Below are 57,671 nucleotides of genomic sequence, written 5' to 3'. Positions count from 1 at the left end.
GCGGTCGTGGTACATGGCGGCGTTCCAGCCGCCCAAGCTGCCGGAACTGCTGATCGACCGGAAACCGCAGGTGCTCGACCGCATGCTCGCCGAGACCGGCATGGATCCGGAGATGATCGCCGACACCCACCGACTGGTCGTCGACTCCGGAGCACTCACCGGCGGATTGAACTGGTACCGCGCGATCCCCTTCGGGAGGCCCGGCGAGATCAGAAAGCGCATCGCCGTCCCCACAACCCATGTCTGGAGCACCGGCGACACCGCGCTCGCACGTCGCGGAGCCGACCTCGCCGGCCGCCACGTGGACGCCGATTACCGCCTCGTCGTCATGGACGACGCGACGCATTGGATCCCCGAACAGAACCCCGCCGAGATCGCCGAGATCATTCTCGACCGGATCGAGGGATGACGGCGTCATCGCCGCAGTCCACGCAGCGAAAATCACCGTCGCGCAACACGTGTCTAAAGATTTGAACTCGATTACCGCCTGTGCTTGACTCTCCTCAAGGATCGGCGCTGGTCGGTCCTACGTGGGGGGAGGTGCCGGCCTTCTACACGACCGCCGAGGAGCCTCGACAGTCTGGGGAACCTCCGAGTGACCGGCACACATAAGGGGAAATACGTGAAAGCTTTTCGCAGAGCACTGCTGGCCATCGGCGCCGCGGTAATCGCACTGAGTCCGGCCGCCGTGGCCACTGCGGCGCCCGCCGCGACCGTGGGCGGCGGCAGCGGCATCGTCGTCAACGGACGCTCGCTGTGCACCATGACCGCGGTCGGCCACGACCGCGGCGGCAACCTCGTCGGACTCACCGCAGGCCACTGCGGCAAGCTCGGCGCCTCGGTGAGCCTGGAGCGCAATCGCAGTGCGGGCACCATCGGCCGGATCGTCACGCGCAGCCAGAACTGGGACGTCGCCGTCATCCAGCTGAACCCGAGCCGCGTGCGGGCCGTCAGTCGCGTCGGCAGCGCTCGCATCCGCGGCGTCGGCAACTACCCGGCGCCGCTGACCAACGTCTGCAAGTCCGGACGCACCACCGGCTTCACCTGCGGACCGACGCTCATCGACGAGCGTTCGGTGGGCTACAGCTATGTGTGCGCCGCGCCGGGTGACTCCGGCGGCCCGGTCATCCAGAACGGCCGCCTGGTGGGCATGCTGAACGGCTCGGTGCGCATCCTGGGCCCGGGCACACCGTCGATCGAGTGCATCCACCCGGCCTTCCCGGTCTACACGCCGATGGTCGCGACCAAGATGACCGACATCCTCAAGGTGCTGAAGTCGGCGCCGCGCGCCGTGGGTTCGGGTTTCCGCACCCTCTGACGCACCGCGAACGCCTGCCCTCGACACCCCGCGACGCCCCGAGCGTCGCGGGGTGTCGTCGTTGCGTGCCCCTTCCGTTGTGGCGCCCTGACCGACGACGCCGCGCGAAGTATGTCCGTACCCCCGCCTACCCTGTGTCCTTGAAGGGAATCCCCGTCGACGAAAGGACCCGCCATGTCGGCCGTCGGTGACGCGCATCAGCTCAGCGCGCTCCACCGGGACAGTTCCGGGTGGGCGCTGCTGCGGTCCGACAACGCACCGCTGACCATCTCCCTGCTCGGCAGGCACTTCGGCGACGGCGTCCGCAGCCTCCCGGCGCCGGAGTTGTTCGATCTCCTCGACGCCGACCTCGAAGCGTTGCGCGACGACGGCTACGACCTCCCCCGGTCCGGTCAGGGCTACTGCTCCGACTGGGTGCGCGCCGGGTTCCTGCTGCGCCGCGCCAGCGCTGCCTCTCGCGAGGAGTTCATCGAGCCGACGGAGGGCACGTTCGCGGCCATCGCCTTCGTCGCCGGACTCACCTCGCCCATCAGCACCGTCACCGAGTCGCGGCTGACGACCCTCGCCACCCAACTCGCGAACCTCGCGCGCGACACCGATCCGAGCGTCGAGACACGACTGGCTCGGCTGCAGGCCGAACGCGACGAGATCGACCGGCAGATGGCCGCGGTGCGCTCGGGCGATTTCCCGGTCGTCGACGGCGACCGCGCCCTGGAGCGCTCGCACGAGATCCTGTCGCTGGCCTCGGAGATCCCCGGCGACTTCGCCCGCGTGCGCGCCTCGTTCGACGAGCTGAACCGGACGCTCCGCGCCCGCATCCTCGATGAGGACTCCGACCGCAGCGACACTCTCGGCGATGTGTTCCGCGGCGTCGACCTGATCGGCGATTCCGATGCGGGTCGCAGCTTCACCGCGTTCTACGACACCATCCTCGACGCGTCCCGGTCCGCCCAGATCGACGATGCGATCGGCGCCGTCCTGGACCGCCCGTTCGCCCGCCGACTCAGCTCCGCCGAGCGTCGCAGCCTGCGAGCACTGCTGTCCGACATGGAGAACGCCGCCGCCGAAGTGCACGACACCATGACGTCCCTGTCCCGGTCGCTGCGGCACTTCGTGCAGTCCCGCGCCTACGAGGAGCATCGACGCCTGCAGCAGCTCATCCGGACGGCGCAGCAGCATGCCCGCGGCGTCGCGCAGGTCCGCAGGCCCTACGACGTCCTGGACCTGGAACTGATCCGCGTCGGCATGAGCCTCGAGTCCGTCGCCGCGCTCAAGCCACACAATCCGGCCGACGACCGCGTCGTCGACCAGGTCGAGATCCATGAGCCCGGCGTCGCCGATCTGGCGGAGCTACGACAGCTGGTCCGCGAGTCGGAGATCGATTTCCACGAGCTGACCGACAACATCGTCGCGACCCTGCACACGCGCGGCCGCGCCAGTGTCGGCGACGTCCTCGCCGACCACGAGGCCACGCAGGGGCTCGCCTCGGTGGTCGGGCTGCTGGTGCTCGCCGTCCGGCACGGTCACCCCACCGCCGACTTCGAAGCCGTCCAGTGGACGTCCACCAGCGGCGTCCGGCGGCGTGCCCGCATCGTCCGTCACGTCTACGATCCCACCGCCGAGGAGTTCCGCCGATGAGCGACCACGACGTCGAACCGACCGCCGAACCGGGACCGACCGCCGCCTATGCCGGCGACACCGGGGAGCTCAGCATCGACACCCGCCGCGCACTCGTCCAGCTGTTGAAGGGCCCGCTGATCACGGCGGCCAAGCACCCCGACATCTGGCGCACCGTGCTGCGCGACGAGGCGATGCTGCGCTCCCGCGCCGCCGACGTCTTCCTCGATCTGGTGGTCGACGACGAGAACCAGCTCGCCTTCACCCGCCCCGCCGACACCGGCGAGGTGGACGCGCCGACCGTGCTGCGGACCGAGCGGCTCACCTTCATGGACACCGTCATGCTGCTGGCCCTGCGCCAGCTGCTGCTGCGCTCACAGCCGGGCGACCGCGTGATCGTCGACCGCGACGAGATCGCCGACCAACTGGAGATGTATCGGCGGCACACCGACACCGACCCGGCGGGCTTCCGCAAGCGCATCAATGCGTCGTGGACCAAGCTGACCAAGTACTCGCTGCTGTCGTCGACCACCACCGAGGACCGCATGGAGGTCTCGCCCGTCCTCCGACAGTTGTTCGACGCCGACCAGATCGCCATCGTCGCAGGCGAATTCGCGGCCATCGTGGATCAGGAGACACCGTGAACGATCATCCCGGCCAGCACAGGCTGGCCCGCGTCCAGGTGATCAACTGGGGCACCTTCGACGGCTACCACCAGTTCCCCGTCGCCCGCCGCGGCTTCCTCATCACCGGCAACTCCGGCTCCGGCAAGTCCACGCTCCTCGACGGGATCTCGGCCGTGCTGATGCCAGCGGGCAGCGTGAAGTTCAACGCGGCCGCCCAGGAATCGGAGCGGTCCGGGCGCAACCTGATCAGCTACATCCGGGGCGCCTGGCGTCGCGACACCGATGCCGACTCCGACGCCCTCGTCAGCAGCTATCTGCGGGCAGGCGCGACCGTCTCCGCCATCGCCCTGACGTACCGGACCGACGACGACGCCTCGCCGGTCACGCTGATCAAACTGATGCATCTCGGCCGGGGCAAGAACTCGGCGAGCGACGTCAGCCACCTGCACGTGCTGGTCGACGACGACTTCGATCTCACCGATCTCGTCGGCTACCTCACCTCCGGCATCGACACTCGCGCGATCCGGAAGCGGTGGCCGTCCGCGGAGATCAACCCGTCCTATTCGCCGTTCGCCCGCAAGTTCCGCAGTCGTCTCGGCATCTCGACCTAGGGCGCGCAACGACTCCTGCATCGCACCCTCTCGGCGAAGAGCCTCGGCAGCCTGGATCAGTTGTTCCGCGACTTCATGCTCGACGAGCCGACCACCTTCGCGCTCGCGAATCGCGCCGTCGAACAGTTCCAGGACCTGCGCGAGGCGCACCGCGTGGTGGTGGACGCCCGTGAGCAGGTCGACATGCTCAGTCCGTTGACCGAGCTCGCACAGACGCGCAGCCGGTCGCTGACGGTGGTGCAGCAGACCGAGCAGGAACAGCTCCACGTCGACACCGTCTACGGGCAGCGACTGCTCGCGATCCTGCACCGCGAGGTCCAGGCGTTGACCGCGCGGTCACCGCTGCTGGCCCAGGCCGTCGCCGACGCCCAGCGCGACGCCGACAGCACCGACCGTGCCCGGATCGACGCGAAGGTGGCGGTCGACGGTGTCGGCGGCGGCCGCCTCGCCGTCCTCACCGCCCGGCGCGACGAGTACACGACCACTGTGGAGCGGGTCCGACGGCGCCGCGAACAGATCGCCGCCGCCGTCCGCACCTGGCACGGCGAGGTCCCGACCACGGCCGAAGAGTTCAGCCGACTGGTCGGCCAGGTCGACAGCCTGGTCGCCGACACCGCGGGCAGCCACGAGGACCGTCGCGCCGAGCAGTACGACCTGTCGGGGCGACGCTCCACCGCCCGCTCCCTGCGCACCGAGCTCGAAGCCGACCGCGCGGCACTCGCTAGCCGCCGCTCGAACATCGATCCCGTGCTCCTGCGTGCCCGCGAAACCATATGCACGGCAACCGGACTCACCGAGGATCGGCTGCCGTTCGGCGGTGAGCTCCTGGAAGTACTGCCGTCCGAGGCGGCGTGGTCGGGCCCCATCGAGCGGGTCCTCGGCGGATTCGGCCGCACGCTGCTGGTGCCCGACGAGCACTACCGCACCGTGGCGGACGCCGTCGACGCCGCCCATCTGGGGGCGCGGCTGGTGTACCTCCGGGTACGTACGACGTCGGCAGCCCCGAAACGCACGGGTGCCGCGTCGCTGGTCCGCAAGGTCGACGTCGCGCCGGGCCCGCTGCGCGAGTGGCTGAACGCGCACCTGGCGGAGTCGTTCGACTACGCATGTGTCGAGTCCGCCGCCGACCTGGCTGCCCAGAGTCGCGCGGTCACCAGGGCCGGGCAGGTGAAGCATTCGGCGCAGCGGCACGAGAAGGACGACCGCCGAGTGATCGACGACCGCAGCCGCTGGGTCCTCGGATTCGACAACGAGGCCAAGATCGCCGACCTCCGCCGTCGGATCGCCGAGCTCGACGCGCAGATCGCCGGCTGGACCGCGCAGTTGGAGGTGATCGACGCCAACGAACAGGATCGCAATACCCAGCTCCGCGCGGCGCAGACCGTCCTGGACTCCCAGTGGGTCGAGATCGACGTCGCCTCCGCCGAGGACGAGCTCGCCGGCGTCGTCGCCCAGCTGGCTCGGTGGGAGCAGGACAATCCCGAGCACGCGGCGTTGTCGCTGCGATTGGCGGAGGCGGAGCGGGCGGCGAAGGCGGCGGCCGATTCACTGTCTGCCGCGAGCGCCACGCAAGCGCAGCATCTCGGTGAGATCGAGCGCCGGCAGGCAGGCATCAGCGAAGCCGAACAGGCTGTCGGGGCGGAGGTGCCCGACGAGGTCCGCACCCGCGTCGAAGCCCGATTCTCCGCCGCCAGACGACGGTTGACCAGCGAGAACATCGACTCTGCTCGCACCGCCGTCGACCGCGCGATCCATCAGGAGAACAAGTCCGCGCAGACCGAGCTGTCAGCCGCGCAGACCGCCATCACCCGGATCCTCACTGCGTACCTGGCCCGCTGGGAGGCCCGCGGCAGCGATCTGCGGGCCGATGCCGAGTACGTCGACGACGCGCTCGCGGTCCTGGCGCGCCTGCGGTCCGACGGTCTGCCGCGGTACGAGAACCGCTTCTTCGACCTTCTCAACGATCAATCCGCCCGCAACATCGGCGAGATCGCCCGGGCGATCCGCAAGGCGCCCGTGGACATCCGCGCCCGCATCGAGCCGGTCAACACCTCGCTCCGGCACTCCCCCTTCGATACCGACCGCTGGCTGACGATCTCCGTGCGCGAGAACCGTTCGGCAGTCGCCGCCGAGTTCCTGGGCGACCTCTCGGCCGTCACCGGACAGTCGTGGACCGACGCCGATCGCGGCGCCGCCGAGGATCGCTTCCTGCGGATGTCGCAGTTGCTCGATCGTCTGGGGTCGCGGGAACCCGCCGATCAACGGTGGCAGCGTCAGGTGCTCGACACCCGCTTGCACGTCAAGTTCATCGGCGTCGAGTTCGACGCCGACGACGAGCCGACCAACTATCACAACTCCAGCGCCGGATTGTCGGGCGGGCAGGCGCAGAAGCTCGTCTTCTTCTGCCTCGCCGCCGCGCTCCGGTATCAGTTGGCGCCCGACGGCAGCGGTGTCCCGCGCTACGGCACCGTCATCCTCGATGAGGCCTTCGACCGCGCCGACGCCGCCCTCACCCGCCGCGCGCTGGACGTGTTCACGCAGTTCGGATTCCACCTGGTGCTGGCGACGCCGTTGAAGCTGCTGCAGACGCTCGAGGACTACATCGGCGGCACCGCGACCATCTCCATCCGCGACAATCGGCAGTCGAACATCAACCTCGTCGAATGGACCGACCTCGCTGAGGAGACCGCATGATCTCCACCTCCGCGGTCCGTACGGCGGCGGAGAAGGCAGTCCGGTCGCGCATGCGCCGGTGGATCGCCGATCCGGTCGCCGCAGCAGACGACTCGGTGGTGATCGCCCTGCGTCCGCCGACCGAATCGACCGTCGCCGACGACCCCGATGCGGCACGGGACTGGGTTCGATCGTGGATCGCCTACACCGGCCCGGGGGTCGTCGACCGCGAGGAGCGCCGGTGGCGCAGCTTCGGCACCCAGACCGTGCCGGTCCGCCTCACTCTGACCGGCGTGGAGGAGATCTGCCGCGCCGCAGGCGAACTCACCCGGTGGCGACGCCTCGTCGCCCGTCGGGCACAGCTGCTCGAGGTCGTCAGCAGCCCCGACTTCGACGACGCCGTCGCCGGCTGGCACAAGAAGTGGGACGCCCTCGACGACGCCGACTTCGACCGCCTGGTCAGCATGCTCGCCTGGTTGCTGGCGCATCCGGATTCCGGTCTACTGATCCGGCAGCTGCCCGTGGAGGGGGTCCACACCAAATGGCTCGGCGCGCATCGCGGATTGGTCGAGATATTGGTCGCCGCCGCCCGAGGTTCCGGGGAGCTCGGCGTGCACTCCGCGCCCCGCCTGATCGAGATGGCCGTGCTCGATCCCGCGCTGCTGCCCGGGTGGCCGCGCATCGTCGCCGCCCCGGTGGCCGATCTCAGCGCCCTCCCCGTCGCACCGCAGGTGGTGCTGATCGTCGAGAACCGGGAGTGCCTGCACGTGCTGCCCGACGCACACGGCACCGTCGCCCTGGTGGGATCGGGGAATGCCGTCGGTTCGGTGGCACAGATCGGCTGGCTCCGCGCGGCGCGCGTGCTGTACTGGGGCGATCTCGACCACGCGGGCCTGGTCTTCGTCGGTCGCCTGCGTCGCACGCTCCCCAGCCTGACCAGCGTGATGATGGAGGTCGACACCTTCCGCCGCTGGGAGAACCTCGCCGTCGACGGCAAGCTCATCGCCGACAACACCGAGCTCCCGCTCACCGATGCCGAACGCGCGGCACTCGATCTCGTCGTCGCCGGCCCGCATCTGCTGGAACAGGAACGCATCCCCTGGGACTGGGCGCGGGCCGCACTGGTCGACGCAGGCCTGCCGTTTCGCAATGCGGGTCCGCCCACCGGACAGAATTCCCCGCACAGACCCACCATGGCCCCCACCGAGGATGCCTCGCCGGAGCGGGGAATCTGATCCGAGCCGTCGCGGTCATCGCCGACCCGCCCACCGTGTCCGCCGCCACGCACCCCACCCCGATACCCTGACCGGGTGCAATTCGACGAGATCGTCGCTGTCCGGAAGAGCAGCGCAGCGTGGCGTCTGCTCCGAGCGGACAACGCCCCGCTGCTGCTGTCGTTCCTCGGCCGCGTCTTCGTCGACGACAACATCCGCGAGATCTCCGAGTCAGCGCTGGTCAGCCTGCTCGACGACGAGCTGTACGCGCTGAACCAGCGGCTCGGCGACGGCACCTTCCCCCGCACGCCGAAGGCCTACCTCGACGAATGGGCGGCGGCCGACACCGGCTGGCTGCGCAAGTACTACGTCATCGAGAGCGATGAACCCCACTACGATGCGACGCCCGCCGTCGAACGCGCCGTCGCCTGGGTGCGGTCGTTGCGCGAGCGCGGCTTCGTCGGCACCGAGTCGCGTCTGAACACGATCATCGATCTGCTCCGGCAGATCGTGTACGGCGGCAGCACCGATGCCGAGATCCGGCTGGCCGAGTTGCATCGCAGGCGCGCCGAACTCGACGCCGAGATCGAGGCCGCCGAACGCGGCGAGTTCCCGGTCATGGACCCCACCAGCCGGCGCGACCGCTACCAGCAGTTCGCCGACATCGCCCGGGCGCTGCTGTCCGACTTCCGCGAGGTCGAGTCGAACTTTCGGAGCCTCGACCGTGAGATGCGCGAACGCATCGCCACCTGGCGCGGCACCAAGGGCGAACTCCTCGACGAGATCGTCGGCAGCCGCAACGTCATCAGCGACTCCGATCAGGGCCGCAGCTTCCAAGCCTTCTACGACCTCCTGCTGTCCGCCGACCGACTCGACGAACTCGACGATCTGGTCCGCCGCACCCAGTCGCTCGAGGGCCTGCCCGACGACGACGTCCGCCTCACCAACATCCACCACGACTGGCTCGACGCGGGCACCCGCGCCCAGCGCACCGTCCGCCGACTGTCGGAGCAGCTGCGCCGCTTCCTCGACGACCAGGCGTGGCTGGAGAACCGCCGCGTCATGGACTTGCTGCGCAGCATCGAGTCGTCGGCGTACACGGTCCGCGACCACCGCGTCGACGACTTCGCCCACCCGATCGACTCCCCCACCCCGCAGGTCCACCTCCCGCTCGAACGACCGCTCTACCGGCCCGCCGCCACCGTCGAAGTCACCAGCGACGGCATCGAGGAGGGCCATGCGGACGGCGATTCCACCGCCCTGTTCGAGCAGGTCCACATCGACCCCGCACCGCTGATCGACCACGTGCGCGCCCTGCTGCGGCGCCACGACCAGGTGACTCTCGCCGACGTGATCGCCGAGACCCCGATGGAACAGGGCCTCGCCGAACTGATCACCTATCTGTCGCTGTCCGACGAGGGTTTCACCAAGATCTTCGACGAGTCCGCCACCGAGACGGTCACCTGGACCGACGACTCAGGCGCCCACCGCGCCGCCACCGTTCCGCGGGTGATCTACCTGCGCGGAAAACACGTTCCCGACCAGCTTGTTCCCGACCACCTGCAGGAGAGCCGATGAGCCGCCCCGTGCCCCGCGACGAGCTGAACCTCTCCCTCGCGGTCACGTCGTTGATGAAGGGCGTCGTCTACCGCGACACCGCCGAGACCGCCTGGCGGCATGTGCTCGGCTTGGCCGCGCAGATCAGCGACTACGTGGCGACGCTGGGCCTGGCCGTCGTGATCGATGAGGCCGAGGGCTACGCCTTCCTGCGCTCCAAAGGCGACGACGAGTTGGCCGACCTCGGCATCCCCCGCTTGGTCGCCCGCCACCAACTGCCGCTGCACACCTCCCTGCTGCTGGCGCTGCTGCGTAAGAAGCTCGCCGAACACGACACCACCGACGCAGGCAATCGACTGGTCGTGAGCACCGAGCAGCTGCGTGAGCTGATCACCCCGTTCTTTCCGGTCTCCGCCAACGAGGCGCGGACCGCCGACCAGGCCGACACCGCGGTGCGCCGCGTCGCCGACCTCGGGTTCCTGCGCCGCATGCCCGGGCAGGACGGCGAGTACGAGGTGCGCCGGGTGATCAAGGCGTACGTGGACGCGCAGTGGCTCGCCGATTTCGACACCCACCTCGCCGACTACGCCGAAGCGATGACGCAGGAGCAGCGATGACCGGATTGTTCGCCCCCACCGAACTCGAGAACGCCGCATCGGCCCGCTCCGGCTTCCGGCTGCAGCGCTTCCAAGTCCTCAACTGGGGCACCTTCGACCAGCGGGTCTGGACCCTCACCCTCGACGGCGAGAACGGGCTGCTGACCGGCGACATCGGGTCGGGGAAGTCGACTCTCGTCGACGCCCTGACCACCCTGCTGCTGCCCGCGCACCGCGTCGCATACAACAAGGCGGCAGGCGGCGAGTCCCGCGAACGCGACCTGCGGTCGTACGTGCTCGGCTACTACAAGTCCGAACGCAACGAGGTGACCGGCTCGTCGCGCCCCGTCGCCCTGCGCGGCATGAGCAATTACTCGGTCATTCTCGGTGTCTTCGGCAACGAGGGGTACGACGAGACCGTCACGCTCGCCCAGGTGTTCTCGATGCGGCACGACAGCGGGCAGCCCGAGCGCTTCTTCACCGTCACCGACCGCGCGCTCGACATCGCGACCGACTTCGCCGACTTCGGCTCCGACCTGCGGGCCCTCCGCAAGCGGCTCAAGGACGGCGACACCCGCATCCACGAGCACTTCCCCGAGTACGGCCGCGACTACCGGCGCTCCCTGGCCATCCGCTCCGAGCAGGCGATGGAGCTGTTCCACCAGACCGTGTCGATGAAGGCCGTGGGCAACCTCAACGACTTCGTCCGCGACCACATGCTCGAGCCCTTCGACTCGTCCGGCTGGGTCGACACGATGGTCGCCCACTTCGAGGATCTGACCGCCGCGCACGACGCCGTCGTCCTGGCGCGGACCCAGCTCGCGGAGCTGGAACCGCTGCTCGCCGACCACGACAAGTACCGCAGCCACATCGAGATGGCCGCCGAGCTCAAGGACCGACGCGCGGCCCTGCGCTTCTATTTCGCGCAGCAGCGCTTCGATCTCCTCACCGACGGTCTGGAACTCCAGAACCGCGATCTGTCCGCCACCCGCACCGCGCTGGCGAGCGTCGAACGCGATCTCGCCGACCTGCGCATCGCGGCGCGCGAACTGGAGCTGCGACAGGCGGGCCTCGGCGGGACCGACATCGCGACTCTCGAACAGCAGATCGCCGACGCGACCCGGCAGCGCGACGAGCGGTCGATCGCCTTCGACCGATACTCGGCGATGATCGACGATGCGGGTCTGGCGCCGGTCGCCGACCGCGGGCAGTTCGAGCAGCGTCGCACCGAGGTCGCCGATGCGGTGACCGCTCTCGACGCCGACCTCGCCGAGGCGGAGAACGCACTCAACGAGGTTCGCTTCAGCAAGCGTGAGTACGACACGGAGGGGCGTCGGATCGCCGGTGAGATCGCCAGCCTCCGGGGCCGCACCTCCAACATCCCCGACCGCAATCTCCGCATCCGCGAGATGATCTGCGAGGGGGTCGGCATTCCCCGCGACGAGCTCCCCTTCGTCGGCGAACTGATCGGCGTCCGCGACGACGAGAGTCGGTGGGAGGGCGCCGCCGAGCGCGTGCTGCGCGGGTTCGGACTCTCCCTGCTGGTGGCCGCCGACCTGTACGACGACGTCTCCAGCTGGATCGACGCCAACCATCTCGGCGGCCGCGTCGTGTACTTCAAGGTCTCCGATCACCGTCCGTCGCGGAGTGCGCCGACGCCGCCGTCGAACGCCCTCGCGCACAAGATCGACATCAAGGCGGGCCGGTTCGAGACGTGGCTGGAGCACCGCTTGTTCGAGCGCGCCCGTCACATCTGCGCCGAGACGCTCGACGAGTTCCGCGGCGCCGACGTCGCGGTCACCGTCAACGGGCAGGTCCGATCCGGCGGCGGCAGGCACGAGAAGGACGACTCGCAGCGCGTTGACGACCGCCGCAATTACGTCCTCGGCTGGAGCAACGAGCAGAAGATCTCGGCGCTGTTCACCGCCGGGCAACAGCTGCAGGACCGCCTCAACCAGGTCGACTCCGAGATCGACGAACTCGAGGAACGACGCCGATCACTGATGAGTCGACGCAACGCGCTCACCGGGCTCGACGCCTATCCCGGCTTCGACATGATCGACGCCGCGTCGTCCATCGCGCGGATCGCCGAGCTGACCGCCCGGAAGACCGAACTGGAACAGTCGTCGTCGGAGCTCGCCGAGGTCACCGAGGCCATCGCCGCGACCCGCGAGCAGCTCACGGCCGCCGACGCCTCGCGTGATGGCTTGCGCGACAAGGTGTCCCGTCTGGAGGTGACGCGCGCCCAGAGCGAGCAGGCGCGCGACGCCGCGCAGCAGGTGATCGCCGACGCCGAGTTCGACGACGCGCAACCCCACTTCGCGGCGATCACCGCCGACGTGGACGCCTACCGTGCCAAGGTCCGCACCGGCGCGCCGGACGACCCCGACGCCGCGTTGACGGTCGCCGAATGCGGCGAGCTGGAGTCGTCGATGACCGACCAGTTGACCGACGATTCCGAAGCCCACGCCGGCCGAGCGGGCTCGTACGAGACGCGCGCGGTAAACCGGATGTCGGAGTTCAACCGCAACCATCCGGTGCTGACGACCGAGTTCGACGCCGACATCGCCTCCGCCGACGAATACCGCGAACTGCACCGGCGTCTCGCCGAGGACGATCTGCCGCGGTTCGAGGACGAGTTCAAGAACTACCTGAACACGAACGCGATCCGCGACATCGCGATCTTCGCGGCCAAGCTCAACAAGGAAGTGCACCTGATCAGCTCGAAGATCGACACGATCAACGAGTCGCTCGCGGGCATCGAGTACAACCCGGGTCGCTACATCCGTCTCGACGTGAATCCGACCCCGTCGCAAGAGATTCGGGAGTTCCGCGCCGATCTGCGCGCATGCAGCGACGGCTCGTTCGAGGCCGACAGCGACGACCACTACGCCGAGGAGAAGTTCCTTCTCGTCAAGGCGCTGGTCGAACGCTTCCGCGGACGCGAGGGATTCACCGACGTCGACCGCAAATGGACCGAACTCGTCACCGATGTGCGCAACTGGGTTACCTTTGCGGCGTCGGAGCGGCACGTCGACGGCGACGCCGAGTACGAGAACTACACCGACTCCGACGGCAAGTCCGGCGGCCAGAAGGAGAAGCTCGCGTACACCATTCTCGCCGCCTCGCTGGCCTACCAGTTCGACCTCAAATGGGGCGCCACGATGTCGCGCGACTTCCGCTTCGTCGTCATCGACGAGGCCTTCGGTCGCGGTTCGGACGACTCGGCGCGCTACGCCCTGTCCCTGTTCGCCAAACTCGGCTTGCAGTTGCTGATCGTGACGCCGCTGACGAAGATCTACACGATCGAGCCCTTCGTCTCCGCCGTCGGCTACGTGGAGAACCGCGGCGGCAGCTACTCCCAACTCCAGTGCCTCACCATCGAGGACTACCGAGCCCGCCGCGACCTCCGAGACCTGGTTGAGATCATCGAATAGGTCCGCCCCCCTTCACGCTGGTCGAGTAGCGCCGCCGCGAGCCTCCCCCACGCTGGTCGAGTAGCGACGACGCGAGCCTCCCCCACGCTGGTCGAGTAGCGACGACGCGAGCTTGCGAGCGACGACGCGTATCGAGACCGCCACCCCGCACACCCCATCACCCAAAAACCTCGGCTCCCGAACCGCCCTCAACGGGCGGTTCGGGAGCCTAGATTCAAGCCGGTCCCTAGACTCGGGATCCCTTACACTCCGATCTCACCGCCGCCGGAGCGCCACACGGCCACCACGGACGGGCGAGGCTGGGAGTTGCCGCCGTCGGGCCAGTGCGAGAACGGGTTGTCGGCCGAATGGTCGTCGTCCTCGCCGGGGTGCTGCACGCACACGATGACGCGCTTGTCCTCGATGATCGGGCCGCAGGTCTCGGCGCCCCGCGGGACGGTGAGGAACTGCTTCGTCTCACCACGGCGGTCACCGTCGAGCGCGACGGCGAACAGGCCGTCGTTGCTCTCGAGCGCGTTGCCGTCGGTGGAGATCCACAGGTTGCCGTGCGGGTCGAAAGCGACGTTGTCCGGGCACGAGATCGGGCTCACCTTGGTCTTGTCGAAGCCGCCGTAGTAGGTGTCGGCCTCGGCCGGATCGCCACACACCAGCAGCAGGTCCCAGGTGAGGCTCTCGCCGACGTGGTCGTCGGTGATCTCCAGGATCTGGCCGTTCTTGTTCTCGTTGCGCGGGTTCGCGGCGTCGGCGCCGGGCTTGCCGTCCACACCACGCTTGCTGTTGTTCGTGAGCGCGGCGTACACCTTGCCGGTGACCGGATGCGGCTCGATGTCCTCCGGGCGGTCCATCTTGGTGGCACCGGCCTTGTCTGCGGCCTCGCGGGTGAACACCGCGACCTCCGCAGCCGTCATTCCCTGGATGTGCGACGTCGCGGTGCCGTCGGGGGCGACGGTCATCAGCTTGTGCCACTTGCCGGAGCCTGCCGCGTCGTCGACGGTGACCGGCTTGTCGCTGGAGAACGAGGCGACGTACAGGGTGCCCTCGTTGAGGATTCCCATGTTGTGCCGCTTGTCGCCCTCCTTGATCTTGCGGGTGGAGACGAACTTGTAGATGTACTCGAACCGCTCATCGTCGCCGGTGTAGACCACGACGGTGCCCGCGGCAGGACCGTCCTTGACCACGTGGACGGTGGCGGCCTCGTGCTTGAGGCGACCGAGCGCGGAGTGCTTCAGCGGCGTCGACTTCGGGTCGGCCGGATCCACCTCCACCACATAACCGAAGCGGTTGGCTTCGTTGGGGGTCTTCTCGAGGTCGAAGCGCGGCTCGAACTGGCCCCACTGGTGGTAGTCCGAGTCGTCTTCGAAGCCGTAGCGCTCCAGGTGCTTGGCCGCGGTCTTGTCGGTGACCTTGCTGGCGTTGGAGAAGTAGTTGTTGTAGTTCTCCTCGCCAGACAGCATGGTGCCCCACGGGGTGATGCCGCCCGAGCAGTTGGCGATGGTGCCCAGGATGGTGGTGCCGGTCGGATCGTCGGCGGTCTTGACCAGGTCGGTCCGTGCGGCCGGGCCGGTCAGGCGGAACGGCGTGCTCGCGGTGATGCGTCGGTTCCGCGGTCCGACGACCGGCGTCAGCGAACCGTCCTTGTCGGATTCCTGAACCTCCAGCACGGTGATGCCGTGCGCGGCCATCGCGATTCGCGCCTGCTGCTCGGTGGGCTTCTTCTCCACGTAGTTGTGGAACATGAACTCCTCGGTCGTGTACTCCTGGTTCACCACCAGGTACGAGTGACCGGGCTCGTCGGCGATCGGAATCAGACCGGCGAAGTCGTTGTTGAAGCCGAACTGTCCGGCCTGCGCCTCGGGCGTCTGCTTGTCGAAGTCGAACTCCGGCGCGCCGGGGATCACCGGATCGCCCCACCGGATCACGACCTTCTGGTCGTAGCCCTTCGCGGTGACGAGCGCGTCCTCGGTGTTCGGCTTCACGATGTCGAACCGCATGCCCTCGTAGGGTCCGTCCGACGCCGTGCCGGAGGTCGCGGTGCTGCCGCCGGAGCCGCTGTCGTCGCCACATGCGGCGAGCACCGACGTAGCACCGACGGCCACCACGGCACCGACCGTCCCGCGCAACACCGTCCGACGGGACAGCGCCGTGCGGGCGACGTCGCGGAAGTACTCGTTGTCACTGGTGTTGCCCGGCTCGTGCCAGCACGCTTCACCGCACTTGTAGCGGCAGGTGACGCGTGAGCGGGCCGAACGACCCACCTCGCCGCCTCCAACGGTGAACAGCTGCAACGGAATACGCATTCGGGTCAGACCTCTCCCCTGGTTTGGCCGCCTACGGGCTGGGCGGGTACCCGGCTGACCCTAAGAACGCCGGTTCACAGAATGTGATCGCCGAAGTGAACCGGATGCGAACAGCGCACTGCGAGCAGGTGCCGCCGGAGGCAACGTCGCAAATCCGACGCCGACACCGTCCGACGGACCTCTCACCAGGAAGGTTGCTACCGGTAAGCAACTGAATCTATAGTTGCTTACCGGTAGCAACTAAGGAGAGAGTGTGGTCGACGACGAACAGGCTCGGCGCATCATGGCCGAGGCCATTGAGATCGCTCGTGTCTTCGAGATCGCTCGGAAGCGTCGTCTCACGAGCGGGCTGACAGGCACCAAGATCGGGATTCTCAAGCATCTCAAGTGTGCGGACGCCCGTCTGACCGAGCTGGCGGAGACGCTCACCGTCTCGCTGCCGGTCGCCTCACGCGCCGTCGGCGCCCTCGAGTCCGAGGGATACGTCGTCCGCCGCAGCGACCCGGCCGACGCCCGCGCCTCGCTCCTGTCACTGAGTCCTGCGGGAATCGACTACCTCCGCACCCGCGAGTCGCAGTTCATGGCACACTTCGCGACCCGACTGGCCGATTGGTCGGACGAGGACGCGGCACAGGCCGAAGCGGTCCTCTCTCGGTTGCGGGCGCCGCTCCTGGCCGCGTTCGAACCGCTGCCCGAGCAGCAGGCCACTGCGCCGACCGCCTAGTCCCCACCCGCTTGACACTCTTGAAAGGTCTTTCGTGACCGCTCCGACAACGAAGGCATCCGCCGAACCGAAGGTGTACTCGCACAGCGAGATCCTCGGCGTGATGACCGGCCTGTTGGCCGCCCTGTTCACCGCGATGATCTCGACGACCATCGTGGCCACCGCCCTGCCGACCATCATGGCCGCGCTGAACGGTACGCAACGTCAGTACACGTGGGTCATCACCGCGAGCCTCCTGACCATGACCATCAGCACTCCGATCTGGGGCAAGCTGTCCGATCTGTTCAACAAGAAGTTCCTGACGCAGCTCGCGATCGTGCTGTTCGTCGCAGGCTCGGTGCTCGCGGGATGCGCCCACGAGGTGTGGCTCCTGATGCCCGCCCGCGCCATTCAGGGCATCGCGATGGGCGGATTGATCGCCACCGCGCAGTCGGTGATGGGCTCCATCATCAGTCCGCGCGATCGCGGCCGGTACTCCGGCTACATGGGTGCGGTCATGGCCGTGGCAACCGTCTCCGGACCGCTGCTCGGTGGACTCATCACCGATCACTTCGGGTGGCGCTGGACGTTCTTCGTCTGTGTTCCGCTCGCAGTCATCGCCCTGGTTCTGATCCAGACCAAGCTGCACCTGGAGCACACCCCGCGCCGGCACGTGAAGATCGACTACCTGGGCTCGGTGCTGCTGGCGATCGCCGCCGCTCTCCCGATGCTGTGGGTCACCTTCGCGGGCACCTCCTACGACTGGATCTCCCTCGAGTCCCTCGCCTTCGGTATCGCATTCCTGATCGCCGCGGGTCTCACCGTGGTCGTGGAACTGCGCGTCCCCGAGCCCATGCTGCCGCTGCGCGTCTTGCACAACCGCGCCACGATCCTGATGATCCTCGGCAGCATCGCCGTCGGTGTCGCGATGTTCGGCCCGGGAGTCTTCCTGACCCAGTACTTCCAGCTCGGTGACGGCTTCTCGCCGACCAAGGCCGGTGTCATGACCATTCCGATGATCGTCGCGCAGATGCTCAGCGCCACCATCTGCGGTCAGATCGTCAGCCGTACCGGTCGCATCAAGAGGGTGATGGTGCTCGGCGGCGCGACGATGCTCGTCGGACTCGGCGGACTCGGTTTCATCGACCACCAGACCTCGTACCTCCAGGTCGCGATCTTCATGGCCATCGCCGGCGTCGGTATCGGCACGCTGATGCAGAACATCGTGCTCGTCGTCCAGAACACCGTCGACGTCACCGAGGTCGGCGCCGCGTCGGCTGCCATCGCCTTCTTCCGTTCGCTCGGCGGCGCCATCGGCGTCTCGGTGCTCGGCGCCGTGCTCACCACGCTCGTCGCGAACAACGTGACCGACGGTCTCCGGTCGGTGGGCATCAACCCGGGTCAGATGTCCGGCGGCGGCGACACCAAACTGGACATCTCCGCGTTGCCCGGTCCGATTCAGGAGATCGTGCACCACGCTTACTCCGATGCGTTCGGTCCGGTGTTCATGATCTCGGCGGGCACCGCTGTCGTGACCTTCATCTGCGTCGTGCTCCTCAAGGAGATCAACCTGCGGACGACCATCGCGAAGGAGGATCCGCACGACGACGCACCGGAACCTGCGGCGGACACCCTCGATCCCGCCGCTGCCACCTCCGCAGCGACTGCCGCGGCCGAGATGATCGACGCGCCTCGCTCGGCAGGGCACACCGAATCGCCCGTCCACCTGGACGGCAAGGGCGAGACCGTTCCCTCCCGGCGCTGACTTCAGTCACACTCGGCGGGACCTGATGCGACAGTCTCAGGTCCCGCCGAGTTGTTCTCCGCACCCGTGCCACGTGGTCGACGCCTCGCGGATGGCGCGGAGCGCAACCGGGCGCGAATAGCGTCGAGTGACCGGAGTGAACTTCTCGATCGATTGCGACAGGTGGTCGTGAAAGCAGTCGCACATCGCGTCCAGCGCGAGCACCTTCTGCGCGACCTGCCGCAGTTCGCGATCGGTGACCCACGGCCCTTCGCCGTCGATCAGATTGTCGACCGCGCCATCGGTCCACGGCGCAGTCCCGGGTCGAGTCGTCACAGTCATCACTGGGTCTCCTCCCTCGGCAGCCGATCCCGCTGCCGATGCGGACACCCTTGCACGAGGCTCTGACATTCCGAGGCCATCATGGCGCCTGACACCCGCGGCGACCCCTCACGGGGACGCGAATCTCGATCCCCTCACGTTGGTCGAGTACCACGAACCCCTCACGGTGGTCGAGTGCCGCCTGCGAGCGTAGCGAGCACGCGGTTCATCGAGACCGTCGTGCTCCCCGCTGCTGGAACGAGCGGCCGTCCGCTCTACGGACACGCCGAGCTACGCAGCGGGCGGAATCGGGATCGTGCCGCCGCCGGTGAGCATCCACGAGCCGTCGGGCCCGTCCTCGTCGTCGAACGCGATCGGCAGCGCACGTCGGTCCAGGCAGGCGTCGATGAGGTCGTCGAGCCAGCGGAGGTACCCGGTCGACGGGGCGCGGACGGCACGCGGCAACTCGGCGAGGATCAGATCGGCGACAGCGCCGACGGGCGTCGCGCCGGTGACGATCGCGCCGGCGAACTCGCATCCCGACGCGCTCGAGTAGCGCAGGGCCGGACCCGTACCGACGCTCGGTGCTGCGCCCTGGTCCTCGACGTTGTCGGACGTCGAGATCTCGATGCGCCAGGTGCCGATCGCATACAGGTAGGGCACGAACCGGACGGCGCTGTACCCGCGTCGATGCACTTCCCGGATGCCCTGCAGAATGCGCAGCGGCGTCGCCAGACGCAGATGGTCGTTCATCATCGCGGCGAGGTCGTCGTCGAACGCCACCAACTGCACCTGGTCCACTCGGGTGATAGCGCTGCTGATCGTGTCGATCGCCGCGGCGACCGCATCGGCCTTGGGCCACCCGTACACCCCGGCGCTGATCAGCGGGAACGCGACGGTCCGTACGCGCAGCTCGTCCGCGACAGCCAGGCTCCGGCGATAGCACGATTCGAGCAACGCGCGATTGCGTTGGCCCGCGGTGAAGTTGGGGCCGACGGTGTGGATCACGTGCTGGGCCGGCAGCGCACCGGCCGTGGTGAAGCCTGCGTCGCCGACGTCGAGCCCGTTGGGGAACCGACGGATGCAGTCCTCGAGGATCGACGGGCCGCCCGCCGAGTGGATCGCCCCGTCCACGCCGCCGCCACCGCGCATCCGCCGGTTCGCGGCGTTCACGATCGCATCCGCGCGGACCCTGGTGATATCGCCCCTGACGATCTCGATGCGTGGCACTCCGTCATTGTGGCGCACCGACACCGGTGCACGCAGCGCCTTACGCGTCGATCACTTGCCGAGGATCTTCGAGATCGGCTTGGCCAGCGCGAACGACGGGCTGACGGTGGGATGGCGACGGTCCGGATCGCTCACCGAGACCAAGGCCTGCTCGGGCGCGAGTCGGTGCTTCTTCAGGTAGCTGAGCAGTGACGAGATCAGATCTCGGGCCGCGCGCAACTGCTCCAACGACGGCGCTTTCGGATCGCTGAACGGCTCGAGGCGGTTGATCTGCGCCGACAGTTCGCTCTCGGCGATGACCACGCGCTCCCAGAGCCCGTCGTCGAACTCCTCCCCGACGTTCTGCAGCGCATGTGCCACGGCGACCTGGATGGCGATGCTCGTCGGGTCCAGCACCACCGCCTTGGGTCCGGGGCGAGCGGTGGCAGCGGCCGCCGCCACCATGCCCGCCGTGCCTGCGATGCCGCTGAGCATCGCCAGACCGCCCGCGGCCGCGACGCTCGCGGTGCTCGCCGTGGCCAGGCCGCCCGAGATCACCGCAGCTCCGGCGACGCCGACGCCGCCCGCCACCGCCAAGCCGACCGGCCCGGCTGCCAGCAGCGTGACTCCGGCCGCGGCCAGCGCCCAGCGCGACCGCGTGCCCAGCCATCTGGCGCGCCGATCCAGATGCTCGTTCACCGATTCGACGGCCGCACACACCTGCGCTGCGGTCTCCGCTGGATAGCCCAGATGCTGGGTGATCGACGAGATGGCATCGATCGCCGCGTCGCCGGTGTCGATCTCGTACGGTGCGACGAGATTCGAATAGGCCAGCACCACCACTCGGCTGATCACCTCCGACAGGTCCCAGATCCGGGGCAGGCGCGGGAGCTTTCCGTCGGCCAGGGTGGCCAGTTCCGGAGGCAGGTGTTGGGCGTCGGCTTGGTCGGTCAGGTCCGAGACGTACAGGTCGCGGACCACGCTGAGCGCATCCTGGTAGCGCTCACGCGTCTGCCGTTTCGGGATGTGCGATCCGACGGCGTCGGCGAAACGGAGCGTGACCAGGACAGTCAGCTCGTCGTCGGTGAGTCGGCGCGCGAGGCCGGTGCCTCGCGTGGCGTCGGCGCCCGGGTGCACTGCCCGGTCGACGAGTGTCGCGATGGCGGGTTGCGACAGGTAGTCGTACGAGCGGTGGGTGCTGGCGCCGCGCACCGAGAAGTCCTGAGCGCCGGGGAAGATCGTCGCCAGGCCGCGCCCCGCCGTCACCCCGTCGAGCGGGTCGAGGAAGTTCGACCAGTCGTCCACCCGCGAGTACGGAAACCGCGCGAGGATCCGCTGACTGTTCTGGTACAGGGCGGGCGTTCCGGCCGGGCTCCCGATCGTGATGAGGCGTCGCACGTGCACGGTCGCGGGCAGATGGTCGAGGAGATCGATCGCGATCACGCTACCGAGGCTGTGGCCGATCAACACCACCTCCTCGACGTCGACGAGGTCGTCGAGGATCCGCTGCAATACCGCGCCCCGCAGCCCGGCATCGGTGAGATAGTTCTTCACCTGTTTCAAGACGTCGAGCGGCGCCGAGTCCAGGAGCGACTCCTGCAGTCCGGTCACCACCGAGTCCGGGACCCGGCCAAGGCCGAACGCCCGCACCTCCTGGAAGTCGCGGACCAGCAGTTCCACCTGCCCTTGCCGTCGTTCGAAGGCACGGCGGGCGTCCCGGTCGTCGACCGCCGCGTCGTAGGTCACCGGCGGATGGGTCGACTCGATGCCCGTGGCCTTGAGCAGATCCCGGTACTGCGGCGCGATCACCTCGTCGACGGAGACCGGCTCGGCGTCGATCGACGCCAGCCCCCGGTTCAGACCTTTCAACCATCCGGTCGCCGGGTCGCCGAGCCCGACGCCGTGAAGGTACAGAATGCGCACGCCGACCTCCCGACCTCGATGCGTTTTCAGATGTGAGGGAACTCCGGTGATGATATCGGTGCCGGGCAGCGGCAAGTGCGCCGTGCTCCCGCAGCGGTCGGCAGCATCCCGCTACTTCACGCCCGCCTTGATCAGCGCGGCTTGATCGGCGAGCGCGATCGCGAGGCCGCCCGCCGTCGTCGGATGCAGCGGGGCGTTGCCCTTGATCGACTGGACGAACGGGTCCGGCGAGCAGAGCCCGTGGCCGTCGAACGAGGGCTTGGCGGTCGGGAACGACGCCGCGTCGGCACCCTGCTCCAGGACCTTGTTCATCGCGTCGAGCCAGCCGTGCAGGATCGCGATCTTGTCGTCGGTGATGCCGAGGTCGGCGACGCAGTCGCTGCCGCCCGGCAGCGGATCGTAATACGTGTTGATGATGACTGTCGGCGGGTTCGGCAGCGCGCGCAGGCGGGTGAGCAGCACTAGGTAGTCGCGTGCGAACGTCTCCAACTGCTGGTTGAAGTAGGCGTCGGACGCTTTTCCGCCGCAGTCGGGCAGGGCGGCGCACAGCCCGATCATGTGCGACCACCCGACGTCGTTGGCCCCGATGCTGATGATGATCGCGGCTGGACCGGCGTCGAGTGCGGCGGGCAGCTGCGGCGGCAGCGTCTGGCCGCCGCGCTCCTGCTCCCCCAGCAGACCGGCCCGGATGGTCGCGCTGCTGCAGGCCATGTTGGTGACCTTCCAGTTCGAGGCCCGACCGAGCGCGACCGCGAACGCTCCACTCGTCCGCTCGCAGGCCGTGTCCTGGCTCGTCGGATCGCGCAGCGGCGGATTGCCGATGCCTGCGGCCGTCGAGTCGCCGATCACCACCACGTGTCCGGCCGCTGCCGGCGGCGGGTTCGCGGGCAACGCGCCGGGCACGGTCGCCGCGCCCACCAGCGATTCGATCGAGCTGATCGCCCGCAACTGCTCCGCAGCGTTCGACGCAGTGACCACCACGGCGCCGACGTTGGCCGCAGCCGCCACGACCACACCGATCACCACCACGATGATCGACGACGCGGCCGATCGTCGCTGCCACCCGACGACCGCACCCATCAGCAGCAGGGACACCGCCGCCACGATGAGCACCTGGATGATCAGGTAACGCTTCCACCCGTCGACCAGCGCATTCTGGAGTTCGTCCTGCGCCTGCTTCCGTGCGGCGTCATCACCGGCCGGTCCGACGAGGTCGGCGAGTTCGCCGGACAGCTCCAGGTTCGTCAGCTCCAGCCGCGGGCGGATGGGTCCGGGGAAGTCGATGGTGGTGTCGAGTTGGCGCCCGAACAGCTCCACTTGGCCGGGACCGCTCCACGACGTCGACGGCGGCGCCGCGCCCACGCGCACGGTCTGGCCGACGGCCTGCACGGACTGCATCGGCGTGAGCCACAACGACACCGCGATCGCGATGACGGTCACCACGACGATCGCGATGGCGTCGACGATCCGCTTCCTCATGTCTTCGAGGATGACACGAACGACGCCTCCCCCGCCGACTCGTGTCGGCGGCGAGAGGCGTCGTCGGTCAGCCCGTCAGGCGGGGTTGGTGCTGCCGGACTCCTCGAGCGGTTCGTCCTCGGCGTCCGCAGACTTCGCGGGCCCCGTGCCGTTGGCACTGACGCCGTCCACGGCGACGTCGTCGTCCTCCTCCGGCAGGCGCTCGGTGATCTCGAGCTGGAAGTCGTGCCAGTCGTCGCGAGCGGCGCCGACGACCACGGCCGTCTCGAGCATCTCCCCGCCCTTCGCCTCGCGAAGGATCATCGGGTCGGTCTGGAGATCTCTCATCAGCGAGATGCACAACAGCAGTAGTGCGATCGCCAGTGGCAGCGCCGAGATGAACGTGAGGTTCTGGATGCCCGACAGGGCGTCGTCGCCTCCGATCACCAGCATCACCGCTGCGACGGCGCCGGTCGCGGCACCCCAGAAGATCACGATCCAGCGGCTGGGTTCGATGTTGCCGCGCTGCGACAGCGTGCCCATCACGATCGACGCCGCGTCCGCACCGGAGACGAAGAAGATCGCGACCAGGATCATCACCAGCACCGACGTGATGCCGGTCCATGGCAGATCCTTCAACACGTTGAAGGTGATGCCTTCGGCGCTGCCGTCGCCGTACGGGTTGTTGCCGTTCTGTTGATCGGCGATCGCCGTGCCGCCGAAGGTGGCGAACCAGAACAGGCTCACCAGGCTCGGCACCATGATCACGCCCGCGACGAACTGGCGGATGGTGCGGCCCCGGCTGATCCGCGCCAGGAACATGCCGACGAACGGGGTCCACGAGATCCACCAGGCCCAGTAGAAGATGGTCCAGCTCGACAGGTAGTCCTGCATGGCGTCGCCGCCGGTCGCGCCGGACAGCGAGATCATGCGCGGGAAGTCCTGCAGGTAGCTGCCGATGGTGGTGGGCAGCAGGTCGAGAATGAAGACCGTCGGTCCGACGACGAACAGGAACACGGCCAGCAGCAGCGCCAGCACCATGTTGATGTTCGAGAGCCACTGGATTCCCTTGGCGACGCCGGAGACCGCGGACAGGATGAAGCAGCAGGTCAGGACCACGATGATGACCACGAGGACGGTGGTGCCGAGGCTCTTGATCCACCCGGCCTCCTGCATGCCGGTGCGGATTTGGAGCGCGCCCAGTCCCAGCGACGCGGCCGATCCGAAGAGGGTGGCGAACAGCGCCAGGCCGTCGATCACCTTGCCCGCCGGGCTGTTGGCGCCCTTGTGCCCGAACAGCGGCACGAAGGCGGAGCTGATCAGCTGCGGACGTCCGCGCCGGAACACGCTGTAGCCGAGCGCCAGACCGAGAACCGCGTAGATCGACCACGGGTGCAGTCCCCAGTGGAACATCGACGTCGCCATCGCGGTCCGGATGGCCTGATCGGTCTCCGCCGACGTGGTTCCGGGCGGCGGGTCCATGAAGTGCATGAGCGGCTCGGCCATGCCGTAGAAGATCAAGCCGATGCCCATGCCCGCGCTGAACATCATCGCGATCCACGAGACGGTCCGGAACTCCGGTCGCTCGCCGTCGGCGCCGAGCGGGATCTTCCCGTACTTGCTGAAAGCGAGCCACAACGCGAACACCACCAGCGTGGTGGACACGATCACGAACACCCAGCCGACGTTCGTCAGCAGCCAGTCGAGCATGTTCTGCGCGGTGGTCGCCAACGAATCCGTGGACACGAAACCCCAGATGACGAACGCGATACACGCGGCGGCGACGATGCCGTAAATCCACCAGTCGGTGCGCGGCGGCCCCTGATCGGGCGCTGCTCCGCCCGTCGCAGTCAAATCGAGAGCAGCTGGATCGCCGGCTCCCGAATCACTCTCTGTAGTCACTGAAAATTACCCCTCGTCATCGATTATTCGACGCCGGTCGGTGCGCATTCTCGAGCGTTGCGTGCCCGGAATCCACTGATGATTCAGCGCCCCCGGAGCGGTACGCCGACCTGCGCTCACCACCCTCCACACACTGGTGAAAGCTGTTGACCGACATCGATCGAACCAAAACACCGTATCAATACTGTGATTTCCATCCCTGCCGGGGAAGCCGCATTGTTATCTCCTCCGTCTGAATTCCGCTGCGATTACGTAACGCTTTTCAGGCACTGCTGGCCCGGCGATCCCGCTCGCCGCTCGTGGCCCGTCCGCTCGATTTCTGCGACCTTCTCCCGCGGCATCGCGGCACTTATGACAAGGTGTTCACGTGGCTCTTCCTCATGACGACATCGACCCCGACGGCCTGCTCGAATACTCGGTGGTCTTCACCGATCGCTCGCTGAATCACATGTCCCAGCGATTCGTCGGGGTCATGCAGGAACTCCTCGGAATTCTGCGTGACACCTACAACGCGACCAGCGTCGCGATCGTGCCGGGCGGCGGAACGTACGGCATGGAATCGGTGGCCCGCCAGTTGGCGACCGGACGTCGTGCGCTGGTCGTCCGCAACGGTCTGTTCTCGTACCGGTGGTCGCAGATCCTGGAGACCGGCGGCATCACCGATCAGGTGACCGTCTGCCTGGCCCGCCCCGCCAGTGACGCCCACCAGGCCGCGTGGTCGCCTGCGCCGATCGACGAGGTGGTGGCCGCCGTCCGCGAGCAGCGGCCGGAAGTCGTCTTCGCCCCGCACGTCGAGACCGCGTCCGGCATCGTGCTGCCCGACGACTACCTGAAGACTCTCGCCGACGCGGTTCACGAGGTCGGCGGCGTCTTCGTTCTCGACTGTGTGGCGTCCGGCGCCCTGTGGGTCGACATGGCCGCCGTCGACATCGACGTCCTGCTGACCGCCCCGCAGAAGGGATGGAGCGGTACGCCGTGCGCCGGCTACGTGATGTTCCGCGAGCGCGGTCGCACCGCCGTCCTGGAGTCCACCACCACCAGCTTCGCGCTCGACCTGCGCAAGTGGCTCTCGATCAGCGACTCGTACGTGGAGGGCAAAGCTCCCTACCACGCGACCATGCCGACCGACTCCCTCGCTCACAACGCCGAACTCATGCGCGAGACCATCGACCTCGGCCCCGAGGAACTGCGTCAACGCCAGCTGGACCTGGGCGCTCGGGTGCGCAAGCTGCTCGCCGCGCACGACATGCCGTCGGTCGCCGCCGAGGGCTTCGACGCCGCAACGGTCGTCGTCGCCTTCACCGACGACCCAGCCCGTCAGACGGGTGCCGCGTTCAAGGAGGCGGGACTGCAGATCGCAGCAGGCGTCCCGCTGCAGTGTGGCGAGGGCGACGACTACTCCTCGCTCCGCATCGGCCTCTTCGGTCTCGACAAACTGACCGACGTCGACGGCACCGTCGACCGCCTGTCCGCCGCGCTGGATCGCATCGGCAAATAGCGCCGCCGACCCCCTGATCGAGTGCCACCTGCGAGCACCGCACCCCTCCCCACGCTGATCGAGTGCCACCTGCGAGCGTAGCGAGCAAGTGGTGTATCGAGATCCCCGCGACACAGGCACCCCATCCCCGCACCGCATCCTCGACCCACGCCCAAGCGCAGCGCACCCCACACGCTGATCGAGTGCCACCTGCGAGCGCAGCGAGCAAGTGGTGTATCGAGATCGCCCGCCACAAACACCCAATCCAACCCGCCTCCTCGACCGAATTGAGAATAACGCGATGACCAGGCGAAATGTGTCACGCTCCACTATTCTCCGAACGCTCGAACGGGCGTAGCGTCAACAGGTGAGGACGGCCGTCCTCACTGTCACGAGGTTCGTGACCACTCGCGCATCTGGAGGATCTTCCATGAATACTCGCGCACTTCGTCTCTTCCCGGCCGCCGCCATCCTCGGTGCCGCAGTCCTCGGCGGCGCCGCCGTTCCCGCTCATGCCGCGACGCCGGCCGCGCTGACCATCGCGGGCGACCTCGAGATCGCGCCCGGCGTCCACCTGCTCAACATCGACGCGCACGGCGTCACCAGCCGCTCCGGCACCACCACCGGCACGTACACGGCCACGCTGATGAACGGCATGTCGAAGGTCCCGTTCCAGGTGACGGGCCCTGTCACGTGCATCGACACCCGGGGCGACTCGGCAGCGCTGGTCTATCCGATCTCCAAGACCGCGCCCAACCTCGTTCCCGCGGGCTTGGCCGACGCCTTCGCCGTCAAGATCTCGGTGCGCAAGGGCGATACCGATCGCGTCGGCGTGATGGGGCCCGCGCCGACGTCGTCGTTCCACGGATGCGCGCCGGCCGCGACGCCGTTCCGGTTCGACGGCGACATCATGATCGAGTGAGGTCCACCCACCGCACTCCGGCGTCGACGACGACGCCCGCACCCGCCGTCGCCGATGCGACCGCGATCTCCGCATCCGCCAGGGCGTTGGTCGCCATCAGCAGCGTCGCCTGCGCACCGTACTCGGTGCCGAGCACCTCGATCCCCCGGCCACGCAGGTCGGCTTCGACGCGGCCGGCGTCGGCGTGCGGCAGGTCGACCCGTGACAACACCCGCTGTTCGCGTCGGACCAGGGTCGCCGATTCGAGCGCCGCGGTGACCGCGTCACCGTAGGCGCGGGCCAGACCGCCGGCACCGAGCAGGGTGCCGCCGAACCAGCGCACCACCACGGCGGCGACGTCGCTGAGCTCGGCGCCCTGCAGTACGTCGAGCATCGGTGCGCCGCCGGTTCCGGAGGGCTCACCGTCGTCGTTGGTCCGGGTGGTCTCCCCGCGCGTTCCGAGGACGAAGGCCGAACAGTGGTGCCGGGCGTCGCGGTGCGCGCGCCGCAGTTCCGCGACCAGGGCCCGCGCCGACTCCTCGTCGTCGACCCGGCGGAGGACGGCCATGAACTTGGAGCGTTTGACCTCGATCGTTCCGACCACGTCCGAGCCCGCGGCCAGCGTCAGATACGACGGGACGCTGCCTTCGGACTCCGACACCGTTTTCACCATTCCGTCATTGTCTCAATCCGCGCGCACCGCCCGCGTCCAGCGTGCGGCGAATCCGACTTGTCAGACCCTCGTCGTATCGTTCACGGCATCGCATACACCCGGAATGTTCGCCAGGAGAGGATCGGTCGATATGGCAGACGCTCACCACTGCAGCAGCACGACGACTGCGGTGCCGGTGACCGCCGGTGCGCACCTCCCCGCGTCGTGCACCGTCACCCTCTCCTGCGAGGAATGCTCGGCGCCGCGACACGACGTCGTAATCGAGACCGATTGGACTGTCACGACACCGAGCACGCAGGAGCACTCCTGCCGAGCGGCCGGTGGCGACGCCGGACGGGCACGGCGGGCCTACCGCGCGCTCACCCGGCGTCCGGTGCCCGGTCTCACCGTGTTGTCGCCGCTCACCGACAGCGACTTCGACGACCGCTTCGCAGCGGTGGGCGGTCGCTCGCGAAATGCGGTCGACATTCTCACGACGCTCCTTCGACGGTTCGACATCCCCTCGCCTGCGCCCGCCGACTGCCCGATCGACGACCTCCCGCCGATGGCCGGTCTGACCGACGACGTCGTCGTTCCCGGGATTCTCGCCGCGCTGGTGCGCTCCGCGGACTTCGGTCGGTTGTGCGCGCGGATCGTCGCCAGTCCCGTGCCCGACCACCGCGAAGGCAGCGCCGTGCCGGGGAGCACCCGCTGGTCGCGCGACGACGATGCGCATGCAGACGGCTCGGAAGCCGATCGCACTGTGGCCTCCGAGTGGGCCCAGCCCCCACAATTCGGACGTGTCGGCGACCGCATTTTCCTGGTTTCCCTCATCGGCGGTCGCCGAGCGATCCGGGTCCGCCGCGGCAACCGCGTGATCACCGTGCCGATCGACGAGGCGGACGTCGATTCGCGCACGCCGGTCGACGTCGACGATCCGCTGTACCGACTGTCGGCCGCGATGGTCGAGGCCGTCGACCGTTCCGCCGCAGGCACCCCGCTGCGCCGAACCGAAGCGCTGCCGCGGCAACTGCATGAGTGCGGCGAATACTTCGAGGCGATGATCTGTCTCGTCTACGCCTACCCCGGTCGGCGACCGCCGTGGTCGGTTCGGATCTGCCTGATACTGGTCGGGTTGGCACTGCGCGGTGTGGTCCCACGGCACGATGCTCGCGGTGTCATCGACATCGTGAGCAGGCATCTGGTGGTCTCCGCACCGGAGCTCTACGGGCTCCCGCGGGAGTTCGCCGATCGGTGGACCATCGCTACCGGTCCTGCGCCGCAGCACGTCGACGTCGACGCCTTGGCTCAGCGCACCGACCTCTGGCTCCGGTCGATTCTGGCCGAGGCGGCGCCCATCGACGGGCCCGAACAGTTCCTGCACGCGGTGACCGTGACGCGCCGACCGCACGATCTGGTCTGCACCTGGGGCCCGGAGTCCACCGCGTTCCAGTACAGCCGCGTCGGCCACGAGGCGCCGATCTGGGAGGCGACCGCCGAACCGACCGCTCGGACCCGGCTGATTCAGGCGGCCTATCTGCTCGCATTCACCGATGTCACGGGTGTCGCGACCATCCTGCCGCCGGTCAGCGGCGACGCCACGAAACAGGCGGTGCGCTCGGCGTACGTCAGATCGATCTTCGACGTCCCCGCGCTCGCGCGGCTGACGAGCGTCCCGCTCCCGGCCTAATCGAGTGGTGCCCGCGCGCCCCGTGACCGACTCTGACTGAGCGTCCGCTCCCCTACCCTCGCGGCGCGGAATCGGTTGGGTGCCAGCGTTTGTCGCGAGGATCTCGATACACCACTTGCTCGCTACGCTCGCAGGTGGCACTCGATCAGCGTGGGGATAGCGTCGTCGCCTACCAGAGTCCGCCGGTCGCGTCGACGACCGTTCCGGTCACCCAGCGCGCCTGCTCCGACGCGAGGAAGGCGACGACGTCGGCGACGTCGGCGGGAGTGCCGAGTCGGCGCAGCGCGGGCATCGAGGCCATCGCCTCGATGGCCTTCTCGGCGGTGCTGTTGCGGAGCCGCTCGGTGTCGGTGGCGCCCGGGCGCACCACGTTGACGGTGATCCCGCGCTTGCCGAGTTCCTTGGCAGCGGCACGACTTCCGGCTTCGAGCCCGGCCTTCATCGCCGAATAGCTGACCTGTCTGCCGGGCGCCAGGTATGCCGCCGCCGACGACACCAGCACGATTCGGCCGCCGTCGACCACCCGACGGCCGGCGGCCGCGAGCGTCAGCAGCGCCGACCGCAGGTTGGTTGCGAAGTCGTCGTCGAGCGACGCCTCGGTGAGTTCGGTGACACGGGTGTAGTCCCACGCTCCGGCGCAGTGGACGACGGTGTGCACCGGCCCGAGCCGCTCGGCGGCGTCGAGCGCTTCGGCGACGCCGCTCTCGTGCCGGACGTCGGCGCCGCAGACCACCGCGCCGTCGCCGATCGAGGCGGCCACCGCTTCGGCGCGGTCCCGTCGATCGCGATACCCCACGACCACCGCGTGCTCGGCAGCGAGCCTGCGCGCCACGGCCGCGCCGATGCCGCCGCCACCGCCGATCACCAGCGCCGACGTCCCCGCTGCGGTCACTGAGCACCTCCGACGACCGCCGCGATCACGTCCGGTCCGCCCTGGACCGCCGTGCGCTGCAGATAGTGCTCGACGGCACGCAGCCCGCCCAGTTCCTCACCGCCGCCTGCGCGGCCGGGGCCGCCGTGGACTGCTTGCGCGACGGCGGCGCCGTGCCCGGTCGACTCGCCCGCGCTGTCGCGGTTCACCACCAGGATCCGCCCGTGCCACGGCGCCGCGGCCAGCACCACTTGGGCGGCGAACGCGTCGTCGTGCGTCACCAGACTGGCCGCGAGCGAACCGTTCCCGCGAGCGATCAGGGCCGCCAACTGCTCGGCCGACTGATACGGGATCAACGTCGCGACCGGGCCGAACGCCTCGATCTCATGGAGTTCTTCGCGGTTCGGATCGGTGGCGCGCAACAGGATCGGCGAGAGGAAGGCGCCCGCGGCGAAGTCGGCGCCTGCGGCGAAGTTGGCGGGCACCGATTCGGGATCGCCGAACACGGTGTCGGCAGCCTTCTGCAGCCGGGCGACGGCCTCGCGGACATCCGCACGCTGCCGCTGGTTGGCGAGCGCGCCCATCCGACTGGTCTCGTCGGCGGGCGGGCCCACCGTCACCTTCTGGAGCCGTGCGACGGCGGCGTCGGCCACCGCGTCGACCATCGCCGCAGGCACGAACGCACGACGGATCGCGGTGCACTTCTGCCCCGCCTTCTGCGTCATCTCGGTGACGAGTCCCTTGACGTACACCTCGAACTCGGGATCGTCCACGCTCACGTCCGGCCCGAGCACCGAGGAGTTCAACGAGTCCGCCTCAGCGGTGAAGCGCGCGCCCGACGCCACCACCGCAGGATGGGTCCGGAGCGTGGCGGCCGTCTGGTACGAGCCGGTCACGGCGAGGGAGTCCTGCGCGGTCAACTGCTCGACGAGTCCGTCGGGGCGCGCACACACCAACTGCAGCGCACCGTCGGGCAGCAGACCCGACTCGACCATCGCGCGCACCACCGTCTCAGTGAGATAGGCGGTGGCACTGGCGGGTTTCACCACGCTCGGCACGCCGGCGAGGAACGCGGGCGCGAACTTCTCGAGCATCCCCCACACCGGAAAGTTGAAGGCGTTGATCTGCACGGCCGCCCCGGTCCGCGGCGTCAGGATGTGCGCGACGCCGAAGGTGCCGCCCTTGCCGAGTGCCTCGAAGTCGCCGTCGGGCAGCACATTCGAGTCCGGGAGTTGCCGGCCGCCCTTGCTGCCGTAGACGAACAGTGCGTTGATGCCGCCGTCGACGTCGACCATCGCGTCGCGACGGGTGGCACCGGTCCGCAGGGAGACCTCGGTGAAAGCGGGGATCCGCTCGGACAGGTACTTGCCGAGCTGTTTGAGGATCGCGGCGCGCCCGGTGAAGGTCAGCTCACGGAGCGCGGGGCCGCCGACGGTGCGGGCATAGTCGAGCACGGGCGCGTAGTCGAGCGGCTGCGCCGAGATGCGGGTGATCGGCTCACCGGTGGCGGCGTCGACGAGGACGGTGCCCTCGTCGGTCGGCGCCACCCACTGGCCGCCGAGGTAGCTGCTGAGGATGTCGGTCATGGGAGTCACTTCGTTTCGGGATCGGGAGGGGTGATGTCGGAGCGGCAGTGCTCGAGCGGGACTTCGCGGAGCCCGCCGGGATAGCGGCGTCGTGCGGATTGGTACTCGCCGACGCCGTAGTCGATCCACGGCGTGCCGCCCTCGGTGATGCGGACGATCTTGGCGGGCACGCCGAGCGCCACGCCGCCGGGCGGAACCTCGAAGTCTTCGGTGATCAGCGCCTGTGCGCCCACTACGCCGCCGGTGCGGACCACGGCGCGGTTCAGCGTCACCGAGCCGGAGCCGATGAGGCAGCGGTCCTCCACGGTGCAGCCCTCCAGGTGGGTGTTGTGGCCCACCACGCAGTCGTCGCCGATCACCGTCGGCCACTCCTCGGTGGTGTGCAGCACGGTCCCGTCTTGGATGGAGGTTCGCTTGCCGACAGTGATGGAACCGAAATCGGCCCGCAGCACCGCATTCGGCCACACGCTGGCGTCCTCACCGATGGTGACGTCGCCGATCAGGACCGCGTCGGGATGCACGTACGCCGTCGGATGGATCGTTGGGGCCACTCCGTCGAGTGAGTAGCAGGTCATCGTGCGCTCCGGGCGGCTCGCCGGTCCAGGAAGTCGGTCATCCGCGCGATCTTCTCGTCGTCCTCGAAGAGCATCGCCTGAATCGCGAGCTCGATCTGCGGGTGTGCGCCCTCGCCCGCGTCGACCGCCAGCTTGGTCATCCGCAGCGCGAGTTGCGAACTGCGGCCCATCTTCTCGGCGACGCCGCGGGCGGCCGCGACCAGTTCGGTGGGGTCGACGACCGACTGCACCAGACCGAAGCGCAGCGCCTGATCGGCGTCGAGCCACTCCCCCGCCAGCAGCACCTGCTTGGCGACCGATTCGCCGAGGAGCCGGACCAAGCGGAAGGTGGCGCCGGCGCCCGCGATGATGCCGAGGCCGGGCTCGGGCTGGCCGAAGACGGTGCGCGGTGTGGCGAGACGGACGTCGCAGGCGTACGAGAGTTCCGCTCCGCCGCCGAGCGCATAGCCGTCGATCGCGGCGACGGTCGGCAGCGGCAGGGCGCGGATCCGCTCGAACAGGGTGACGTTGATGCCTGCCAGTCCGTCGTCGCGGTTGCGGTCGCGCAGCTGCGCGATGTCGGCGCCGCCCGCGAACACGCCGTCGGCGCCGCCGGTGAGGATCATGATCTGCGGCGTCCGCTCCAGGATCGCGCACACGCGGTGCAGCTCGTCGATCATCTGCGCGTCGATCGCGTTCTTGGTGTCGGACCGGTTCAGCGTCACCTCCACGTGGTCACGCGAATCGTCGAAGAGCAGGGTCTCGAAGTCGCTCACTTCTCGCTCCAGTCGAAGAAGCCGCGGCCGGACTTCTGGCCGAGATCGCCGCGCTCCACCATCTCCCGCATCAGCTGCGGCGGCGCGAAGCGCGGTCCGAGGCTCTCGCTGAGCTGCGTCGCGATGTGGAAGCGGACGTCCACGCCGACCAGGTCAGTCAACCGCAGCGGGCCCATCGGGTGACGGTAGCCGAGGACCATGGCGCGGTCGATGTCCTCGGCGGAGGCCACACCGTCCTCCACCATCCGGATCGCTTCCAGACCGAGCGCGACGCCGAGGCGGCTGGTGGCGAAGCCCGGCACGTCGCGCACCAGGATCGTCTCCTTCTCGATCTGCGCGCCCAGCGTCTGGGCGGCCGTCACGGTCTCGGTCGACGTGGCGTCGCCGGCGATCAGTTCCAGCAGCGGCATGGCCCAGACCGGGTTGAAGAAGTGCATGCCGATGAAGCGGTCGGGCCGCTCCAGCGCTTCGGCGAGCAGACCGATCGCGAGTGCACTGGTGTTGGAGCCGATCAGCTTCGGCGCCCGTGCCTCGATCTTCGTCAGGACCGCGTGCTTCAGTTCGACGATCTCCGGCACCGCTTCCACCACCAGGTCGAGTCCGGTGGCGAGGTCGTCGATGTCGGCGACCACCTGCAGCGTGTCGGCCACGTGCGCGGCGAGGTCTGAGGTGAGCTTGCCGCGCGCGACGGACTTCTCCGCGCGGTCGACGATCTGCTGGCGCAAGCTCGCTCGACGCGGCTCGTCGGGCTCGACGATCGTGACAGCGGACCCGGCTGCGGCGAAGACGTAGGCGATGCCGATGCCCATGGTTCCGCCGCCGACGACGCCGATCGCTCCGGACGACTCAGTCATCAGGGGTCTCTCTTCCGGTAGTGGTGAGTTCGATGCCTGCACGCGGGAAGAGGCGTGCGGCGTTGCCTGCGACGACAGTGCGCAGGGTGACTTCGTCGAGCCCGAGGGCCGCGAGCGCGCGGACGTTGGTGGACGCGCCGGGCACCCCGGGCCAGTCGGTGCCGAACAGCATCTTCGGTGCGATCCGACTCAGCGTCCGAGCGCCGTAGTAGTCGGGCAGTTTCTTGGGCGGCAGGCCTGCGAGGTCGATCCAGACGTTCGGCTTGGCCTGGACCAGGAACGCGGCGGCCTCGTACCACCAGCCGCGTCCGCCGTGCGCGAAGATCACGTTCAGTTCCGGGAAGCAGTCGATCGCGTCCAGGTACAGCTCGGGGTTGCCGTACTTGTTGCGCGAGCCCGGAAAACTCGACGTGCCGGAGTGGTAGATCACCGGCAGCCCCAGTTCCACGCATTTGGCGTAGACGGGGAACAGTTCGCGGTCGCCGGGGTCGAAGCCCGCGTGGACCGGATGCAGTTTCAGTGCCACCGCACCCAGGTCCACTTGTCGCTGCAGCTCCCCGACCAGCGGAAAGTGCAGGTGCGGGTTGATGTTCGCGACCGGATGGAAGCGCTGCGGATTGTGCTCCACCAGCGGAAGGAGGTCGTCGAACCGTTGGATACCGGTGGCGCGCGGGCTGTACTCGCTGAAGAGCATCACGTGGTCGACGCCCTGTTCGGCGAACAGCGCGTCGAACGCGGCGGGTTCCGGGTCGCCGTTCTCGCGGTAGGCGCTGCGCCAATCGTGGTCGCGCGAGAACTCGTCGGCCCAGTCCAGCCATGCCGGCCGCAGCGTGGAGAGCCGCGGCGCGTGCACGTGAACGTCGACGACGGTACGCCCGTCGATCATGCGAAGACACCTCCCGCGACGGGCTCGGTGGCGGTGCGCTCCTCGGGCGCGGGCTGCGGCTCGACGGCGTGCATCAGACGCTCGTAGGCGAGGTAGTAGATCGGCAGTGCCGAGAGGAAGGCCAGCCAGCCGACGAGCGGGTTCAGCGACGCGTTCTCGGTGACCAGTGACAGACCGAGCACCACTTCGAGGGCGATCAGGAAGACGAACGCGGAGATGATGGCGACGTTGCGCATCTTGATGGCCGGGATGACGAGGAACAGTGACGGGATCACCAGGGCGAACGACCACCAGCCGCGGGCGCTAGTGCTGCCGAGTTCGCTGACCGAGAGGACGTGGAAGCCGATGAGCCAGAGACCGTACGTCAGCAGCAGGTTGCCGAGGTAGTTGTCGCGCCGGAGGATCGCGATGATGCCGCCGAGGGTCTGTCCGATGCCGCCGACCAGGAGGCCGAAGACGAGGGCGCCCTTCGCGTCGTGGTCGAGGACCTCGGCGACGAAGACCCACGACAGGGCGAGGCCGAAGGTGAACAGGGCGGCGCCGCCGGGGTCGCCGATGATGTGCGCCAGTCCGGGATGTTCGCGCTGAGCGGTCTGAGCTGACATATGTGCTCCTAGTGGTGCATTCGGGTGGTGATGCCGATGGAGGGCTGAACGTCGGGGGCTGATGTCCGAATCGAGGTGATGTGCACCACGGATCGAACTCCGAGCGAATATCACTCTACATTATGATCGTCGTACGTAAAGTATTCGTAGCAAATGGCTGCCATACTGCCGATTTCTCGCAGCCGCCGAAGAGGAAGTGCGACGACTCCGCGATCTTCTTCAACAATGTTCTACATTGATCTAGACGTCACGCAGTATTTATGTAGAATGAAATTCAGCGTCGCACTCAGCCTTCGCGACACGTCATCGAACACACCGAACGAGGAGACCAGCGTGACCGTTCAGAACGACCGCATCGGCCAAGCTCCGACGCCCACCGGCACCTTGAGCCCGATCGACTACACCGAGCGCATCCCCAACAACGTCGACCTCGCGAGCGACCGCCGCCTCCAGCGCGCGCTCGAGCGTTGGCAGCCGAAGTTCCTCGACTGGTGGAAGAACCTCGGCCCGCAGCTGCCCACCAAGGACGTCTACCTGCGCACCGCTGTCGCGGTCGGCCGCGACGGCTGGGCGCACTTCGACTTCGTCCCCATGGAGGAGTACCGCTGGGGCATCTTCCTCGCCGAAGCCAAGGAAGACCGCACCATCAACTTCGGCAAGCACAAGGGTGAGCCCGCCTGGCAGGAAGTCCCCGGCGAGTACCGCGCCGAGCTGATGCGGCTGATCACCGTTCAGGGCGACACCGAGCCCGCCTCCGTCGAACAGCAGCGCATCCTCGGCATGACCGCGCCGAGTCTCTACGACCTCCGCAACCTGTTCCAGGTCAACGTCGAGGAGGGCCGTCACCTGTGGGCGATGGTGTACCTGCTTCAGGCGTACTTCGGCCGCGAGGGCCGCGAAGAGGCCGAGCAGCTCCTCAAGCGCAACTCGGGCGACATGGATGCGCCCCGCATCCTCGGCGCCTTCAACGAGGAGACCACCGACTGGCTGCAGTTCTTCATGTTCACGTACTTCACCGACCGTGACGGCAAGTACCAGCTCGGCACCCTCAAGGAGTCGGCGTTCGACCCGCTGGCCCGCACCTGCGAGTTCATGCTCAAGGAAGAGGCCCACCACATGTTCGTCGGCACCACCGGCGTGCAGCGGGTGGTGGAGCGCACCGCCGAGCTGATCAAGGAGCACGGCACGCACGACATCTGGGAGTTCGGCGGCATCCCCATTGAGGTGATCCAGCAGTACCTGAACTTCCAGTACTCGGTGTCGATGGACCTGTTCGGTTCCGAGCAGTCCACCAACGTGGCCGCCTACTACACCGGCGGGCTCAAGGGCCGCTGGCAGGAGACGCGCCGCAAGGACGACCACGAGCTCACCGACAGCGATTACACCGTCCGTCTCATCGAGGACGGGAAGATCGTCGAGAAGCAGGTGCCGTACCTCACCGCACTGAACCTGGACCTGCGCGACGAGTACACCGCCGACTGCGAGAACGGCGTCCGCCGCTGGAACCAGGCTCTCGAAGACGCAGGCCTCGACGAGCGCCTGAGCCTGCCCCACGAGGGCTTCAACCGCCAGGTGGGCAATTACTCGGGCCACCACGTGAGCCCCGACGGCCGCATCCTCTCCGACGAGGAGTGGGAGGCAGGTGTCGGCTCGTGGCTGCCGTCGGACGAGACCCGCAAGAAGGTCGCCGCGCTCATGGTCCCGGTGTACGAGCCGGGCGAGTTCGCCGGCTGGATCGCCGCCCCGCAGACCGGCATCAACGACATGCCCGTCGAGTTCGACTACGTCCGCCTCGCCGAAGAGGGTCTCGCCTGACCGCGGCCCCACCGGCACAGCTGCATATCAAGATTCGCGTCCCCTACAGCACCCGCCGAGGGCAAATCGCCCTCGGCGACCGCTGTGGGGGACGCGAATTTCGGTAGTCGTCAGACTGCGGATGAGTGGTGCGTCTCGAATGCTCCCGCCGACGTCTCAGCCCGCGTACCGGTGATTCTCCAGACCGAGTGCACGGATCTTGCGATACAGGGTCGAGCGCGCGATGCCGAGGCGATCGGCGGCCAGCGATTTGTTGCCGACACTCTCCTCGAGGGCTCGCATGATCGCCTCGCGTTCACCCCGCTCCAGCGGCGTCATCGTACGTCCGGGGGCGATGCTCCGATACTCGTCCGGCAGATCTTCCAGTCTGATGTCGAAACCCATCGAACTGATCAACGCCGTGCCGAGTAGCGCGTCGAGTTCACGGATGTTCCCCGGCCAGTCGTGCGCCACGAGGACACGATGCGTCGCCGGCTGCAGGTGCGGCACCGCACGACCGTGCACACGTCGCGTGAGGAGCTCGCGAACCAGATCTCCGAGATCCTCTGTCCGTTCACGCAGCGGCGCGACCCGAATACGCCGACCGAAGTAGTCGGCCAGTCCATCGTCCTTGCGACCCAGACCCGCCAGGGCCGCGGTCGCGACCAGCGCGGCGGATTCCCGGTCCGCAATGTCCAGCAGGCTACGCACTGCACTCGCCAGGCCCGCAGGCACCTCGTCGAGGTGCTTGATGATCACGCCGACTCCCGAACTGAGACGCTCGCCGAGTCGCTCGACCCGCTGCTGAGTCAAGGCGGGACCATCCACGGTCACCACATCCGCGTCGCGACCCCAGCCGTGCTGGATGAGATCGGCCACGAACGCCTTGCCGCTTCCGCGGTCGCCGCTGATCAGCACCGGTCCGACGGTCGCCGACACGTCGTCGATCTGTCGCCGCAAGCGTTCCGTCGCCGGACTCCGGCCCGCAAGTCGCGGCAGATCCGCCGAGATCGACGACGCCGGCTTGCGGGCCGACGACGACACCAGCGGCACCGCGGGTGCGGTCGGGATCGGTCGGCACTCCACGACGACGTTCAGCGGTTCGCTCGGTGCGCTCACTCGCCGCGCTCGCACGGCGACCTGCGCCCCGCCGGACAGGCGCACGGCGCCCACCCAATCCTCACGTCCGACGAGGCGTTCGCTGACCCATTCCCAGAGCATCATCTGATCAGTCGAGTCGATCAGCCTGGAGGCGACAGGCGTGGCGATGACGGTATCCGGGGTCATCGCGACAACAGCTTGATGACCCCGGCGCTTGCTGCGCATGTACTCCCGCAACACCCGCTGTTCAGTGATGCTCGATTCCTCGAACAACCGGGCCTCGATGTCACGGACCGCCGCACGGATCAGCGGCCCCATCAGATCGCTGACGTCCTCCATCTTGCAGGTGATGTCGAGGACTCCTGCCACCGTTCTCGACGCCGGATCGACGATGGGTGATCCCGCGCAGGCCAGCGGCTGCAGAGCCTCGAGCATGTGCTCAGGACCGCGAACTCGGAAGATCGTGCGCTCTTCGAGTGCGGTGCCGATACCGTTGGTGCCCGCGAACTGCTCGGCGAACCGGAAACCCGGCGCCACCTGCGCGCGGTCGAGCCAGGTGAGCAACGGAACCTGCCCAGTACGACGATCGACGATGGTCGCATCCTGGTCGGCCAGCAGCACCGTGACGGGGGCATCACTGAGGTCCTGCGCCAGACGGTCGAGCACCGGTGCCGCAGCGCGAGTCAGTTTCGTGTCGATCGGCGTCTCCTGCAGATACGCGAGGTCGGAATCGCCGGCCTCCACGCCGATGGCCTGGCACCGGCGCCACGATTGTTCGATCTCCGGACGGAACTGACCGAACACATCCGCGGCCGAGCCCTCTCGTTCGCGCCGCCGGTAAGCATCACCAGAACCTGGCATCGACACCACCTTCGCATGAATCACAGTCATACAAATTATGTAACCTGCATCATAGTCGTGCGGGGTGTCCCATAATGCAACAGTCGACGGCCGTCACCGGTCAGGCGTCGCGCCACTCCCGCCGCATGCGCACTTTGTCGAGCTTGCCGACCGAGGTCCGCGGAATCGCCTCGACGCGCACGAACGCGTCCGGTGTCCAGAACTTGGGCACCCGGGCGGCCAGATAGTCACGCAACTCCTCGTCGCCCACCTCCGACGACACCTGGACCCACGCGACCGGACGCTCCTGCCACGTCTCGTGCGGAACCGCGATGACCGCCGCATCCAGGACCGCGGGATGCAGTGTCAAGGCGTTCTCCAGGTCGACCGACGAGATCCACTCACCACCGCTCTTGATCAGGTCCTTGGCACGATCTCGAATCTGCACCTGCCCGCCGGGGTCGACGGTGGCGACGTCGCCGGACTTGAGCCACCCGTCGTCGAACGATTCCGCCGACCGCTCATCGTGGAGGTAGGTGCCCGTCACCCACGGGGACCTGACCTGCAGTTCACCGGACGCTTCGCCGTCCCAGGACACCGCCTGCCCCTCGTCGTCGACGATGCGGATCTCGAACAGCGGCAGCGGACGCCCCTGACTGTCAGCCGTGTGCGAGAACGTCCCCATCGGCGACGTCTCGGTCATCCCCCAGCCGTTGACGCTGACCGCGCCCCTCTCGGCCCACCATTTCACCAGACCGGCAGGCGGCACCTGCCCGCCGAGCCACAGCGTGGTCAGCGAACTCAGGTCGTACTGTTCGGGATCGGCTTCATAACGCTCGCGCATCAGCGCGACCACCGCCGGCGCACCGACGAACACGTCGGGTGCCTGTTCGGTGACGATCCGCAGGTACTCGTCCGGCGACGGATGCGGCCCCGGCAGGATCAACCGCGCGCCCTGCAGCGGACCCGCGTACGGGACACCCCAACTGAGGACATGCGACATCTGCGTTCCCAGCAGATACGCCTTCGAGCCATCGACGGCGACGCCTCCCGCAGCGATGATCGCCATCGCGTGCAGCACGATGCTGCGGTGGCTGTAGACCACCCCCTTCGGCAGCCCGGTGGTGCCGGAGGTGAAACAGATCGCGGCAGCGGTGGTCTCGTCGAACTCCGGGAACTCGGCGAGCGGCTCGCTGTCCCGGACCAACTCATCGAACCACCACACGGTCACCGACTCGGGGAGGCCCGAACCCTCGTCCCGCACCGCCCCGTCGCCGAGTATCACGACGTGGCGCAGCAGCGGGATCTCACTCATCACCGGTGCGACCAACGGCAGCAGGTCGGCGTCGACCAGCAGTACCTCGTCCTGCGCCTTCTGCATCGTGTACGCGATGTGCTCCGGCGACATCCGGTGATTCACCGTGTGCAGGATCGCGCCGATCCCGGGAACTGCGTAATACGCCGCCAGGTGCCGCAGCGTGTTCCACGCCAGCGACGCCACCCGCGTGCCGGACTCCACCCCCAGACCCTGCAGTGCCCCGCCGAGGCGCCGGGCCTGCACCCCCAGTTCGCGGTAGGTGAAGTCGACGTCGACGTCGCCGTCGCAGCTGACGTTCACACGCTCGGGAAACACGTTCTCGGCCCGCCAGAGCAAAGAGCTGACGAGCAGTGGCCGGTCCATCATCGTGGCGAGCATTTCGAGTACCTCCAGATCGGTTGACGACACCGAGTGTCGGCCAACACATCCGATGCGGAACGTCCCAATTCGCAACAGTCGTGGTCGAGCACTCGCGTCGAGCCGTGCCACGCCTGTTGCGAAATGAGACACCCACGACGCTGTGATCCCGCCGACACTGATGCACACAGTTCGACACGATCACTGCCGCCCGCCGGCGGCGCCACCAGAAAGAGGAACGCCATGTCTGATCGCGAAATCACCCAGGTAGCAGGGAACTTCACGTACACGGAGGGCCCGCGCTGGCACGACGACCACCTGTACTTCGTGGACTTCTACACCTACTCGGTCAATCGTGTGGAGAACGACGGCTCAGTCACCACCGTGGCCACCGTCCCGAACCAGCCGTCCGGTCTCGGGTGGCTGCCCGACGGCCGCATGCTCGTGGTCTCGATGAAGGACCGCAAGGTGCTCCGCCAGGAGGCCGACGGCTCGCTGGTGGAGCACGCGGACATCTCCGCGCACTGCAATGGCCACGCGAACGACATGGTGGTCGCCGAGAACGGCCAGGCGTACGTCGGCGAGTTCGGCTTCGACCTCATGGGCGGCGCCGACCACGAGTTCGGCAACGTGGTTCTCGTCAATGTCGACGGGTCGTCGCAGGTCGCAGCGTCGGGGCTGTCGTTCCCGAACGGCATGTCCATCTCCCCGGACGGCACAACCCTGTACGTGAACGAACTGTTCGGCAACCGTGTCTCGCAGTTCCCGATCCACGACGACGGCACGTTGGGAGAGCGCAGCGACTTCGCGTCGTTCGGCGATCTCGGTGATGAGCCGAGCGTGGAGAAGCGACTGGGCGCGTCGAGCATCGCGCCCGACGGACAGACCCTCGACGCCGAGGGCGCCGTGTGGGTCGCCGACTGCGTCAACCAGCGTGCGCTACGCCTCGGTTCGGGCGGCACCATCCTCGACGAGGTGAGCACCGCACCGCTCGGGATCTTCGCGGTGGGCCTCGGCGGCAGCGACGGACGCACCCTGTTCATGTCCGTGGCGCCCGACTTCGACGAGGCCAAGCGCTCCGCCGCCCGCGAGGCATCGGTCTTGTCCACCACGGTCGACGTGCCGCACGCCGGTCGCCCCTGACCCATGACCGCCTTCACCACGATCCGGCACGAGGTCCAGGACGGGATTCTCACCCTGTACCTCGACCGGCCGGACCAACTCAACGCATTCACCGTCCAGATGGCCGACGAACTGGAGCAGACGTTCGTCGAGGTCAACCACGACGACTCCGTCCACGCAATCATCGTCACCGGCGAGGGCCGCGCATTCTGCGCGGGCATGGACCTCTCGAGTGACGGCAACGTGTTCGGACTCGACGAGTCGCAGACTCCGACGCTCGCCGACATGCAGGATCTCGACGACCCCCGTCTGGCGCGGATCCGCGACACCGGCGGCCGCGTGACGCTCGCGATCAACGCCTGCCGCAAACCGGTGATCGCGGCCATCAACGGCGCCGCGGTCGGCATCGGAGCGACGATGACGCTCGCGATGGATGCCCGCCTGATGTCGAGCAAGGCCCGGTTCGGCCTGGTCTTCGGCCGGCTCGGGATTGTTCCCGAGGCGTGCTCGACGTGGTTTCTGCCTCGGCTCGTCGGGATGCCCGCCGCATTGGACCTGGTCTATCGCGCCGACATCCTCGACGCCGAGGCCGCCCGCGAGGTCGGGCTGGCCCAGGCCGTCCACGCACCAGACGATCTGCTGGCCGAGGCCAGGAGCCTGGCCGACGCGTGGACGGCGGGACGTTCGGCGGTGTCCGTGGCATTGATGCGTCAGATGCTCTATCGCAATGCTGCTACTGAGCACCCGGTCGAGGCGCATCGAGTGGATTCGCTGGCGATGTTCTACACGAGCATCGGCGACGGTCACGAAGGCGTGGCCGCCTTCCTCGACAAGCGCGACCCGGCATTCACCGCCGGAGCGTCGCAGATGCCGCCGTTCTATGCGGAATGGACTGGAAGATCCGACATCCCCAGCTGATCACGCGCAAACGCTGTGAGCGTCGACGTTCGCCCAGACTCTGAGTCTGGGCGAACGTCGACGCTCAGGGCGTTTGTCGTCCGTGCTCGACGCCCTCACTCACCGGAACGCGGATTCGCCGGTCAGCGCACGGCCGATCTGCAACTGATGAACCTCCGACGTCCCCTCATACGTCAGAACAGACTCCAGATTGTTGGCGTGCCGGATCACCGGGTACTCCAACGTGATGCCGTTGGCACCGAGAATCGTCCGGCACTCACGAGCGATCTTGATCGCCTCACGCGTGTTGTTCAACTTGCCCAAACTCACCTGAGCCGGCTCCACCTCACCGGCATCCTTACGACGACCCAACTGATATGCCAGCAGGTGGCCCTTGCCCACCTCCAACGCCATATCGGCCAGCTTGGCCTGCGTCAGCTGATACGACGCCAACGGCTTATCGAACACCAACCGCGTCGCCGCATAATCCACCGCCGTCTCCAAACAATCACGCGCCGCGCCGATCGCACCGAAGATGATGCCGAACCGCGCCTCGTTCAAACAGCTCAACGGCCCACGCAGCCCCGCCGCCTTCGGCAGCATCGCCGACTCCGGCAGCCGCACATCCTGCAACACCAACTCCGAGGTCACCGACGCCCGCAACGACATCTTGGCGTGAATCTCCGGCGCCGAGAACCCCGGCGTATCCGTCGGAACCACGAACCCGCGAATCCCGCGCGCCCCCTCCTCCAGATCGGTGTTGGCCCACACCACCGCCACATCGGCCACCGAACCGTTGGTGATCCACATCTTGGCGCCGTTCAGAATCCAGTCGCCGCCGTCGCGCACCGCCCGGGTCCGCATCCCGCCCGGATCCGAACCGAAGTCGGGCTCGGTCAGACCGAAACAGCCGATCGCCTCCCCCGCCGCCATCCGCGGCAACCACTCCTGCTTCTGCTCCTCGCTACCCCAGTGATGGATCGCGAACATCGCCAACGACCCCTGCACCGACACCAACGAACGAATACCGGAATCGATCGCCTCCAACTCCAGACACGCCAGCCCGTAGTCGACCGCGCTCATCCCCGCACAGCCGTACCCCTCCAGATGCATCCCCAGCACACCCAGCCCACCGAGCTGCTTGGCCAACTCCTTCGCCGGAATCCGCGCCTCCTCAAACCACTCCGCAACATGCGGACGGATCTTCTCCTCACCGAACTTGCGAACAGTGTCACGAATCTGCCGCTCCTCATCAGTGAGGAGCGAATCGAGCGCAAAGAGCTCGGTAACGGTACGGGCGTCGGCCATGGGATCTTCTCCTGAGTGTGACGGAACATGAGACTACGAAGGACACGATCGCAATTCGATATGCAATCGATTGCATTTTCGTGGAAGGAATGTAGCGAGAGCACCCACTACCGGTCAATCCCCCGTTTCAAAACGGGACACCCGCCGCAACCGACTCAACGCAGGCGCTCACGGAATCACTGCCGTCCAGGTGTCGCAAAAGAGGACACTCCCGCCGGGCAGGCGCCACCTAGCTTGAGTGCATGTCTGGTCCCGGAAGTGCCGTCGGCGCTCGCGGACCGTCCCGACATCGATTCGGTCGCGGCATGCCCGGCCGGTCACCTGGAATGAAAGGACGAATATCGATGGTGAAAGCCGCTCTACTCCGCGAGCAGGGAGGCCCGCTCGAACTGTGCGAGATCGAGCTGCCCGCTCCCGGCCCCCGACAGGTTCGGATCCGCATCAGCGCGGCAGGCGTCTGCCATTCCGATCTCTCCCTCGCCAATGGCACGCTCACGCAACCGGTGCCTGCGGTCCTCGGTCATGAGGGCGCCGGTGTGGTGGTCGAGATCGGCAGCGAGGTGACCCGTGTCGCCGTGGGCGACAAAGTGGTGCTGAACTGGTCGCCGGCCTGCGGCGAATGCTGGTTCTGCGACCGCGATGAGCCGTACCTGTGCGAGGGTTCCGTCGCCTCGGAGGCGTCGGCCCAGCCGTATGCGACTCTGGCCGACGGGACGCCGGTCTATGCGGGCTTGGGCACCGGCGCCTTCGCCGAGGAGACCGTCGTCGACGAGCGCGCCGCCGTCAAGGTCCCCGACCAGACCGACCTGTCCGACGTCGCCGTCATGGGGTGCGCCGTACTCACCGGAGCAGGCGCCGTGTTCCACACCGCCGACGTGCAACCGGGCCAGTCGGTGGTCATCATCGGCCTCGGCGGCATCGGGCTGTCCGTCGCACAGGCGGCACGCGTCGCCGGCGCGCACCCGATCATCGGCGTCGACATGTCGGAGGAGAAGGGGAAGGTCGCGGCCGAGCACGGCGTGACCGACTTCGTACCCTCAGGCCCCGACGCCGCGCGCGCCATCCGGAAGCTGACCGGAGGCCGTGGCGCCGACCATGCTTTCGACTGCGTGGGCGGTGCGGTCACGACGCGCTCGGCATGGTCGTCGACCCGTCGCGGCGGCGTGGTGACCGTCGTCGGCGTCGGCAGTAAGGACAGCAAGGTCGAGTTCAGCGCGTTGGAACTGTACTGGTTCGGCCGTACCCTCCACGGCTGCATCTACGGCCGTAGCAATCCCGACGTCGACGTCCCCCACCTCCTCGAACTCGCAGCGCAGGGCGAGATGGACATCGCCGCGCTGCGCACCGCGATCACCGATCTCGCCGGCATCGACAAGGCCTTCGACGACATGCGCGAAGGCCGCGGCATCCGGACCGTCGTCTCACTCGAGCAAGGATAATCCCGTGACCACCAGCACCGTTCTCATCCCCGACACCGACAGCATCTACGTCGCAGGCGGCTGGCGGGCCGCCACCGGCGACGAGCGGATCGATGTCCGCAATCCGGCGACCGAAGAGGTCATCGCCGACATCCCCAGTGCCACCGAAGCCGACATCGACGCGGCCTGTGTGGCCGCCGCGGGGGCGCTGCCCGCATGGGCCGCCACGCCGCACGCCGAGCGCGCCGCGGTCTGCACCGCCATCGCCGACGGCTTGGAGAAGCGCGCCGACGAGCTCACCGCGTTGATGACCGCCGACCTGGGCATGCCGCTGCCGTTGAGCCGGCCCATTCAGGTGGGGTTGGCGATCAACGATTTCCGCGGTCTGGCCGCGGCCGCCGTCGAGCACCGATTCGAGCGGGCGATCGGCAACTCCACGGTCCGCAGCGTCCCGGTGGGCGTGGTCGGCGCCATCACGCCGTGGAACTTCCCGCTGCACCAGATCGCCGCCAAGGTCGGCGGCGCGCTGGCGGCCGGCGCGCCGGTGGTCCTCAAACCGGCGGGCGCGACCCCGCTCGGCGCCTTCGTCCTGGCGCAGATCATCGACGAACTCGACCTGCCCGCAGGCGTCTTCAACCTGGTCACCGGTGCCGGATCACGCATCGGCGAGGCGCTGGTCCGCCACCCGCTGGTGGACATGATCTCGTTCACCGGTTCCACGGGAGCGGGCGCGCGGGTCGCGTCACTCGCCGGGGAACGGGTGCGACCGACCGCACTCGAACTGGGTGGAAAGTCGCCCGCGGTGATTCTCGACGACCTCGACGACGCGGCGTTCGAGAAGACCCTGCGTCGGGTGATGTCCGGCTCGTTCGTCAACTCCGGTCAGATGTGCAGCGCACTCACCCGCGTCGTGGTCCCCGCGCATCGGTTGGCCTCCGCCGAGGAGATTCTCAGCGCGGCAGCCGCCACCTTCCCGGTCGGCGACCCCACCGCCAAGGGCACTCGCATGGGCCCGATGGTGACTGCCGGACAACGCGAGACCGTGCGCGGATTCATCGATCGCGCTGTCGCGGACGGAGTCCGTCTCGTTCAGGGTGGCTCGGACACTCCCGACGGGCTCGACCGCGGCTACTACGTCCGGCCGACTGTCTTCTCCGATCCGGAACGACGATCCGAGGTCTCGCGGGAAGAGGTGTTCGGGCCGGTTCTGGTGCTGCAGACCTACATCGACGTCGATCACGCCGTCGAGGTCGCCAACGACACCCGGTACGGCTTGGCCGCGGGCGTCTGGGGTGCGGACGCCGCGGCCGCCGACGCGGTGGCACGACGGATCCGCGCCGGCCAGGTGGAGGTCAACGGTGGGCAGTTCAACACGTCGGCGCCGTTCGGCGGTTTCGGCGATTCCGGTTATGGACGTGAATTCGGTCCCTTCGGCTTGGAAGACTTCTTGACCACGCAATCCATTCAGCACTGATCGGATCACTACCCGAGCACAGGGGCCGGAGAATGTCGTCGTACAGACGTCATTTCCCGGCCCATTGCGCATTTCCGAGACCGCAGCACTGAGCTCATTGATCATTCACCAGTGACACACTGCACTTGACCTATATTGGGACACTCCACGTCACACTCGCGCTCCTAATCTTTGAGATATCCGGGCGAGCTTCAAAAGACCCGGAATCATCTCTAGGAGGACGCCATGACGGCACCGGCGACCAGTGCACACGGACGCACTGACAATGATTCGAACACCGATGTTCTCGACGTATTGATCGTCGGTGGTGGCTTTTCCGGCCTGTATTCTCTCGACCGTCTTCGCGACGCGGGATTCACCGCGAAAGTGTGGGACGCGGCAGGCGATTTCGGCGGCATCTGGTGGTGGAACTGCTATCCGGGCGCGCGCACGGACAGCACCGGTCAGGTCTACCAGTTCGAGCACAAGGAACTGTGGCGCGATTTCGACTGGCGCGAGTTGTACCCCAACTGGGAGGGCGTCCGCGAGTACTTCCAGTACATCGACTCCCAGCTGGATCTGCGCAAGGACGTCGTCTTCAGCACCTTCGCCTCGGAGGCCGCCTGGGATGAGGACTCCCGCACATGGACCGTCCGCTCGTCCGACGGCAAGGAGCAGCAGGCCCGGCAGGTGATCGTCGCGACCGGCTTCGGCGCCAAGCCGCTCTACCCGAACCTCGAAGGTCTCGACACGTTCGCCGGCGAGAGCTACCACACCGCGCGTTGGCCCCAGGGCGGCGTCGACATGACCGGCAAGAAGGTCGTCGTGATGGGCACCGGATCGAGCGGCGTCCAGGTGGTTCAGGAGGCCGGCCACGTGGCCGAGCACGTCACCGTCCTGCAGCGCACGCCCAACCTGGCGCTGCCGATGCAGCAGCGCAAACTGACCCACGACGACAACGAGGAGTTCCGCAAGGATCTCCCGGAGCGCTTCGTGACCCGCAACAACGCCTTCGCGGGCTTCGATTTCGACTTCATGCCGATCAACGCGGTCGATCTCTCCAAGGAGGAGCGCGACGCGATCTACGAGAAGATGTGGCAGGAGGGCGGTTTCCCGATGTGGCTGGGCACGTTCCAGGACATCCTGTCCGACGACGAGGCCAACCGCACGTTCTACGACTTCTGGCGCAACAAGGTTCACGAGCGCATCGCCGATCCGGTGAAGGCCGAGATCGTGGCGCCGAAGGAGTGGCCGCACCCGTACGGCATCAAGCGCCCCTCGCTCGAACAGGACTATTACGACGTCATCAACCAGGACAACGTCGACGTCATCGACTCCAAGAAGAATCCCATCAAGAAGGTCGTCCCCGAGGGCGTCATCATGGAGGACGGCACCTTCCTCGAGTGCGACCTGCTGGTCCTGGCCACCGGGTTCGACGCCAACAGCGGCGGCATCCTCGGCATCGACATCACCGGCGTCGACGGCCAGAAGCTGCGCGACAAGTGGGCGGGCGGCGTCGACACCTTCATGGGCCTGTCGACGAACGGCTTCCCGAACATGATGTTCCTGTACGGACCGCAGAGCCCGTCCGGTTTCTGCAACGGACCCACCTCCGCTGAGCGGCAGGGGCACATCGTCGTCGAGTTCCTGGAGCACCTGCAGCGCAAGGGTGTCACCCGCTTCGAGAACTCGGTGGAGAGCGAGAAGTCCTGGCGCTCACACGTCGACGAGCTGTTCATGGACTCGATGTTCCCGCGCGCCAAGTCGTGGTACTGGGGCGCCAACGTCCCCGGCAAGGTTCCGCAGATGCTGAACTACACCGGCGGCGTCCCCCTGTACTTCACCACGTGGGACGAGCATAAGGAGAACGGGTACGACGTCTACGACGTGAAGTAGCGGGCCGCGCCGGAACACACCGGCCAGACACAATTATTCGCGTCCCCTACAGCACCCGCCGAGGGCAAACCGCCCTCGGCGACCGCTGGAGGGGACGCGAATCTCGCTCTGCCCCTACTATTCCGGAATCACTCCGGCACCCACTCCGCCCACGCCTGCTGCGCCCCCGCGTGCCAGGCGTCGTGGCATTCGTGGAAGGTCGCGGCCGCGGCACGACCGGGCCAGTCCTCGGGCAGCAGCCCGTGCGGCAGGTCGGGGTCCAGGAACGGGAAGCGGCGCCACGCCTGCACCAGGCGCACCTGCGCGGCGAACACGTCGGCGCCGGTCAGCGGCTCGGGTTGGAACGCCGACAGGAACTGCCGGTACTGCGCGGCGACGGTGTCGAGTTCCCAGGCGGCAGTGATCATGGCGTGCAGGTCGCCGATCTCGGCCCAGGCGCCGGTCCAGACGAAGGCGCTCGAGCGAATGCCGAGTCCGTCCAGGACGGCGGCGACCTTGTCGGCGACGCTCGCGTCGGGCACCACCCAGAGGCCGGGCGCCGGCGATCCCATCCCGAGCCACGTGAGTTGGGTGCGCAGTTGGTGGCGCAGTTTGCGTTGCGTCTCCGGCACCGCCACCGACATCAGCAACCACTGCGAGTTCCACTCGTGGGAGTCGGCGAGGAACGAGTAGATGCGGTCGGTGCCCTCGCGGAGCAGTTCGGCGCCGGCCTCGGTGAGACTCCACCGTGTCCGACGCCCGGCACGCTCCGACGTCAGCAGCCCTTCGGCCGCCACGCGCGCGGTGGCCTGCCGCGCGGACTTCTCCTCGACGCCGAGCGCGGTGAACGCGGCGAGCAGGGTCGACGTCCACACGCCCTCGCCGCGCGGATACGCGAATTCGCCGAGCATCGTCAGCAGCAACGACCGCGCGCTCGCGTCGCCGAGTTCGGCGCGCAGCGCGGCCTGATCGAGGCTCGAATCGGCCACGTTCAGCACGACTCCCCCTTCATTCTCCGGTTGGCATCGGTGCCACGAGGGTCCACTTTACCGCAGTGAATCTGCACGTCAGCTAGGGACTTCCGGCCATATTCCACAAAGTCTTGACGTTCTACCTTGTTAGTGTAGAGTTATTCATGTCGCACGACGAAGGTTCACCAGCCGCCCACAGCCCCGGGCCGAACCACTCCGACGCGCATCGAATTTCATCGACCGGGTTCTCGATCCTTCGCGATCCCGACGCAGCCCCACCCGACGCCGATTCCAAGAGGTAATCCAGTGACAGTCACCGACTCCACCCCCGCCACCACGGCTGACGACCACGCGCCTTCGCCCGTCGTGGACTTCGACACCAGTCCCTCGCAGTACCGCCACTGGCGGCTCGAGACCGACGGCCCCGTCGCCACCCTCTACCTGCAGATCGACCCGAACGGCGGCATCGTCCCCGGCTACGAGTTGAAGATGAACTCCTACGACCTCGGCGTCGACATCGAGCTCTACGACGCGGTGCAGCGCCTGCGCTTCGAGCACCCCGAGGTGAAGTCGGTCGTCGTCACCAGCGGCCTGGACCGCATGTTCTGCGCCGGCGCCAACATCCGGATGCTGGCGGCGTCGCCGCACTCGTGGAAGGTCAACTTCTGCAAGTTCACCAACGAGACCCGCAACGGCATCGAGGACGCGACCGCCAACTCCGGTCAGACCTACATCGCCGCGGTCAACGGCACCGCGGCCGGCGGCGGCTACGAGCTCGCCGTCGCCTGCGACCAGATCGTCCTGATCGACGACGGCTCGTCGGCCGTCTCGCTTCCCGAGGTCCCGCTGCTGGGCGTGCTGCCCGGCACCGGCGGCCTGACCCGCGTGGTCGACAAGCGCAAGGTCCGCAAGGACCGCGCCGACATCTTCGCCACCCGCTCCGAGGGCGTCCGGGGCGACACCGCCGTCACCTGGGGCCTGGTCGACGAGGTCGCCAAGGGCTCGGTGTTCGGCGACGTGGTCCGTCGGCGCGCCGAGGAGGCCGCCGCCTCCTCCAGCCGTCCTGACGACGCGACCGGCGTCACTCTCACGCCGCTGCAGCGCACCTCCACCGACACCAGCATCGAGTACACGACCGTCAAGGCCGAGCTCGACCGCGCCGGAGCCCGCGTCGACATCACGATCACTGTGCCCGACCAGGCCCCGCCCGCCGACGCCGCCGCGGCGCTCGCCCAGGGCGCCGAGTACTGGCCGCTGCGTCTGACCCGCGAGCTCGACGATCTGATCCTGCGTCTGCGCACCAACGAGCACCTGCTGGGCACCTGGGTCTTCCGCGTGGTCGGCAGCCACGAGACCGCCCTCGCCTACGACGCCCAGCTGCGCGCCCTGGCCGACGACTGGTTCATCAACGAGGTCAACCAGTACTACAAGCGCACCATGAAGCGTCTGGACGTCACCAGCCGCAGCCTGGTCTCGGTCATCGAGCCGGGCAGCGCCTTCGACGGCTTCCTCGCCGAGATCGCGCTCGCGTCCGACCGCCAGTACATGCTCGACGGCGTGTACGAGGACGTCGACCCGGATGCGGAGCCGGCCACCATCACGCTGACCGAAGCCAACTCCGGCCCGTTCCCGATGGGCAACGGACTCACCCGCCTGCAGTCGCGGTTCTACGGACACGACGACGACCTCGCCGCCGTCGACGCCGTCCGCGGCACCGCGATCTCCACCGAGCAGGCCGACGAACTGGGCCTGGTGACCATGGCACTCGACGACATCGACTTCGCCGACGAGCTCCGCATCATGCTCGAGGAGCGCGCCTCGCTCTCCCCCGACGCCCTGACCGGCATGGAGGCCAACCACCGCTTCGTGGGCCCGGAGACCGTGGAGACCAAGATCTTCGGTCGCCTCACCGCCTGGCAGAACTGGATCTTCATCCGCCCCAACGCCTCCGGCCCGGAGGGTGCGCTCCGCCGCTTCGGCACCGGTCAACGCGCGGACTACGACGAGAAGCGAGTGTAAGAGCAATGGCCCAGTTCAACGCCGCGGACTTCCTCGTCCACGCCCAGGCGCGCGGTGAGTTCGCCGACAAGAACGCCGTCGAAGGCACTCGCACCCGCACCTACGCCGAGCTCTCGGACGACGTCGCCAGGCTAGCCGCCAATCTCCGCGGCCTCGGTCTGCACCGCGACGACCGCGTGCTGTGCTTCATGGTCGACGACGTCGAGTTCCTCACCACGGTCGTCGCCGCGTTCCACGCAGGCCTCGTCGCCGTGCCGATCTCGACGATGTACAACGGCCACGAGCTCTCGGAGATCCTCATCGACTCCGGCGCCCGCGTCGTGGTCGGCAGCGCCGAGTTCACCGACGCCGTCAACGAGGCCGTCGCCCTCGCGCCCGAGGTGGAGCATCTGGTGACCTCCGGCGGGATGCAGGCCGACGTCCCCGACCGCATCAACGTCGTCGACTGGGAGAGCCTGCTCGACGAACCCGCCACCCCGATGGCGCAGCCCGAGGACACCAGCGAAGACGCGTGGGCCCTGTGGCTGTACACCTCCGGGACCACGGGCAAGCCGAAGGCCGCGATGCATCGGCACGCGAACATCCGGCATGTGTACCAGACGTACGGCAAGCAGGTGCTGCGGATCACCTCCGACGACCGCTGCCTGTCGGTCGCGAAGATCTTCTTCGCGTACGGCATCGGCAACTCGGTGTTCTTCCCGCTCGCCGCGGGCGCCACCACCATCCTCGAGCCGCGTCGACCCACCCCGGCGGTGTTCGCCGAACGGACGCGGACCGCCAAACCCACGCTCTTCTTCGGGGTCCCGACGTTCTACAACGGGATGATTCACAGCGACGTCGCCGACGCCGACTTCGCGTCGGTCCGACTCGGCGTCTCCGCAGGCGAACCACTGCCCGCCGCACTGCAGGAGAAGATTCTCGCGCGATTCGGTTTCGAGATCCTCGACGGTCTGGGCTCCACCGAGGCGCTGCACATCTTCCTCTCCAACGACCCCGACGACATCCGCCACGGCACCACCGGCAAACCGGTGCCCGGGTGGGACGTGGAGGTCCGCGACGAGGCCGGCGCCGTGTGCGACGTCGACGTCCCCGGCGAGCTCTTCATCCGCGGCGAGAGCCTGGCACTGGGCTACTGGCGGCGCACCGACGCGCAGCGCTCGGTGTTCCTCGGCGGCTGGATGCGCACCGGCGACACCTACACCCGCGACGCCGACGGCATCTTCCACTGCATGGGCCGCTCCAACGATCTGCTCAAGGCCGGCGGCATCTGGGTCACCCCGTCCGAGGTGGAGGCCCGTCTCCTCGCCCATCCGTCGGTGATGGAGGCCGCCGTGGTCGGCGCCGAGGACGAGGCGGGACTGGTGAAGCCGGTCGCCGCCGTCGTCCTCACCGACGACGCCGCACCGGTCACCTCCGCCGAGCTGATCGCCTGGTGCCGCGAGGGTCTCGCCTCGTTCAAGGCGCCCCGCGCCGTCCGCATCCTCGACGACCTGCCCAAGACGGCCACCGGCAAGCTGCAGCGCTTCCGGGTCCGCGAGCAGCTCTCCGACAGCCTCACCACCCCTGACTCTGAACTCGAAGGAGCGAACCGATGACCGACTACCGCTTCGATCTGCTCATCGTCGGCGCCGGCCCCGTCGGCCTGTACGGCGCCTACTATGCGGGCGTCCGCGGCCTCTCGGTCGGCGTCATCGACTCGCTGTCCGAGCTCGGCGGCCAGGTCAGCGCGCTATACCCGGAGAAGCTGATCTTCGACGTCGCCGGCTACCCGCGCATCAAGGGTCGCGATCTGGTGACCGCTCTCGCCGAGCAGGCCGCCCAGGCCGACCCGGTGTATCTGCTGGGTCAGGAGGCGCAGGAGCTCACCGAGCACGCCGACGGCACGTTCACCATCTCCACCTCCGGCGGCGACACCGTCACCTGCGGCGCGATCGTCCTGTCTGCGGGCATCGGCACCTTCACCCCGCGCAAACTGCCCGCAGGTGAAGACTTCCTGGGCCGCGGCCTGGAGTACTTCGTTCCCGATCCCGCGCCGTACGCCGGCCGCAATGTGGTCATCGTCGGCGGCGGCGACTCCGCCCTCGACTGGGCGCTGATGCTCGAGGAGTACGCCAAGTCGGTCACCGTCGTGCATCGCCGCAAGATCTTCCGCGCGCACGCCGCGACGGTCGCGCAGGTGGAGGCGTCGTCGGTGCGACTCGTCACCGACGCCGAAGTGGTGGTGCTCGACGGCGACGGCAGCCTGCAGCACGCTCACGTGCAGACCAAGGGCGTCGACGGCGTCGAGGTGGTCGACTGCGAGAACCTGGTCGCTGCGCTCGGCTTCCTCGCCAACATCGGGCCGCTGCGCGAGTGGGGTCTGGAGTTGCACGACAATCGGCACATCGTCGTCGACTCGGCGATGCGCACCACCCGCGCCGGCGTGTACGCGGCCGGCGACATCACCGAGTACGACGGCAAGGTCCGCTTGATTTCTGTGGGATTCGGCGAAATCGCCACCGCCGTCAACAACGCAGCGGTACACCTCGATCCAGAGGCGCAGTTGTTCCCCGGTCACTCGACCGACGAGCAGCCCGCCCCCGCTGCCGTCTGACAGCCCAATTAAAGACAGAGAGGAGCCGTCATGCCGTATGTGATCGCCAGCCCGTGCCTCGACGTGATGGACAAGTCGTGCACCGAGGAGTGCCCCGTCGACTGTATCTATGAGGGGAGCCGCAAGCTCTACATCAACCCCAAGGAATGCATCGACTGCGGTGCCTGCGAGCCGGTCTGCCCTGTAGAGGCCATCAGCCAGGATCGCCGCGTGCCGGACGACGAGTCGGCGTTCATCGCTGACAACCGCGCCTTCTTCGAAACTGTTCTCCCCGGTCGCGACGAGCCGCTCGGCGCGCCCGGCGGATCCCACAAGGTCGGCCCGGTGGGCGTCGACACACCCATGGTGGAGGAATTGTGACTACGCCGATCGGGCGTCCCGCCCGCGAACTCACCGACGAAGAACTCGAGCACCAGGGCAAGCAGGCCCATGAGACGCGCAACTGGGTGTTCTTGCACGGCACGGCCGCGCAGTTCGCCACCCACACCGCGCGCATGTTGGAGTTGGAGCAGGAGTATGTCCGCCGCTACCCCAAGCGGACCTGGCAGGGCTCCGGTGGCGCCCCGACCGCCCCGGGCGACGAGGTGGAGCAGATCAAGGCCGCGATCGCGGGCATCGTCGCGCAGTTGCAGTCCCTGCTGCAGATGACCCCGGTGACGGCCGACGAGCACTCCGGCGCCGCGCCCGACGACCCGATCAAGGCCCTCTTGCAGGCCATCGCCGACCGCCCCGACGGCCGCATGAACAAGCTGGCCGTCCACCAGCTGGCCCGAGAACTCGGCATCGCGCGAGAGAACCTCGCGAAGCTCTACAAGGAGGACCCGCACCTGCTGGAGACCGAGAAGTCCGACCGCGTGATCACCGACGCGGGCAGGGCCGCGCTGGCGTAGCCCCCACGCGACCTTCCCACGCTCCTCGAGTACGCCCGCGAACGAAGTGAGCGAGCACATCGAGAGGGCCGCGGCTTCCCAAACAACCGAAGATCACCAGTGTTCCCAGTGACCCACCCGCCGTCACTGGGAACACTGTTGTTTGCGGCGCACTCCGACACCGCATTCGACCCCACGCTGGTCGAGTTCGACGCCGCGAGCTTGCGAGCGCCGCCGAGAATCGAGACCCCCGCACGACAACCCGGGCCCGACCACCCACAACCACTGCCACCTCAGAATGTCCGACCCTTCTGCTTTCCTGTGCTGTTACCGCGACTGCGGAACGTACCGCCAGACGGTGCTAGCACCACAGGTAAGGCCCGACATGATCACGCGCGCAACGATTCTCCCCGGCGATGCCGCATCGCCCGTCGTTCTGCACGTCCCCTACTGCCCACCGATGTCCACCGAGTTCACCCCGCAAGCCCTGCTCGACGGCTCGCTCGACACCGTCGCCGACCGCATCGCCAAGAACGCGCGGACACAAGCCGCACGACGACCCCACGTGGTCCTGAACCGCTTGCCGAATTACGTCGAAGACGCCGTGCCGAACGCCATGACCGGAGAGCGCCGACGCGGCCACACCATGCTGTGCGGTCACCACGCCGCAACAATCCCCGCCGACCCCTACGTCACTCTGGTGCGCCGCATCGTCGAGGAGCGCGTCGCCGCCACCACCCGGGTCACCGTGGTCGAGATTCGCACCGCCTCGACGCCGGCAGCCACAGACGATCCCCGTCGCATCACGGTGGCTGTCGATCCCGACCTTACGCCGCGATCGCTCGCCGACGCGGCTTCAGCAGCCTTCGCCGGATACGACGTCGACGAAACCACCGAACCCGCCACCACGTGGCCCGTACCGTCGACGTGCGGAGACGCCTCCGCCATCGAAGCGATCGCCATCGACATCCACACCGGCGCAAACACCGTTATCGCCCCGTCCGCAGTCGTCCGCTTGGGTCGCACCTTCGCCGCACTCGCCGACCGCTTGATCGACGACGGGCTTCGTGAGAACTGACCCGCTGCAACCCGAGCGCAGCATCCAGTCGCCCTTACGCTCTCCGCTATAAGCGACGAGCGCGTGTTCTGTAACGATGGCGAAAAGCAAGCAGCAAGGTACTGCTGCACGAGTAGGTGATATTTGGTCTGGCCTGCCCTGACATTTTCTATCGGTGGCAGTGCTCGTCCTAATTCAACGTCTCTATAGTTGCCCGCTTGGTATACCGTGCCACGGTGAATTGAGTCGGTTCACGGAACCTCGTTCGAATCCCGTCGCGGTGCGCCGCCTGTACTCAACGACCCCACCATCCGCACCCAACGGTCACAGTACTGGCGCGATCCGACACAGCTTCGCAGTCCGGCGAGAGTCCTCGTTCCGTGTCATCCACTCGTCGCCGTTGATGAACCCATCCGCTACCCTGACCACAAAGCGGCCCGACGGACTTCTGGTGCACCGCACCGCCTGATATGTCCCCACCCGCACGACGATTTCGTGCTGCCCTGGGGATTGATTCGTGACGCTGCTCCGCACCACTGCCGACGATGTTCGCTTCTCGCAACCCGATTCGCTGGTGGAACAGTTGCTCGAGCAGATGATGTTCTCGACTGGCCGCAAAGC

The 57,671-nt window shown here is 67.8% G+C and carries 46 protein-coding genes (2 of these 46 cut by a window edge); 28 read left to right on the top strand and 18 right to left on the bottom strand.

Features of this window, described 5'->3' with window-relative positions:
* The 10 genes from GH2_RS02165 to GH2_RS02125 all read left to right on the top strand — a co-directional run.
* Positions 1–409, top strand: partial view of an alpha/beta fold hydrolase gene (locus GH2_RS02165; RefSeq protein WP_066162454.1) — the 3' end only. 419 nt of this gene lie to the left of the window's left edge; 409 of the gene's 828 nt are visible here — the last part of the coding sequence; its start codon lies beyond the left edge, outside the window; its stop codon occupies positions 407–409.
* A 213-nt stretch (positions 410–622) separates the two neighbouring features.
* A complete protein-coding gene (locus tag GH2_RS02160; RefSeq protein ID WP_066162451.1) occupies positions 623–1,318 on the top strand; it encodes a S1 family peptidase in 696 nt (231 codons plus the stop codon).
* A 174-nt stretch (positions 1,319–1,492) separates the two neighbouring features.
* Complete coding sequence (locus GH2_RS02155) at positions 1,493–2,956, top strand: DUF3375 domain-containing protein (protein WP_066162448.1); 1,464 nt, start codon at positions 1,493–1,495, stop codon at positions 2,954–2,956.
* Positions 2,953–3,579 (top strand): DUF4194 domain-containing protein, encoded by a 627-nt coding sequence (locus GH2_RS02150; RefSeq protein WP_066162445.1) that lies wholly within the window; start codon positions 2,953–2,955, stop codon positions 3,577–3,579. The genes GH2_RS02155 and GH2_RS02150 overlap by 4 nt, the downstream gene beginning before the upstream one ends.
* Positions 3,576–4,172, top strand: coding sequence for an ATP-binding protein (locus GH2_RS21950; protein ID WP_244885289.1), 597 nt, complete (start codon positions 3,576–3,578; stop codon positions 4,170–4,172). Before GH2_RS02150 ends, GH2_RS21950 begins: the two co-directional genes overlap by 4 nt.
* A gap of 60 nt (positions 4,173–4,232) precedes the next feature.
* Positions 4,233–6,866: an ATP-binding protein gene (locus tag GH2_RS02145; protein WP_239588659.1), complete on the top strand. Its 2,634-nt coding sequence runs from the start codon at positions 4,233–4,235 to the stop codon at positions 6,864–6,866.
* The gene (locus GH2_RS02140) at positions 6,863–8,080 is read left to right on the top strand and encodes a DUF3322 domain-containing protein (RefSeq protein ID WP_084247245.1); all 1,218 of its coding nucleotides are present in this window, start codon (positions 6,863–6,865) and stop codon (positions 8,078–8,080) included. The genes GH2_RS02145 and GH2_RS02140 overlap by 4 nt, the downstream gene beginning before the upstream one ends.
* A gap of 75 nt (positions 8,081–8,155) precedes the next feature.
* Positions 8,156–9,637, top strand: coding sequence for a DUF3375 domain-containing protein (locus GH2_RS02135; RefSeq protein WP_066162441.1), 1,482 nt, complete (start codon positions 8,156–8,158; stop codon positions 9,635–9,637).
* Entirely contained in the window at positions 9,634–10,233 is a 600-nt protein-coding gene (locus tag GH2_RS02130) for a DUF4194 domain-containing protein (RefSeq protein WP_066162439.1), read from the top strand. The genes GH2_RS02135 and GH2_RS02130 overlap by 4 nt, the downstream gene beginning before the upstream one ends.
* A complete protein-coding gene (locus tag GH2_RS02125) occupies positions 10,230–13,649 on the top strand; it encodes an ATP-binding protein (protein ID WP_066162436.1) in 3,420 nt (1,139 codons plus the stop codon). The genes GH2_RS02130 and GH2_RS02125 overlap by 4 nt, the downstream gene beginning before the upstream one ends.
* Before the next feature lie 242 nt (positions 13,650–13,891).
* Here the strand turns inward: GH2_RS02125 and GH2_RS02120 are convergent, their stop codons facing one another.
* A complete protein-coding gene (locus GH2_RS02120; protein WP_066162434.1) occupies positions 13,892–15,946 on the bottom strand; it encodes a PhoX family protein in 2,055 nt (684 codons plus the stop codon).
* 253 nt (positions 15,947–16,199) lie between these two features.
* On the opposite strand from GH2_RS02120, the gene GH2_RS02115 reads away from it, so the two are divergent.
* Together GH2_RS02115 and GH2_RS02110 are read left to right on the top strand one after the other, a co-directional pair.
* Positions 16,200–16,670, top strand: a complete 471-nt coding sequence (locus GH2_RS02115; protein ID WP_066162431.1) for a MarR family winged helix-turn-helix transcriptional regulator — start codon at positions 16,200–16,202, stop codon at positions 16,668–16,670.
* Positions 16,671–16,704: 34 nt separating this feature from the next.
* Positions 16,705–18,414: an MDR family MFS transporter gene (locus GH2_RS02110; protein ID WP_084247244.1), complete on the top strand. Its 1,710-nt coding sequence runs from the start codon at positions 16,705–16,707 to the stop codon at positions 18,412–18,414.
* Between the two features lie 36 nt (positions 18,415–18,450).
* Here GH2_RS02110 and GH2_RS02105 read toward each other — a convergent pair whose 3' ends face one another.
* From GH2_RS02105 to GH2_RS02085, 5 genes are all read right to left on the bottom strand, one after another.
* On the bottom strand, positions 18,451–18,735 hold the full coding sequence (locus GH2_RS02105; RefSeq protein WP_066162429.1) for a hypothetical protein: 285 nt from the start codon (positions 18,733–18,735) through the stop codon (positions 18,451–18,453).
* A 270-nt stretch (positions 18,736–19,005) separates the two neighbouring features.
* A complete protein-coding gene (locus GH2_RS22170) occupies positions 19,006–19,944 on the bottom strand; it encodes an O-acetyl-ADP-ribose deacetylase (RefSeq protein WP_084247271.1) in 939 nt (312 codons plus the stop codon).
* Positions 19,945–19,995: 51 nt separating this feature from the next.
* The gene (locus tag GH2_RS02095; protein ID WP_066162427.1) at positions 19,996–21,846 is read right to left on the bottom strand and encodes an alpha/beta hydrolase family protein; all 1,851 of its coding nucleotides are present in this window, start codon (positions 21,844–21,846) and stop codon (positions 19,996–19,998) included.
* Between the two features lie 111 nt (positions 21,847–21,957).
* Positions 21,958–23,325 carry a GDSL-type esterase/lipase family protein gene (locus tag GH2_RS02090; protein ID WP_066162424.1) on the bottom strand — a complete coding sequence of 456 codons (1,368 nt, stop codon included), beginning with the start codon at positions 23,323–23,325 and terminating at the stop codon, positions 21,958–21,960.
* A gap of 75 nt (positions 23,326–23,400) precedes the next feature.
* On the bottom strand, positions 23,401–25,158 hold the full coding sequence (locus GH2_RS02085) for a BCCT family transporter (RefSeq protein WP_157085984.1): 1,758 nt from the start codon (positions 25,156–25,158) through the stop codon (positions 23,401–23,403).
* Positions 25,159–25,573: 415 nt separating this feature from the next.
* Between GH2_RS02085 and GH2_RS02080 the strand changes: the two genes are divergently transcribed.
* Complete coding sequence (locus tag GH2_RS02080; RefSeq protein ID WP_066162421.1) at positions 25,574–26,704, top strand: pyridoxal-phosphate-dependent aminotransferase family protein; 1,131 nt, start codon at positions 25,574–25,576, stop codon at positions 26,702–26,704.
* A 409-nt stretch (positions 26,705–27,113) separates the two neighbouring features.
* Entirely contained in the window at positions 27,114–27,605 is a 492-nt protein-coding gene (locus GH2_RS02075) for a hypothetical protein (RefSeq protein WP_066162418.1), read from the top strand.
* Here the strand turns inward: GH2_RS02075 and GH2_RS02070 are convergent.
* Positions 27,592–28,257 carry an IMPACT family protein gene (locus GH2_RS02070; RefSeq protein WP_066162415.1) on the bottom strand — a complete coding sequence of 222 codons (666 nt, stop codon included), beginning with the start codon at positions 28,255–28,257 and terminating at the stop codon, positions 27,592–27,594. The two genes, GH2_RS02075 and GH2_RS02070, sit on opposite strands and share 14 nt — an antisense overlap.
* Before the next feature lie 130 nt (positions 28,258–28,387).
* Between GH2_RS02070 and GH2_RS02065 the strand changes: the two genes are divergently transcribed.
* Complete coding sequence (locus GH2_RS02065) at positions 28,388–29,926, top strand: hypothetical protein (RefSeq protein ID WP_066162412.1); 1,539 nt, start codon at positions 28,388–28,390, stop codon at positions 29,924–29,926.
* Positions 29,927–30,095: 169 nt separating this feature from the next.
* Here GH2_RS02065 and GH2_RS02060 read toward each other — a convergent pair whose 3' ends face one another.
* The 7 genes from GH2_RS02060 to GH2_RS02030 are packed head-to-tail and all read right to left on the bottom strand — an operon-like array spanning position 30,096 to position 36,058.
* On the bottom strand, positions 30,096–30,818 hold the full coding sequence (locus GH2_RS02060; protein WP_066162409.1) for an SDR family oxidoreductase: 723 nt from the start codon (positions 30,816–30,818) through the stop codon (positions 30,096–30,098).
* Complete coding sequence (gene paaZ / locus GH2_RS02055; protein ID WP_066162406.1) at positions 30,815–32,383, bottom strand: phenylacetic acid degradation bifunctional protein PaaZ; 1,569 nt, start codon at positions 32,381–32,383, stop codon at positions 30,815–30,817. The genes GH2_RS02060 and paaZ overlap by 4 nt, the downstream gene beginning before the upstream one ends.
* Before the next feature lie 5 nt (positions 32,384–32,388).
* Positions 32,389–32,958: a gamma carbonic anhydrase family protein gene (locus GH2_RS02050; RefSeq protein ID WP_066162402.1), complete on the bottom strand. Its 570-nt coding sequence runs from the start codon at positions 32,956–32,958 to the stop codon at positions 32,389–32,391.
* The gene (locus tag GH2_RS02045) at positions 32,955–33,713 is read right to left on the bottom strand and encodes an enoyl-CoA hydratase/isomerase family protein (protein ID WP_174545316.1); all 759 of its coding nucleotides are present in this window, start codon (positions 33,711–33,713) and stop codon (positions 32,955–32,957) included. The genes GH2_RS02050 and GH2_RS02045 overlap by 4 nt, the downstream gene beginning before the upstream one ends.
* On the bottom strand, positions 33,710–34,567 hold the full coding sequence (locus GH2_RS02040) for a 3-hydroxyacyl-CoA dehydrogenase family protein (RefSeq protein WP_066162396.1): 858 nt from the start codon (positions 34,565–34,567) through the stop codon (positions 33,710–33,712). Before GH2_RS02040 ends, GH2_RS02045 begins: the two co-directional genes overlap by 4 nt.
* Positions 34,560–35,453, bottom strand: coding sequence for an amidohydrolase family protein (locus GH2_RS02035; protein ID WP_066162393.1), 894 nt, complete (start codon positions 35,451–35,453; stop codon positions 34,560–34,562). The genes GH2_RS02040 and GH2_RS02035 overlap by 8 nt, the downstream gene beginning before the upstream one ends.
* Complete coding sequence (locus GH2_RS02030) at positions 35,450–36,058, bottom strand: acetate uptake transporter family protein (RefSeq protein ID WP_066162390.1); 609 nt, start codon at positions 36,056–36,058, stop codon at positions 35,450–35,452. The genes GH2_RS02035 and GH2_RS02030 overlap by 4 nt, the downstream gene beginning before the upstream one ends.
* 333 nt (positions 36,059–36,391) lie before the next feature.
* Between GH2_RS02030 and boxB the strand changes: the two genes are divergently transcribed.
* Positions 36,392–37,873, top strand: coding sequence for a benzoyl-CoA 2,3-epoxidase subunit BoxB (gene boxB / locus GH2_RS02025; protein ID WP_218016444.1), 1,482 nt, complete (start codon positions 36,392–36,394; stop codon positions 37,871–37,873).
* Between the two features lie 156 nt (positions 37,874–38,029).
* On the opposite strand, the gene GH2_RS02020 is transcribed toward boxB, so the two are convergent.
* Complete coding sequence (locus tag GH2_RS02020) at positions 38,030–39,814, bottom strand: sigma-54-dependent Fis family transcriptional regulator (RefSeq protein WP_169802410.1); 1,785 nt, start codon at positions 39,812–39,814, stop codon at positions 38,030–38,032.
* A 100-nt stretch (positions 39,815–39,914) separates the two neighbouring features.
* On the bottom strand, positions 39,915–41,489 hold the full coding sequence (locus GH2_RS02015; protein WP_066162385.1) for a long-chain fatty acid--CoA ligase: 1,575 nt from the start codon (positions 41,487–41,489) through the stop codon (positions 39,915–39,917).
* A 222-nt stretch (positions 41,490–41,711) separates the two neighbouring features.
* Here GH2_RS02015 and GH2_RS02010 point away from each other — a divergent pair, with 222 nt between their 5' ends.
* Together GH2_RS02010 and GH2_RS02005 are read left to right on the top strand one after the other, a co-directional pair.
* Positions 41,712–42,611 (top strand): SMP-30/gluconolactonase/LRE family protein, encoded by a 900-nt coding sequence (locus GH2_RS02010; RefSeq protein WP_066162382.1) that lies wholly within the window; start codon positions 41,712–41,714, stop codon positions 42,609–42,611.
* A gap of 3 nt (positions 42,612–42,614) precedes the next feature.
* A complete protein-coding gene (locus tag GH2_RS02005) occupies positions 42,615–43,508 on the top strand; it encodes a crotonase/enoyl-CoA hydratase family protein (protein ID WP_066162379.1) in 894 nt (297 codons plus the stop codon).
* Positions 43,509–43,607: 99 nt separating this feature from the next.
* On the opposite strand, the gene GH2_RS02000 is transcribed toward GH2_RS02005, so the two are convergent.
* Positions 43,608–44,795, bottom strand: a complete 1,188-nt coding sequence (locus tag GH2_RS02000; protein WP_066162376.1) for an acyl-CoA dehydrogenase family protein — start codon at positions 44,793–44,795, stop codon at positions 43,608–43,610.
* Positions 44,796–45,139: 344 nt separating this feature from the next.
* Here GH2_RS02000 and GH2_RS01995 point away from each other — a divergent pair, with 344 nt between their 5' ends.
* From GH2_RS01995 to GH2_RS01985, 3 genes are all read left to right on the top strand, one after another.
* Positions 45,140–46,234 (top strand): alcohol dehydrogenase catalytic domain-containing protein, encoded by a 1,095-nt coding sequence (locus GH2_RS01995; RefSeq protein ID WP_066162373.1) that lies wholly within the window; start codon positions 45,140–45,142, stop codon positions 46,232–46,234.
* A 4-nt stretch (positions 46,235–46,238) separates the two neighbouring features.
* Complete coding sequence (locus tag GH2_RS01990; protein ID WP_244885288.1) at positions 46,239–47,687, top strand: aldehyde dehydrogenase family protein; 1,449 nt, start codon at positions 46,239–46,241, stop codon at positions 47,685–47,687.
* Positions 47,688–47,912: 225 nt separating this feature from the next.
* Positions 47,913–49,562 carry a flavin-containing monooxygenase gene (locus GH2_RS01985; RefSeq protein WP_066162370.1) on the top strand — a complete coding sequence of 550 codons (1,650 nt, stop codon included), beginning with the start codon at positions 47,913–47,915 and terminating at the stop codon, positions 49,560–49,562.
* Between the two features lie 128 nt (positions 49,563–49,690).
* Here the strand turns inward: GH2_RS01985 and GH2_RS01980 are convergent, their stop codons facing one another.
* Positions 49,691–50,539 carry a PaaX family transcriptional regulator gene (locus GH2_RS01980; RefSeq protein WP_204700960.1) on the bottom strand — a complete coding sequence of 283 codons (849 nt, stop codon included), beginning with the start codon at positions 50,537–50,539 and terminating at the stop codon, positions 49,691–49,693.
* A 279-nt stretch (positions 50,540–50,818) separates the two neighbouring features.
* Here GH2_RS01980 and boxC point away from each other — a divergent pair, with 279 nt between their 5' ends.
* From boxC to GH2_RS01945, 7 genes are all read left to right on the top strand, one after another.
* The gene (gene boxC / locus GH2_RS01975; RefSeq protein WP_084247240.1) at positions 50,819–52,531 is read left to right on the top strand and encodes a 2,3-epoxybenzoyl-CoA dihydrolase; all 1,713 of its coding nucleotides are present in this window, start codon (positions 50,819–50,821) and stop codon (positions 52,529–52,531) included.
* Positions 52,532–52,536: 5 nt separating this feature from the next.
* Positions 52,537–54,126 carry a benzoate-CoA ligase family protein gene (locus GH2_RS01970; protein WP_066162364.1) on the top strand — a complete coding sequence of 530 codons (1,590 nt, stop codon included), beginning with the start codon at positions 52,537–52,539 and terminating at the stop codon, positions 54,124–54,126.
* Positions 54,123–55,124, top strand: coding sequence for an NAD(P)/FAD-dependent oxidoreductase (locus GH2_RS01965; protein WP_066162361.1), 1,002 nt, complete (start codon positions 54,123–54,125; stop codon positions 55,122–55,124). The genes GH2_RS01970 and GH2_RS01965 overlap by 4 nt, the downstream gene beginning before the upstream one ends.
* Before the next feature lie 30 nt (positions 55,125–55,154).
* A complete protein-coding gene (fdxA, locus tag GH2_RS01960) occupies positions 55,155–55,484 on the top strand; it encodes a ferredoxin (protein WP_066162358.1) in 330 nt (109 codons plus the stop codon).
* Positions 55,481–56,014, top strand: coding sequence for a DUF6158 family protein (locus tag GH2_RS01955; protein WP_066162355.1), 534 nt, complete (start codon positions 55,481–55,483; stop codon positions 56,012–56,014). The genes fdxA and GH2_RS01955 overlap by 4 nt, the downstream gene beginning before the upstream one ends.
* A gap of 364 nt (positions 56,015–56,378) precedes the next feature.
* Complete coding sequence (locus GH2_RS01950) at positions 56,379–57,071, top strand: hypothetical protein (protein WP_066162352.1); 693 nt, start codon at positions 56,379–56,381, stop codon at positions 57,069–57,071.
* A gap of 496 nt (positions 57,072–57,567) precedes the next feature.
* Positions 57,568–57,671, top strand: the start of a protein-coding gene (locus GH2_RS01945; RefSeq protein WP_066162348.1) for a DUF2075 domain-containing protein. It continues 1,774 nt past the right edge of the window; the window shows 104 of its 1,878 coding nt (coding positions 1–104); it begins with the start codon at positions 57,568–57,570; its stop codon lies off the right edge, out of view.

Source organism: Gordonia hydrophobica NBRC 16057, assembly GCF_001592365.1.
Lineage (GTDB): Bacteria > Actinomycetota > Actinomycetes > Mycobacteriales > Mycobacteriaceae > Gordonia > Gordonia hydrophobica.
Note: the sequence above shows the minus strand (reverse complement) of the source record. Positions and strands in the feature narration are given on the sequence as shown.

Coding starts and splice junctions, on each gene's coding strand:
- GH2_RS02155 (WP_066162448.1), top strand. CDS start 1,493: ATGTCGGCCGTCGGTGACGCGCATCAGCTCAGCGCGCTCCACCGGGAC.
- GH2_RS02150 (WP_066162445.1), top strand. CDS start 2,953: ATGAGCGACCACGACGTCGAACCGACCGCCGAACCGGGACCGACCGCC.
- GH2_RS02140 (WP_084247245.1), top strand. CDS start 6,863: ATGATCTCCACCTCCGCGGTCCGTACGGCGGCGGAGAAGGCAGTCCGG.
- GH2_RS02130 (WP_066162439.1), top strand. CDS start 9,634: ATGAGCCGCCCCGTGCCCCGCGACGAGCTGAACCTCTCCCTCGCGGTC.
- GH2_RS02125 (WP_066162436.1), top strand. CDS start 10,230: ATGACCGGATTGTTCGCCCCCACCGAACTCGAGAACGCCGCATCGGCC.
- GH2_RS02120 (WP_066162434.1), bottom strand. CDS start 15,946: ATGCGTATTCCGTTGCAGCTGTTCACCGTTGGAGGCGGCGAGGTGGGT.
- GH2_RS02105 (WP_066162429.1), bottom strand. CDS start 18,735: ATGACTGTGACGACTCGACCCGGGACTGCGCCGTGGACCGATGGCGCG.
- GH2_RS02090 (WP_066162424.1), bottom strand. CDS start 23,325: ATGAGGAAGCGGATCGTCGACGCCATCGCGATCGTCGTGGTGACCGTC.
- GH2_RS02075 (WP_066162418.1), top strand. CDS start 27,114: ATGAATACTCGCGCACTTCGTCTCTTCCCGGCCGCCGCCATCCTCGGT.
- GH2_RS02070 (WP_066162415.1), bottom strand. CDS start 28,257: ATGGTGAAAACGGTGTCGGAGTCCGAAGGCAGCGTCCCGTCGTATCTG.
- GH2_RS02065 (WP_066162412.1), top strand. CDS start 28,388: ATGGCAGACGCTCACCACTGCAGCAGCACGACGACTGCGGTGCCGGTG.
- paaZ (WP_066162406.1), bottom strand. CDS start 32,383: ATGACCGACATCCTCAGCAGCTACCTCGGCGGCCAGTGGGTGGCGCCG.
- GH2_RS02050 (WP_066162402.1), bottom strand. CDS start 32,958: ATGACCTGCTACTCACTCGACGGAGTGGCCCCAACGATCCATCCGACG.
- GH2_RS02040 (WP_066162396.1), bottom strand. CDS start 34,567: ATGACTGAGTCGTCCGGAGCGATCGGCGTCGTCGGCGGCGGAACCATG.
- GH2_RS02035 (WP_066162393.1), bottom strand. CDS start 35,453: ATGATCGACGGGCGTACCGTCGTCGACGTTCACGTGCACGCGCCGCGG.
- GH2_RS02030 (WP_066162390.1), bottom strand. CDS start 36,058: ATGTCAGCTCAGACCGCTCAGCGCGAACATCCCGGACTGGCGCACATC.
- GH2_RS02020 (WP_169802410.1), bottom strand. CDS start 39,814: ATGCCAGGTTCTGGTGATGCTTACCGGCGGCGCGAACGAGAGGGCTCG.
- GH2_RS02015 (WP_066162385.1), bottom strand. CDS start 41,489: ATGCTCGCCACGATGATGGACCGGCCACTGCTCGTCAGCTCTTTGCTC.
- GH2_RS02010 (WP_066162382.1), top strand. CDS start 41,712: ATGTCTGATCGCGAAATCACCCAGGTAGCAGGGAACTTCACGTACACG.
- GH2_RS02005 (WP_066162379.1), top strand. CDS start 42,615: ATGACCGCCTTCACCACGATCCGGCACGAGGTCCAGGACGGGATTCTC.
- GH2_RS02000 (WP_066162376.1), bottom strand. CDS start 44,795: ATGGCCGACGCCCGTACCGTTACCGAGCTCTTTGCGCTCGATTCGCTC.
- GH2_RS01995 (WP_066162373.1), top strand. CDS start 45,140: ATGGTGAAAGCCGCTCTACTCCGCGAGCAGGGAGGCCCGCTCGAACTG.
- GH2_RS01985 (WP_066162370.1), top strand. CDS start 47,913: ATGACGGCACCGGCGACCAGTGCACACGGACGCACTGACAATGATTCG.
- GH2_RS01970 (WP_066162364.1), top strand. CDS start 52,537: ATGGCCCAGTTCAACGCCGCGGACTTCCTCGTCCACGCCCAGGCGCGC.
- GH2_RS01965 (WP_066162361.1), top strand. CDS start 54,123: ATGACCGACTACCGCTTCGATCTGCTCATCGTCGGCGCCGGCCCCGTC.
- fdxA (WP_066162358.1), top strand. CDS start 55,155: ATGCCGTATGTGATCGCCAGCCCGTGCCTCGACGTGATGGACAAGTCG.
- GH2_RS01950 (WP_066162352.1), top strand. CDS start 56,379: ATGATCACGCGCGCAACGATTCTCCCCGGCGATGCCGCATCGCCCGTC.